Source organism: Actinopolymorpha alba DSM 45243, from assembly GCF_000373925.1.
GTDB lineage: Bacteria > Actinomycetota > Actinomycetes > Propionibacteriales > Actinopolymorphaceae > Actinopolymorpha > Actinopolymorpha alba.
Genome location: NZ_KB892779.1, coordinates 4,764 through 61,867 on the forward strand (window position 1 = coordinate 4,764; position 57,104 = coordinate 61,867).

A 57,104-nucleotide genomic window follows, 5' to 3' on the forward strand; every position below is an offset into this window, starting at 1 on the left:
CTTGACCCCCAGATTCCACGAATACCATCTGCCAGGTCAACGCCCTATGCACGAGTGAACAATGCGTGCGCAGACGGGCTCACGGAGCATCGCTGATCCCATCGTTGGTCCCTATCTGGTCCCCGGCTGGAATCAACCACTCCCCCGGCGGATGACCAGCTTGGAAGGCTGGCGGGCGACCATGTGATCCGTAGGAACGGGCGCCGTGATCAGGAGCTGCTCGTCCGTGCTCTGGAGGTCCTCGGCCTGGTGCTCATCGTCGTCGGGTGTTGCAGCTCGTTGGGGTCAGGTTGGGTCAAGCTGAGCGACGCATCACGAGTGGTTCTCGTGCGCAGGTCGCCGCTTGCGAAACGCACATCTGCGGCTCCCTGGGCTTGGTCCACAGCGGGACGGTGGCCGCGAGTGTCCTGGAGGGACCTTGCCCCTGCCCCCGGTATCCTCCTCACTGCCATGCGAAAGCCTGACGTCAACTTCGTTGCCCTGGAAGATCTCCTTGTGCGAGTGTTCGGCTCTCGCGAACAGCTCGCCTTCGAGCGCACCCCCAGTGGCTCCTCAACGCAGGTCTACCGCGTCATCCGCGGTGCCGAGACCTTCTACGTCCGGATCGCCGAGGGGCCTGAAGACAGCCTCGCGCCCGAGGCCGAGCTGCACCGAGTACTGCACGAGTCTGGCGTCCGCGTGCCGCAGGTTGTGCACTACGAGCCGTTCGACGTCAGGTTGGCCCGGTCCGTAATGGTGACCACGGAAGTGGCCGGCCAACCGCTGAGTGCAACTCCACAGGCGGACGCTCCCGCAGACATCGGCAGAGCGGCCGGACGCGACCTCGCCCGGATTCACAGCATTCCCGTACAGGGCTTCGGCTGGATACGTCGGAAGCATCAAAGTGACAGCTGGCCGTTGCGCGGTCAGCATCCAACGTACGCCGAGTACGTCGCTCCGTCCTCCGTCGGTGGACCGCTAGTGGAAATCGGATTCCACCTCGATCAGGCCGATCAAGCGGTAAGGCTTCTGGAAGAGGCCATCGAGCTAAGACCGTCCGATGCAGTCGGATCGGTCGCACATGGCGACTTCGACGCCAGCCAAATCTTCGAGTCCGACGGCATGTACACAGGATTGATCGACTTCGGCAACATCCGAGGCACCGACTACACATTTGACTTCGCAACGATGTGCTTGAACGCCGAACCTGCGCGACGTCTTCACCGACAACTGACGCAGGGGTACTCCGAGATCCGCCCTCTACCCGAGGATCACCAGCGACGCCTGTACTTGGCATGCGTGCTGAGCGCGACCCATCGCCTCTCACACTGGTTTGAAAGGGACGGGCACGCCGCAGCGAATGGACGGGCCTTCCGCTGGATCCGGGATCGTCTGAACGACCTGTTGACGTCAGGGCAAGCGCCGACGCCACGCTGATTGCGATCACGGATAGCTCGGGTGTCTCTCTCGTCGGGCGGGCAGGCGCAGCCCATACCCGGGTTCTGAGGGCCAGCGCAAGGCTCGACTCGTCGACCGTCAGGCTCGGCCTTGCGCTGCCCCTCAGAGCCCGGGTACGCCTTCGGTGACCGGCCGGCGGGAGAGACACCCAACCCGCGTCCTGCTGCCCTCTCTCGGAGGAAGGGCCGGGGGGCAGGGGGCGGCGCCCCCTGGAACGACCTCAACCAGTCAGGTAACCGTCAGTGGCCGCGCCGGCCCGTCCGAGGACGGCCGCCAGGCCGCCCGCAGGACGAGGACGAGGCGGTGCGCGCCGCTTGCGGCGCGCCTTGATCTCAAGAAGAGGCTGGTTCAGCAATGCGTAACAGCGGCGCTCTCGTGACGGGGCGAGCGGCGTAGTCACTCAGTGAGTCACACACGGCCCCCAGATGATCCCCAACTACAAGCACGGAGCAACCTGTGACCTGCAGAAACGCTGGTCGGGCTGGCGGGATTTGAACCCACGACCCCTTGACCCCCAGATTCCACGAATACCATCTGCCAGGTCAACGCCCTATGCACGAGTGAACAATGCGTGCGCAGACGGGCTCACGGAGCATCGCTGATCCCATCGTTGGTCCCTATCTGGTCCCCGGCTGGAATCAACCACTCCCCCGGCGGATGACGAGCTTGGAAGGCTGGCGGGCGTCCCTGGTCGTGGCTGTCGTCTCGCCTAGCGGCTACTCCTGAACGACCACTCGTGACCGCCGCGTGCCGTGTTTAATCGCACGCTAATCGCACGTCGGGCCGGCCGCGACTGATCAGCATTGCCTCTTCGTCCCGAACTATCGGCGTGCCGGTCGGTGGCGGTCGTTCAGGCGTAGGTCACGCCTTCTGGCGTCGGTGGCGACCGCCGACGGTAGTTGGCGTTGCTGTACTTCGCTGCTGTACTCGCCGCTCGAGGGAAGCCCCACCGACGTCCGTCAGGGCCGTCCGTTAGTTGGCAAATGACCGACAAACGACGCACCTAACCTATCTGGACAGAAAGCCTGGGGCCTAAATCCCCTAGGCGGCGTGAGCTGCCGGTGATGGCGTGAGGCAGAAGGACGGACCTAGCTGGTGTCGACCGACCGAGGAGGCGGAAGCCATGAAGCCCAAGGCCAAGCAGGACAAGTCCCCCGAGCTCACAACGTTGCTGGCAGAGCGTCCACCGTTCATTCCCGAGTCAGCCGAGGTGATGACCTTGCTGGTCGAGTCGCCTCCTGGTAGTCCGGGGCTACCGCCGCATCGGCACTCCGGACCGGCATTCGGCTATGTGCTCGAGGGCGAGATTGTCTTCGAGGTGGAGGGCGAACCAGCGCGGGTGGTCAAGGCGGGTGAGACCTTCTGGGAGCCCGGTGGCGACGTCATCCACTATCAGGATGGCAACAACCTCGCGGACGCTTGGAGCCGGTACCTGGTCGTGATGATGTGCGTCCCGGACCAGCCGATGGTGATCCCGGTCGACGCTGACGAGCTCGAAAGCCGCCGCGGTCGCCGCGTGCCACGGCCGCGCTGACCCACACCACGCACGAGATCGGAGGGTAGGACATGAAGATCGTGGTCATTGGCGGTACCGGGCTCATCGGCAGCCAAGTCGTCGAGAACTTGCGCGCACAAGGACACGAGGCGGTGCCAGCCTCACCGAAGACCGGGGTCAACACCATCACCGGAGAGGGCCTGGACACTGCGCTCGTCGGCGTGCAGGTCGTCGTTGACCTGGCCAACTCGCCGTCATTCGAGGACGCCGCGGCGCTGGAATTCTTCCAGACCTCCGGACGAAATCTGCTCGAGGCCGAGGCGAAGGCAGGCGTCGGGCACCACGTCGCGCTCACCATTGTCGGCGCCGACCGCGTGCCCGACAGCGGATACATGCGGGCCAAGCTCGCACAGGAAGAGCTGATCGAAAAGGCCTCCCGGCCGTACACGATCGTACGCTCCACCCAGTTCTTCGAGTTCATGCGAGCCACCGCCGACTCGGCGACCGATGGCGACACCGTGCGCGTTCCGGCGGCCAATCTCCAGCCGATCGCCGCCAAGGACGTCGCCGCCGCTGTGACCGAGGTTGCCGTATCGGATCCAGTGAGCGGTGTCATCGAGATCGCCGGGCCCGAGAAAATCAAGTTCCCCGAACTTATCCGCCGCGTCCTGGCCACCGACAACGACCCGCGCAAGGTCGTCGGCGACGAGCATGCCCGCTACTTCGGGACCGAACTGACCGACACCTCGATCACGGCCGGCCCGGACGCGCGCCTGGGTAAGACAACTTTGGCGGAATGGCTCGCCCAGCACCACAAGTAGCCGCGGCCCCTCACAGCTGGTACCCGACAGATGGTCGCCACAGTGCGCCTCAAAGTGCCGGCCACACATCAACTGGCGGACGGACGGCGCTCCTCTAACTGGCACGGATCAGCGGGCGACTGACTTGCTGAACGTGGAACTGTGAGCCAGGACTTCAGCGGCTGCCGGCGTTCGATAAGCCAATGCCGCCGGAATGGAGGAATCATGACGGACCCCGCAGACCGGATCGACTTCGCCAATCTCCCCGCGCCCGACGACGGCATTGTGGTGACGCTGTTCATCACCGTCCGCAAGGTCGCGCGGTCCCGGGACTTCTACTCGCGTGTCCTCGGCGGCACCGTCGTCCTGGACGAGAATCCGTGCATGGTCAAGCTGGCCAATTCGTGGATCATTATGAACCCCGGCGGGCCGCCCACCCCCGACAAGCCAGGTATCTCGGTGGTCAACTACCAGCCCGGCGACACGACCTCGATCTTCCTCAACCTGCGGGTAGCTGATATCCCGGCCCGCTACGAGGAGTGGAAGGCCAAGGGCGCAGAGTTTGTTACGCCACCGATCGACCGCGGAGCAGAGATCCGCTGCTACATGCGGGACCCGGACGGATACCTCATCGAGGTCGGCCAGTCCACCGGACTGCTGCACGGCGAACTCGCCGCAAAGCGCGCGGAGGACCTCCCGGGCTGAACTTGGCCGCCGCCGTGAACCGATAGTCGGCGTGTGGCTAGCAGCGGCACGACGCGGACCGGCAAAGGAACGGCAGGGTTTGCTCGGTGTGAACCGCCACACCTCGAACAAGCCGACCTGCCCGCGCGCCTGTGTGGTATTGAGGTCGGGGATGCGGCGGACCACCAGCCGCCCGGGCACCCGGTCGACCTTATTGCGGCCGCTGAACGCGGTGAACGGTATCTCGGCGACCTGCGCCCGGGAGATCCACCGGTCGGTGGTCTCGTCGTAGACGGCTTGGGGGTACTCGATTGTCTGCCACGCCGCCTCAGGAATGGAGGCGATGGCCTTCTTCACCGTCGTGTCCAGGCGGACGGTGACCGACACCTGCGCCCCGTGCCGGCGGCCGCGGCAATGGTGGGCCGGCCGTAGAACGCCGAGTCCGCCCGCACCAGAACCAGGGCCGCAGACGAGGCTTGCGCGCCGGGCGCCCGCAGGCCCGTCAGGGTCTTCAACGCGTCGGTGACCAGGCGTCTGGCGCCCGTGCGGTCCCGCAGGAGCCTTTACGCAGCCGCTGCGCCACGATCACCGGCGCCGCCGGGGTGGATACGGTGGCGAGGAGCGCGTTCAGGCCGCGCACCCCGGAGTAGCCGAACCCAGCGCCCTGCTTGGCGTACCCGTGCACCTCGACAATCGTGTCGTCGATCTCGACGACCGCGTAGTCGGCGATCCCGGCGACCAGCGGCGTGGCCGCGGCCAGGCCGGCCACCAGCCGTGAAGCGACCGCGTCGAGTTGGCGGACGTGGCCGAAGGTAAACGAGCACAGGAACCGCCCCAGTGTCGACGGGCGTAGGTGCCGGTGAAGGCCCGGCCCATCCCGCCGTGGCGGAGCAGGGCCATGTCGTCGATGCTGTCCGCGCCGGCCACCATGCACGCGACCAACGACGCCACCTTCGACCCGGCGTTGGCGCGCCACGGAGAACGGACGGATGGCATCAGCTCGCTGCTCGACAGTCGTTGCCACGATGGACTCCCAGATCGCGGGTGCAGGAGTCCCATCAGGCTGGCATGCGTTGGGAGGTCACGGATCACCCCTCAAGGGTGATGCCGTGGCCGACTCGGCGCAGGATGAACTCACCACCCTCAAGCTCGAGCTCTCCGGTCGAGGGTGGGCGAATCCACGCCGGGAGGAGAGACCCGCGCACCCCCGCTCAGAGCGCTGTGCGCCATGCCGGCTCATCCGCACCCATGGGACTGAGTACCGTACGGAAGCATTGACGCAGGGACGAGAACGCCAGCTGATCTGTCATTCCCTGATACGTGCCGAGCGGGGTCTGCGCAGTGAAGAGTTCAGGGTCGACGAGCGTGTGCTGCGGTGTCGAACCTACGGTGGCCCGCACGTATTCTCTGTCGAAGACGCCGAGAGACACTAGCCAGAGGCAGACCCTCGTCAGCGACACCCTCACTCGGTAGGAGCCGCCTTCTATCGCCCGTCGCCGCAACGCAGTCAATACGCCAAGAGTTCCCAGCCACCCCACCATGTTGTCGACGATGGGAAGGATCGGAGGCTCCTTCGGGTTCTCGAGACTGCCCTCGAGCGCGAAGATACCCGAGACGCAGGCGCCGATTTCGTCGAAGCCGGGTCGATGCGCCCACGGACCCGAGGGGCCGTGCATCGACACTTGGGCGTGAATCAGCCCAGGTCGTTTCGCGGACAGTTCCTCCGCCGTCAGACCGTGTTGCGCGAGGTATCCGGGGTGTCGGTTCGAGAAAAACACATCTGCGTCGGCGAGGAGCTGATCAAACCGAGTCCGGTCCGGACCGGACTCGCCCAGATAGATCGAGCGCATCCCCACCTGCGTGTCCCAGTAGAACTCCTCGACCTCGACGTCATCGGGACGCCAGCTGTTCAGCACGAACGAGGCAAGGTCACGCCCAATTCCTGCACCCGCGATGACGTGCCCCATACCCAGAGCTCGAATGTCGTCGAGCGGCTGCTGGACTCCCTCGGTGAACGGTACCGGTGCACTGTCCCCGATCTTCTCGACCTCGATCAGCGGAAGGTCGGCGAGCACGTCGGTGTACTGGGGCTCGTTCAGGAACTCTCGCAGGGAGCGGACCTTCGCCGCGACGACGCCTGCCTCCGCCGCGGCGTCCTCAAGATCGTCTGCATTCCAGCCGGCGACGGCTGCGTTGAGCGCGGCATTGTCATCCGGACAGCGAAACAGTTTCAAGCCCTTTACACGCAGCCCGGGATAAATGTTCAAAGTAACGACGTGCCGGCCATCCTTCGTCCTGCGGAAGAACGGGAGCACGAAAAAGGCGTTCCGCTTGTTCCACTTCATCGACGGCGGCCTGCCGTTGATCAGTTCCCACTGGCCGTCCGCGAAACCGGAGAATCGACGAAACGCCTTCCGGACATCGACCTTGATGTCCTGCGCGCGCCCGCCACGGTCCTGCCAGATCGCCGACGCGGCGATCCCTTTCGCCGCAAGCGCAAGCGAGGCAGCGGACCCGAACCGCAAGCGGCTGGATATCAGTGGATCAGCCCCGGAGGTAAACGTCACCGCACCGCCGCTGTCCTTGGGCGTCATGCCCACCTCGTGAAGAATTTCCTCGAGGTATCGCTCGAAGCTGAAATCATCTGCCACGATCGGGTTCTCGACTGCCTTGCGAAGCTGTGCTGTCAGATTCATGGCCAGCCCTTCGGTGAGTGGGATGGACGGCGTTGCCGTCAGAGAGTCCATGCCTCAGGCGGCTGCAAGATTGTTGATCGGCTCCTCGGACTACGCGGCCGGTTCGCGTGGTTCGCCCGCCGCCGCGATCCGCCTGTCAACCTTCGGTCGGCGCGGAGTCGCTTCGCGGGATGTGCTCTGTTTCCTGTGATCTGCCTTGGGCGGCAAGGGTAAGAGGTCAAAACCTCTCGACACAAATTGTAGGCCGACGCAGGACGGTCTCGCCCTCAAGCTCGAGCTCTCCGGTCGAGGGCGGGCGAATCCAGGCCGGGAGGAGAGATCGGCGCGGAGAAGCTGCCATCGCGGTGATCATTCGCTGGATCTTCGCCCTTGGAAGAGATCTACAAACAGTCGGATCAGATCGGTTCGTTCCGCTGGAGCCCAAGGAATCGGAACGAGCTCGGTGAGCCTTCGGACTTCGTGCGGTTAGTCATATGCTCCGCATAGCCACTGGCGAGGATGCTCCAACCGTTGCCGGCGATCGGATCAATGTCATCTATTTCGAATGCGAGCATCTTGTGTCGATCTGGCGCACGAAGTTTTACGCCGTGATCAGTGCGAAAGAGGATGCAATGTAGCCTGATATAGTTCATCTGCGTTCGTGTCAAGGAAAGGCCGGGCACCTCAGCAACCCGTCTTCCGTCACCGGTCAACCTCTCTGCCCAGCCCGTTCGCTAATCAACCTGTGCCCTCGTTTGCCGAGGTCAGCTGGGCCCACCTGTGGAGGGCGGAGCGGTCATGGAAGCAAGCGCCGTGGTTGAGATCGTTTGACGGTTGGTCTTGGTGAGGATTTCGTCTGCGGTCTCGGTCCATGTGAAGGGGCGGCAGCGGTCGTACAGACCTGGGCAGGGGAGATCGAGCGACCCTCAGCGGACTGAACACCCCGGCACCCCGGTTCCGTGGACCCATTGGACACATTGGCCAGAAATCGAGTCTGGCTGGTTGGGGTGGGCACGGCACGTGTCCCCGCGCCGGTTCCGGGAGCCCCCGGTAACAATCCGCCTCATGATAACGCGGCAGCAGATGTCTGCCGTGCAATGAGCTGCATCGACAACTTCCATCGCTATGGGCTTGGAGGGCGTGATCTGGAAACTGTCGTTCAGTATCTGGGCGGGCGAGTTCGACCCATGCCCGATGCCTCAACAAGCGATGGGCCCACCGAGTCGGACGGGCCCGGGCCATCACTGCAAAGGCCGGCTGCCGTGGTTTCTGATCTGCTAGCGTCCAAGATCCCCGCTGCCCCTGGTGCGGGGAAGAAGGCCCGCTCATCCCACCCCGGCGGGCCCTCGCTACGTCTGCGGACAAAACCAGCGGCGTACGCCTGAGGTGCGGCATGATCTACGGCACATCCGGGGTGAGCCACCCTCGCCGCCCGCCGCCCGCCGGCCGCGCCCACGATAGTGGTGGGCGGAGGTGCCGGAAAGGCACTTCGGGCGCTCGTTCAGCCAAACAGAATGCCGGCAGCGGCAAGAATGATCAGCAGCAAAGCCAGGCCCATCGCCACGGCTAGAACGGTCCTAATCATCATGGAGACGTACGCTTTCTCCCCCGCCACCAGGTGGACGGTTTCCTCCACACGAGGCGCGTGTCGCGCTAGTTCGTGTGCTGTGACACCCCAGCGAGGGCGCGGAACGGCTAAAGGGGCAACTGGACGCGACGAAGGGATGCGAATGCTGAAGCCATTGCCTGGATGTCAACGTGGTCGACCTCGTGGCCGCCGGCTTGGACCCGGCTCCAAAGGCGACACCACTCCGAAGGCGCACTCGTATGAGCGGGATCAAGGAGCCAGACGGCTGAACGGGACCCCCCGCTTGCCGGTACGCGGTCAGGAACTCCAGCGCAGGATCCAGCAGGAGCGTGTCGCCAGTTGGCGACTTCGCGAACTCCCAGACCGAAATCGCTAGCTCTGTGACCAGCGGCCCCCACTCAACTTCGTCCCAATCAACCAAGCCGACGATCTCCCTCTGCCGGCACAGGATGTTGCCTGGAAAGAAGTCTCTGTGCATCCACCCGACCTGCTCCCGGGCGGCATCGCTGTCATGCCACGACCGCAGCCACTCATCCAGCTCACCGTCTGGGAGAAGCCGTGCCGCGTCAGAGTCATCGCGATCTGGGGCCTGGCCATCACCAAGACCCGAGCAATCCAGAGCAGCCTTGTGCAGCCGCCCCAACAGGTGCGCCGCCTGCCGTAGCTGTATGGGGTCCTGGCGGTTCAATGTCACGCCATCCACGAAGGGCCAGACAGTGACCGGCTGCCCTTCCCAGAGGAAGGCTGCCTCACCGTCTGCCCCGATGAGCGGCTGAATCGCCTCCGGAACCGCGCGAGAGAACTCCCCGGCGACCCTGCACGACCGCTCCAGGTCCTTCAGCTGGTAGTACTGCGACACCCGCACCACAACTGGTGGAACCGAGTCCAGCCGCCAGACCTTCGAGGCAGACCCTCCGCCCAGCGCCTCGCCGCTCCCAGCCACGACACCATACCCATCACAAACCGCCGAGAGCAGTCCCTCAGGAATTGGTTGCATCCGAACACCTCGCTCGTTCCCAAGTGTCAGGTGTAGCCAGACCTCGGAACTCAACCAAACGCGGCAGCCGTCAGGAAGATGGCGAGTCGACAGATCTTCGAGGCGTTGCCTGGTCACATTCGCGCAGGCTCGGTGCCGAGGCAACCTCCCTCGGATGTGGCTGCTGCCATGCGCCGGGCCCGAGTGCTGCCGCGTTGACACCGAGAATCCTTCGGTCTGGCCGACAACCACTCTCCCCGTCATCCTCGCAACCAGCCAGATTGAAGGCTGGAGCGGAGGCCGGAGACTGGCGTGCGAGGAAGGCGGGGCGGTCACCTGACAGCGATGGCCAGCCAGCGGCTACGACATGCTCCATCTGTCCGCCCGGCGAGCCCGAGGACGGCGCCCCGGCGCCGCCCGCAAGGGCGGTAGCCGGCGGTGCGCCGCGTCAGCGGCGCCTTGATCTATGTGGAGCCGCCTTCGGCAAGGCACCCGCCTGGCACCAGGCCCGCACGCCGGCATTGAGACACGTAACCCACCGCGACGTGCCGCACGTCGCATGGGCGCATCCCAAGGATGAGCTGACTTGCACCAGCTGATGCGGGAGAGGCGCCACAGATTTTGACGCGTATATGACGCGGCCAGCCGTTCACAGCCGGTTGTGGCCGGACACAGCCGGACACAGCCGGACACCTACAGAAACAACCCTGACCTATTTGCGCTGGTCAGAGGCTGTTTTGGCTGGTGTGGCAGGTGCAGGGTTCGAACCTGCGTAGGCTGAGCCGACGGTTTTACAGAAAGCCGGCATGCGCCGCCTGACCTACCCGTTCGCTGGAGGACGACGTATTTCGCCACATATACGCCGCGCCTACCCTGGAACTGGCCATAGGATGCCGGGCACCGCTGGACCGGTACCTGTCAGATGTAGCGCGTGCACTGAACCGCTGCCGCCCGCCGTGTCGTCTATCGGAACAAGCCGAGTTCGGGCCGGTCGGTAAGGGCGCGGGCGGTGTCGATTGCGGTCCGGGCAACGCCGATGGCATCTTCTGCTTCGTCGAGAGTGATCGGGTCGTAGGTGGCGGGGTCGGGGTACTCGGCCTGGTTGCGCCGCCGGCGGAGCCGGTCGAGGGACTTCAGACCGGGTACGCCGGGGAACTGCACCTGGATCGCCTCGACCGCGGCGATGTGCCCGCCGCGGGTGGTAGGTCGTGGCCCCTGGTGAGCCAGCAGCGCGCGGCCTTGCGGGCGGCGTCGTAGGCGAGAACATAAGCGCCCTCGGAATCATGCGGCAACGCACGTGCCGCTGTCGCGACGTGCTTGTCGGCACTACCTAGGAGCGCAAGCGCGGCATCAGCACCCCCAGCAACACGCTGAAGCTCGCGGCGGTCGAGCATCGCCTCAATCTGAGCAGCACCGTGGACCCAACGTCCCATCAGGCCTCCTCAGCCGACAACGGCACGGTTACCAGCGGGGACGCCTTGAGCTGTCGAGCGAACGCGTCGTCAGCACCCTCCCAGTCCTCGGTACGCCGAATCGTCGTGTTGACCGGCAAACCCAGCCGGTACTCCGCGCGCTGGGCCGCCTCAAACACCTCGTCACGATCCGCCCGGCCAAGGACCAGCACATCGATATCATTCGGTGCCGGCCCGACCTCGCCCTCATACCGCGCGGCCCACGACCCGTAGATCGCCACCCAGTCCACACCCGCCGAGCCGCGGAACTCCTCCCCGACTACCACCAACGGACCGAACGCACGCAGCATCAGCTCAGCCAACGGCCGGTGGAACGGGCTAGCCGTGTTCACCCGCACCCGCTTGGAACGGCCGACCTCCTCGGTCTCCACCAGACCCGCCTCCGCCAACCGGCGTATCTCCCTGGTCAGCGTCGGATACGCGCCACCGGTACGGGCAGCGAGCTGGTCGATCGTCCACCACCGCTCCTCGTCCGCCGCCAACAACGCCAACAGCTGCCCGACCAGCCGAGAACGCAAGATCGGCAACGCTGCGGGAGCCTCCGGACGCACACCAACATCATACTCGATAGATGAGCGACATCAACCATCCATCGAGTGACGGCTCGGCCCGCGGTCGCCGGCGGGGTCAAGTCGCCGCAAAGCCATCGCCGCGTACGGGTCTCGACTCCACCTCCGCCACGGTCAGACACCGGACCCGAACTCGTGACTTGCGGGTGATGGCCTGACCGTCGCCCCACCGGGCCGACATGGACGCGACCGCGTACTGGTCAGGTACTGGACTGGATCGCGCGCAACACCATGTGTCTCAGATCTCGACGAGGGTGTCGCCGTCCCGGACCGCTGCCAGTGCTTGATCAGGCCAGGTCGTGTGCGGTTGGTGCCGGTGACGCCGTGGTCGAGGTAGATCCGCTTCTCGGTGACGCCGAGCTCGCGGAGCCGGTCGCGTTGGGCGGTGAGGTCTTGTTTGCCGGTGAAAAGCGGGCGGAGATGAGGATTCCAAACATGATCGGCAGCGTACGGTTAGCCCCCGACAAGTGAGATTTTCACCGGACCACCTATCTGAGACGGGGCTGGTCGCGGCCGCAGACACCCCGCGTGTCGATGTCCGGAGTGAACTGCACGGATGCCCGAACTGCCGTGCACGGCTGGTGATCGGTCGCCGATGCGTGAACTCGGTCAGCGCCCCGAGGCGCCCGCTCAGCGGCGTGGACGTCGTCGGCCCAGGGCCCGGTGATGGTCGCGGTCGCCACGACGAAGAGCAAGCCGGTCACCCCCAGCAACGTCCAGAAGTTGCTCGCCGTGTGTTCCCACCGCGGGTCGGTCGCGCCGAATGGCGCGCGCAGCCGGTTGAGGTCCAGATAGGACGCCTCGGCGACGAACCCGAGCCGAGCGGGCACGGGCAACCAGCGCAGCAGTGGCGGCAAGTCGAACAATCCGCCGGTGAGCGCGACTTGCATCATGGACAGGATGGTGGTCAGCGTGACGGCGCGCTCGAGCGCGGCGAGTCGCGGGAGGAGTCCGTCCATGCGCTCGGCCAGGAGCGGGGCGCGCTGCTCCCGGTGGCTGCGGGCGCCTGCTCGGCCTCGACGACGGCGCCCGCCGCGCCCCGCGTGTAGGACTTGACGGCAGCGATGCAGCCCGAGACCTCGGTCGCTGCGAGGCCCGATCCGGCGAGCAGGGGCGAGTGCGGCGTCGTAGCGGCCGATGTGGCCCGAACTCGGTGCGCGACGTCGCGACCTGCAGCAGCCAGGGATGGGCCCGGTAGGCGACGAGGTCGGTCGTCGCCAGGTCGTGCGAGCCGGCCCGGCACCTGGCGTCCTGCACGGGGAAGGGCTGGGTCGATGCGACGCGGTCGACCATGAGCTCCAGCAGTTCCGCCTTGCCCGGCACGCAGGAGCGCCCCAACCCTGCTCTTCGCGCCGGCGCGGAAGCGAGGTTCATCAAGACGAGCCGTGCGCTCGTAGACTTCGCAGGCGGGGCACGCCGATGGCTGGACTCGCCGCCCGCGAACTCGCCCCGCTCCCGGTCCTGGCACGTCATGCCTTCCCCGCGCGTGCGCACGGAACTCGCTGCGCTCCCCCGACCTGCGCGGGCTGTGCGTCGTGGATTGAACGGGTTCAGTCCAACCGGATCACCGAACTGCAACCTGACGGTTGCACTCAGGCGAGTGATGTGCAACCATCTAGTTGCACACCGACCTACATCGAGGGACCATCATGAATGACACCACGTACACCGAGGCGGAGCTGGCCGAGCTCGACAGCATCGCTCGCCAGATCGACATCGACGCGCCGGCCGATCGAGTGTGGGAACTCATCTCGCGGCCCGGCTGGTACGTCAACGACGGCACCGTCGAGGCGGAGCCCGACCTGCGGTATGAGGGCGACGTCGCGGTCGTGACGCAACCGGGAGTCGGGGAGTTCCGGTTCCGGACGGTGCAGCTGGACAAGCCGCGCTATGCCGCGTTCCGTTGGCTGGGCACACCGTTTCGTCCCGTCTCCGAGGGGACGCTCGTCGAGTTCTGGATCGACGAGCGTGCCGGCGGCGGGGTGACCTTGCGCGTCCTCGAGAGCGGGTTCTCCACCCTCTCCGACGACCCGGCGACCTGGCTGAAGGAGCGCGAAGGCAACGACCGCGGCTGGAGGGAGGAGCTGGCCGCCGCGAAGGCGTTCGTCGAGTCCGGGGCGGCGGACGCAGACCCGGGGTCATGAGCGTGCCGGACCTCCCGACCATGTGCGCCGCGCTGAGTGACCCGACCCGCTGGGAGCTCCTCACGCGGCTCGGGCAGGGCGCGATGTCGGCCTCCGCCCTGGCCCGGGTCCTCCCGGTGAGCAGGCAGGCGATCGGCAAGCACCTCGAGGTGCTGCGTGAGGTCGGGCTCGTCGAGTCGGAGCAGCGCGGGCGCGAGGTCGTCTACCTCGTCGTCGGCGCTCGGCTGAGTTCACTCGCCCGGGAGCTGGACCGCATCGGCCGGTCCTGGGAGAGCGGCCTGCTGCGGATCAAGCAACTGGCCGAGCAGCCCGACCAGGACCCGCCGCCTCTGCCCTGATCGCCGCATCTACCTACGTCAACCGCATCTCCGCGTCGAAGCCGCATGCGCTTCGCCGCGCGACTGCGCATGCCGGAAATCCCTTCCATGACAACGCGATCGGCAGGTATCAGACATGTCCATCCAGGCGGTCGAGAGGAACATCGACACCCACCCGGCGGAGGAGCAACGGACTATCACGCCCAGCGAGCGCGCTCCGGCGACGCGGGCCAGACGGGGGTTCGTGCTCGCCGTGGTCTGCGCCGCCGTGGCGATCGTGGGCATCGACGGGGCCATTGTGAACGTGGCGCTGGCCTCGATCCAGCACGACCTCGGTGTCGATCACGGCACGCTGCAGTGGGTGGTGGTGGCCTACGGCCTGCTACTGGGCGGGTTCCTCCTGCTCGGCGGGCGGACGGCCGACCAGCTCGGTCGGCGACGCGTCTTCCTGACCGGCATCGCCATCTTCACGGGTGCCTCGCTCCTGGCCGGGATCGCACAGCACGCCGGTCTGTTGATCGTGGCGCGTGGGGCCCAGGGAGTCGGTGCGGCGCTCATAGTGCCGGCAGCGCTGTCGCTGCTGGCCGTCACGTTCGCGGAAGGACCCGAACGCGACCGCGCCGTGGGCCTCTTCGGAGCTGTCGACGGCGTGGCCGCGTCGGCCGGGGTCGTCGTGGGCGGGCTGCTGGCCGCCGGTCTGGGCTGGCGCTGGGCGTTCTTCATCCACGTGCCGGTCGGGATAGCGCTGCTCGTGGCCACCCTCGTGTTCCTGTCCGCGGATCGGCCCGATGAGCGTGCTCCGCGCCTCGACGTCGCCGGAGCCATCACGGTGACGAGTGGCCTTCTGGTGTTCGTCTACGCGTTGCACCACGCTGCGAGCCACGGCTGGTTCACCTGGTCCGCCCTGGCTCTGTTCACCGCGGCCGCTGCGCTGCTGGCCGTGTTCCTGCGGATCGAAGCACGTGCGGCTGCCCCGCTCGTGCCCGCCGCAATGCTGCGGAACCGCACGCGGGTGGCCGCGAACCTGACCGCCTTCCTCGCGTTCTCCGCGCTGCTGTCGTTCATCTTCATCGGCTCGCTGTTGATGCAGCAAGTGCTGGGCTACTCGCCGGCGATCGCGGGCGTGGCGTGGCTGGCTACGACGGCCACCATCTTCGTGGCGGCCATGACGGGCACGCGGTTCGTCGCCCGGGTCGGGGGGCGCAGGCTGCTGATCACCGGTCTGTCGCTGGTCGCCGTCGGGGCGTTCTGGCTGTCGAGGGTCCCCGCTGCCGCCAGCTACGTCACGGACCTGCTGCCTGCCTTCCTGCTCGCCGGGGTCGGCTTCGGGTTCTGTGGACCCGCTCTGCAGCTCGGCGCCCTTTCCGGGGTGTCGCGATCGGATGCGGGGCTGGCGTCCGGCCTCGTGGAGACGTCGCGCGAAATCGGCGGCGCGGCCGGGGTCGCGGCGGTGTCTACGGTGCTCCTCACGGGCTCCGACCTCGACAGCTTCCACGCCGCCTTCACGGTCGCCGGCGTCCTCGCCGTCCTCGGCGTGGTCGTCGCGGCCACGGGATTCGCACGGTCCGCCGTGCGGGAAGGAGAGATGGCATGAACGGGGAGTCCTGCTGCGGTGGTTCGGAGCACGTCAGCTCGCCCGGCACCGGCGGGGAGGCGGCGGGCGCACCGCCCGTGCCCGCGGTCGTCGACCGGGCCGTGTTCCAGGCGGAACTCGACAGGCTGCGGCTTCGCGAGAAGGCGCACACCCGGGAGGGCGATGCGATCGCCGCGGCCCGGCGGCACCTGCCGATGGTCGAGGTGGACGCCGGTCAGGAACTGGTCGGGTCCGATGGCTCCGTCACCCTGCTCGACGCCTTCGAGGGGCGCAGCCAGCTCGTCGCCTACTACTTCATGTGGGCCGACGGGCGTCCTGCCGAGGAGCAGTGCGAGGGCTGCACATTCTACACCGGGCAGCTCCGGGAACTCGTCCACCTGCACTCCCGCGACACCACCTTCGCCGTGCTCTGCCAGGGGTCATACGCGCAGAGCGTCCGGTATCGCGATTTCATGGGCTGGGACCTGCCGTGGTACTCGGCCGAACCGTCCCTCGATTCGCTCCTCGTCGGGCGTGAGATCGGCCTGATGCACCTCGTGTGTTACCTGCGGGACGGCGACCGTGTCTTCGAGACCTACTGGACGACTTGGCGTGGCGTCGAGGCGATGGACAACAGCTACCGGATGCTGGATCTCACCGTCTACGGGAGGCAGGAACCCTTTGAGGACTCCCCGCCCGGCTGGCCGCAGCAATGGGGGAACGAACGCGGGCATCCACATCCCTACAGCTTGAACGGACGTCCCATCGCGCAGTGGGCACGTTTGGAAGCGGGTCATTCCGATGATCTCACCGCCGGGCGGCCCTGATCGGCGGGGTCGATGGAGGCCCGGGTGGCGAGTCCGAGCTCGCCACCCGCGTCTCCATGCGCTCCGAGCGGCGACGTTCCAGTAAGCCCTAATCCCTACGCCGCGGTCCGCCGGGACGACGTCGAGCTGTATTTCCTCGCCGTCCCCGAGTTCGACCCCGCCGAGTCGATGCACACGGTGGTCGTGCTCGTGCCCGACACCGGGGCCTTGGAGGAGGTTGCGCGCGCGGATGGGATGGTCGCCGTCGAGCAGCAGCAGGCGGCCGTAGCGGACGGCGGTGAGCTCGGTGTCGGCCAGCCGGGTTCCGAGCCCGATGGTGTGCCGGCCGAGGTAGATCACCCCGCCGGCGGTGACGGTGCGGCGGGTGACCGCGACCCGGGCTGGGCCGCTCGGGGTGAGCGGCGGGTCGGCCGGGCTGCGTCAACCAGCCTTCGGCGACCAACTCGGCGTACGCGTCCGCCACCGTGTTGCGGGCGACCCCAAGATCCACGGCGAGCGATCGGTACGGCGGCAGCCGGGTACCCGGCGCGAGCCGCCCGCTCCGCACCGCCTCGCGCAGGGCCGCCGCCACGGCCGCGCGGCGAGGCCCCGTAGGCGACAGCTCAAGATGCAGGTCAGAGCCCGCCTCACGAGCAGAATTGACCCGGGAATCCGGCACCTGACTGCACCCTTCGATCGGTCTCGGGCACCGAGGCTAGCCCGCCGGCTGTAGAACGACCTCCGCACGCCGACCTTCGCGCAACCCCGTGAGCGCCGATCAGGAACCCGAGGCCGGCGAGGAAGCCGATGGTTTCGCCGGTCAGGTCCTCGGCCCGACCACGAGTTCTTCGGCTACCGCCAATCCATCTAGGAGGCGATGAGTCCGTTGCGCCGGCCTGAACCGTCACCAACTCGTGACTGTTCTCTGGAAGCATGACTGGGTATCGGGCTGTTACCTCGCGGCGCCCGCCACGGGCGGGCGAGGTGATGGGTGGGGGTAAGGAATGGGTGAGGGCGCAGCTTCACCGCCAGGGTCCAGTCTGTCGCCGCAGATGCAGCAGACGCTCGTCGACACCGCGCGCCAAGTCGTCGGTGTGATGATTGGGTGCCTGACCGGTTTAAGAGTCGACACCGCTCAGCACAATGCTTGGGAGGCGACCTGCAACGACCTGCAACGTCGTACCGGTGGAATGACCGATGACTGACATCGACGCTCCTGGTGGTGCCGGGCCGCGCGCGGCGAAGCTGCGTGTGGCGGTCCAGGAAAGAGAGCGTGCGGACGCTGCGGTACGCATGGCCATCGCAAGGCTCCTCGCCCAGCCCGGAAGCGTGACCCTGCAAACCGAGGTAGCCGTTGCTCTCATAAGGGAACAGGCAAGCGGGATTCGGTACGCCGCGGCGCTGAAGGCCGTCGGGTGGTTGGTTCCAGAGGGCCTCCTCGACGACGTTCCGCACGACCAGCACCCCTGAACCTCAGACGAACGCCGGTCGGTAGATTCAGGCTAAGACCTGGCGGCCGAGGGTGGCACTTCGGCGCCGTCTTCCAGGACGGCCAGGACATCTGCCGTAGTGGCGTCGATGATCGCCGTGCCGTCGACGAGCCGTCCTGTTCCCTGGATCGCGACCGTACGCCGCAGGACGCCCCCCTCTGCCGTGCATGAGAGCGTGGACCTGGCTCCAAGTGAGCACCCAGACCAGGCGATCCTTGAAGGTAGCGGCAAAGCGCAGACCAGGCCCGGGGTCAAAGTAGAACTCACTGTTCGTGGCCACCATCAGCGCGGCCTCAGGTACGTCGTTGCCGCCCCAGCGCTGTCCCCAGACTGTCTCGAACGCCACAATCGCCTCCGCCGGCGAGACAACTGGCACAGCATCGTCGTCGGCCGGGGCGACCAAAAGCCCGATCCATTCGTATCGCCGCCCGCCTTCTGGCAGCACAACATGCTCCGCCGGTCCCCCCGATTGCCGACGAACGATCGGTTCCCAGCCCGAACTGGTCACCCTCCCAGTGTGAACCCTGGGCTCGCCCGGAAACAGGCCGGGCAACCTGTGCAATCGGCCGCCAGCCCGGTGCCCGCCTCCTAGCCGCGCGACCGACCTCCGATCCGACATCCGCGTCGATCCGCCCAAGCCACCTCGGGCCGCTGGACACATTGGACACAAATGACGCAAACCGCCGGCGACCCCGAACCCGATATACCCCAACCCCCTATACGAGATGGCGGCCGGGAGGGCTCGTGGACACAAATGAAGGCTTTGGACACAAATCTCTGATGATCTGCGGAACCGCACCCACCAGAGCCCCGTCCGAGTCTGTGACGGTCCTGCCGCCCCGGTAACGGCCCACCGTTCCCCGCTCAGTAGGACTAGATGACTACGACTCGGAACAGGGCCAGCCCGACCATTGCGCCGGCATAACTGCGTCTAGGGACCGCCTCTCGGCCGCGTTGTCTGCGCCCGTACCCGCCGCGGGCTGTTCCCCATTTCGGACCGCCCGCCGGGCTTCACCACCCACACAACAACCCCTGAAGAGGGTGGCCCCAGCCGACGGCGGCCTGTCGGAAGCCGGCTGGGGCCCATGGACCTTCACCTGGCTGGGAGCGGTGAAAGTGACGACCCACCCACCCATCGGCGTCGCGGGTCGAATCCTCGCCGACGAGGTGAGTTTGCGCGCCCGCGGCATCCGGTGGTCATGCTGCGTTCGACACGATCGTGCCGCTGCCCTGGCTGCGCATCTGGGCGAGCTCGTGCTTCATACACGCCCACACCCCGCGCAGGTTGACAGCATTGACCCGGTCGAAGACCTCCGCGGGCTCGTCGGCGGCGTCGCTGGGCGGAACCTGGATACCGGCATTGTTGAATGCCATGTCGAGCCGGCCGAACGTGTCGACCGTGGCCTGGACCGTCGCGGCGACGCTGGACTCATCGGCGACGTCACAACGCACTCCGAGCACATGGTGGCCAGCGGCCATGAGGTGCTCGGCGGCGGCCTGCAACGCGGTCTGGTCGATGTCGGCGAGGACGACGGCGGCACCGGCCTCCGCGTGCGCGCGGGCGGTGGCCAGGCCCATGCCTGAGCTGGCGCCAGTGACAAAGGCGACCTGGCCGGTGAAGTTGTAGCTGGGGTTCACGATCGGGGTTCTCCTTGGTGGCTGGTCGGTGACGTGGGAGGTCCGGTCAGGAGTGGCGGGTGCTGGGTTGGGCGAGGACGAGGGAGTCCGACCATGGAGCCGATGGCGCCGGCGACCATGAGCAAGGCCACCGGAACGGCGGTGTGCTCGCCACCGAGTCCGGCGATTGGGGCGATGGTGCCGGCGGCGACCCATTGGACGAAGTCGAGGACGGCGGCGTCCACCACGGCGACCACACCGCCCCGGTTCCTGACCCTGTGGGCAGTGGTCACAGTCTGCGCGACCACCGGTGACACGATCGGCTACGCCATCGGCAAGCGGTGGGGTCCGCGACTGCGGGAGTCCAGACTCATCCGGCGCTACGGCGTCGACGCTTGGGACAAAGCCACCGCGACACTGCAACGGCGAGGTGCATGGGCGGTGTTCTTCGGCCGGTTCCTCGCTGTGATCCGCCCACTCCCGCCGGTCGCCGCAGGCACCTCACGCCTACCGTTCAACAAGTTCCTGCCCGCTGCAGTAGCCGGAGCGCTGTGCTGGTCGGGACTGCACATCACCCTCGGCGCCGCACTAGGCGAGGCGCGGTTGCAGACCAGCCCGCCGAAGGTCCGTTCGACGACCCAACGGCGTGGGAGGATCTTTGGGCCACACTGGGGTCGACACCGGTCCGGACTGCGCACCGTGGCGGCGAGCCTGGTGCAACTTTCGGTGTGCGAGCAGCGACGACTGGGAGGGCGATGGCAGTGGGCGAGCTGGATGCGGCGCTGGAGGGCGTGCTCGACGATCGCCAGTTCGGTGTGGTGGGTTCGGACGGTCCAGGTGTGATGGTGGGCCTGGTCGCGGACGGCGAGCTTCGCTCCGTTGCCGTACGTGGCCTGGCCAACATCGAGCATCGCGTCCCGATCACACGTGAGACAGTCTTTCATGTCGCGTCGGTATCGAAACAGTTCACCGCGTTCGCGGTCGCGGCACTGGCGGACGAGGGCCGGTTACTGTAAGCCTGGACGACCCGGTCGCCAAGCACCTCAACTGGTTTTCGTTCGCTGACATCACAATTCGCCATCTCATCCACCACACCAGCGGTCTGCGAGATCAGTGGGCACTGACATTCCTGAGCGGGCGACGGTTGGAAGATGTGATCACGACCGACGATATACTCACCTTAATCAGACGGCAGAAAGAGCTGAACTTTCCTCCCGGCTCGCAGTACAGCTACAGCAGTTCCGGATACACGTTGCTCGGCGCCGTTATCGAGGTGGTCACGGGAGAGAGCTTGCGCGAGTTTCTGCGCCGGCCGGATCTTCGGTCCGCTCGGCATGAACGCCACGCGTTTTCTCGACGATCACCATGAGATCATCCCCCGGCGCGCCGACTCCTACTATCGGCGGCCGGACGGCGACTACGGCCGAATTGCTCTGTCGTATTCCAATGCCGGCGCGACCAGTCTCAACACCACCGTCGATGATCTCGCTTTGTGGGCCCTCCACGCCCTGACCCCGAAGGTTCGCGGACTTCTCGAGAGTGGCTTCACCTTGACTGACGGCACGCGGCTGACCTATGCCGTAGGTGTCACCGCCGAGGAATATCGGGGCAACCCGTCGCTGTCTCACTCCGGCGGCGACGCAGGCTATCGCGCGCATATCCTCGTCCTACCCGACCGGAAGATCGCGTCCATCGTACTGTCGAACGCGGCGGAGATGCCTTCGCAGACACTGGCGCGCAGGATCATCGACCTGGCGCTGCCGGAAGAGCATGACAGCTCCGAGACCACGCAGTCGCCAGAAGGCGAACAGCCGGAGGCCGCTGACATCGAAGCTCTGACGGGTCGATACCTCGACGACGATGCCGACNTGGTGTACGACGTGACGGTGGTGGATGGCGAGCTCAGCCTACGGTCCGGTGCNGCGAGCTTGCGGCTGCGGCACGACGNAGAAGGGNGGTTCGTGAGGGAGGGTTTCCGAGTCCAGCTNGCNCGTGCATCGGACGGCATCGTTGTTCATCCTGAACAGAGTGGGGAGCGATTCTGTCAACGCCTCGACGCCCCGATGGAAGAGACTGCGGACCCGAGCTGCGCCGGAACGTTCCTCAGTGACGAACTCGAGGCAATCGTTCACATAGACATCCCCGCAACTGGACCGCTTCGCCTGCGTCGCACCGGATGGCCCACGGTCGACATGCGCCCACTCGGCCCTGAACTCTTCCTCGCCTCCGTGCCGCACTCCACGGGATCCGGCGAGACAGACATTGTTGTGCGCTATTCAGCCGACCGTTCGCAACTTCGCATCGGTGACCCGCAAGCCCGCCGAGTCCGCTTCATCCGACTCAACTAAAATCTGTCGCTCAAATCTGACAGGGGCGAAGTGTCAAAGACTACAACGCTGAGCGATGCTCTCCGCGAGCTTGTTCGTCGCCCCGTTGTGGGTCTGGCAGCCCGCGCCAGCACTGCTCGCCCCAGTCGCGCTCGGCGCCGGGATCGGTGTCGCCGTCACCTCCTCGGTGGTCCCCTGCATCCTCGACCAGCTCGTCATGGACCGGATTGCACGCGCCACCTATGCACTCATGGTCGCCCTGCTCCCCGCCACCGCCACCGTCATCGGCATCACGGTGCTACGCCAACTCCCTACCCCAGCCGAAGTAGCTGACGTAGCCCTCATCGTGATCGCGATCGTCGTACACCACGAACACCAGCAACGTGGACTCTCAGCTCGGGAATCGCACGGATCGGCGACGGTCGGCAACCCCGCATAACCGAGATGACCACCATCTCGGCCCACCGATGTGCATCTATGTGCGGGTTACGTTTGTCATGGGCGAGTGCGAGCGGTCCGTGCCTTCCGCCGTCGCGGCTTCTGACGAGCCGAGCTCGGCTGGTCCGGTACCGCCAGCAGTCGACTTCTGCTGGACGGGTCCAACCGCCGCCTTGTCGAGGAACCGCAGCAGTTCCACGGGGAATGGGAGAACCAGTGTCGAGTTCTTCTCCGCGGCAACTTCGACGATCGTTTGGAGTAGGCGTAGCTGCAGTGCGGCCGGCGTATCCGCCATCTGGTTGGCGGCGGACGCGAGCTTCTTCGATGCCTGGAACTCTCCGTCTGCTGTGATGATCCGAGACCGACGTTCACGTTCGGCTTCAGCCTGGCGTGACATCGACCGCTTCATCGTCTCTGGCAGGGCGACATCCTTGATCTCGACCCTGTCGATCGAGACGCCCCAGCCGACCGCCGGGCTGTCGATCATGAGCGCGAGCCCTTCGTTGAGCCGCTCTCGGTTGCAGAGCAGGTCGTCCATTTCGCTCTTGCCGATGATGGAGCGCAGCGACGTCTGTGCGACCTGCGACACCGCGAACTCGTAGTCCTGCACATTGACAGTGGCACACACCGGATCGACGACCCGGAAATACACCACGGCGTCTACGCGCACGGTCACATTGTCGCGGGTTATCCCCTCCTGAGCGGGTACCGGCATCGTGACGACCTGTACGTTGACCTTCCGCAGGTGGTCCACAACCGGCACGATCATGGTGAAACCGGGCAGCCGGGGCGTTTGTTGGACCCGGCCAAGGCGGAAGACAACTCCCCGCTCGATCTGCCGTACCACCCGTGCACTCGCCGCGAAGGCGACTCCGGCAAACCCTATGACGCTGAGCACAATGCCGAGAACCATGCTGACCTCCAATGTCAGCAGCAGCCTCCACCACTGATCGTATGCCTCTCGTGGGCCTCGGCCTCGCGACGAACCCACGTTCGGCCCCGAAGCGATGGAACAGCACCGAATCCGCCGGTTGCCAGTGATCGAGAACCAGCGCCTCATCAGTACGATCGGCGAAGCAACCGCGGCGAGACGTGCCCGAGCCGTACGGCAGATTGCAGACGATCTACTGACTGTTCCGCCATCGACAGCGGGATAACACCCGGGCTCGCATCGTGACAGATCTGCAGGCACGAGCTGACGCCGATGGCCTGATCACCTGGGATGTCTCGGGCGATTCAACCGTGACCCGCGCGAACCAGCACGCCGCTGGTGCACGCAAGAGGACAGAAAGAACCGCCCGGCGGGTGCCCTGCGAGCCAGACGACCATGAGCTCGGGCGGTCGCGCGGCAGGCTGACCACCAAGCCGCATCTGACCGTCGAGCAGGACCAGAAACCGCTGTCGCTGGTGGTCCTCGCCAGGCAAAAAGGCGATTCGCCGCGGTTTCGGCCGGTCCTGGAGGGTATCCGGGCACCCCCGACGGTGGCCGTCCGCGGAGCCGCCCGATCGGGTGCGGGCCGATAACCCCACGGCCCCTTGACGTCGTCAACCGAGCGTTGCGGAAGGCACTGCGGCTGGATGGGACGGTCAAGCCACGCTTAGCAGATAGGCAGTTTGTTGAGGACCGCCACGCTGAGCCCATCGGAGCGGGTCGGGTTGGTCTCCCGACGTGTGGGTAGGAGGCAATGATGCGCGAGAGCGTCACGGCCTCTTCGAAGGAGGAACAGTGAATAAGCCGCAGCGCGACATGATTGATGTCCTCGTCGCGGATCACCGCGAGCTCAGGCAACTGTTCACCCAGGTGGAGCGGGACAAGGGGCAACCCGCGAAACGGCGCCGTCAGCTCGCCGACGTGGTCATCGCCGAACTGGTACGACACGAGGCCGCCGAGGGGCGGTATCTATACCCGACCGCGCGCCGGGTAATCCCTAACGGTGACACCCTCGCCGACCAAGAGCTCTCCGAGCACGCCGAAGCCGAGAAGACGATGAAACAGCTCCAAAGGGCTAAACCGTCAACGCCAGAGTTCGAACGGCTCCTCGACTCCTTGATGCAACGGACCCGCGAGCATCTGCGACAAGAGGAGAGCGAGGTATTTCCGAAACTGCGTGAAGCCTGCTCCAAAGAGGAGTTGCGTGAACTGGGCCGCAAGGTCGAAGTGGCCAAGGCTGCCGCGCCCACGAGGCCTCATCCACACGCTCCGGACAAACCTCCGCTGAACAAGCTGCTCGGTCCGGGCACCGGCATTGTCGACAAGGTACGGGACCTCCTCACCCGGCGGCCGACCTCACGGAACGACCTGAAGGGCAAGTGACCCGCAGAACGCCACTATGGTTGTCCGAGTAGGCGCAGCGGTCATCGAGCGCGCCGGCCAACGACGACTGCGCAGGCTCTTCGACGCTCGGCTCCAACACTTGTGAACGAGCGAACGGATAGCATGTCGCCCCGGGTTCAGCCCCGTGGAGAGGATGACGGGACGGTGTAAACTCCGTCGACCGCGAAGGCACTGCCCACCGCGGGGCTCGCACGTTCGGAGGAGAGGAACAAGATGGCCTCGGCGATCTCCTCGGCTCGCTGTACGGCCAGGAGGATGCGCATCGGCCGTTTGCCGCGTCAGCTCGGGACCGAGCCGCGCAAATTCCTCAAGCACACCGGTCTTGATACCGTCTGGGCAGGCAAACTCCGCGCTCGGTTATCCCCTGGGTCATCTTGCACGCGCGTGTAGGCCACATCGTACGATTGACAGGAATTACTTCAGACCGTAACGCGGAAGCCGATGTGCCCGGCTGTGGAGTCTGCGGTCGCCACCCCTTTCCCAACGGGATCGGGGCGGGATCATGGGGTGCTCTGTGGTGCACACCTTCAGCGTAGGCCGCGCTCGCTGACCGGGCGCTGACCTGCGAAAGCGCGCCCGAATAGGTTACGGCTCGTTGCGGTGCTTACCGCCGTGACGCCTTTCGGCGCCCAGGTAGTTTGCTCGCAAGCCACATCGCGGAGGTCCCTTCACAGACCTCGAGGCCCTAAGAGCCGCACACCGGGTCGGTGCGATGGACGTCCTCGACCCCGACGGCGAGGTTGTCGGGCAGGCGCCGACACCGATCGCGGTCGTCTCCGACAACGGGCCGTGCTTCCGCGGGTCGGTGTTCGCCGACGCGTTCACGGCGAGGACCCGCTGCTGCGGCAGGTGCGGACCCGGGTGAAGACCCCCAGACCAACGGCGTGGTCGAACGGTTCTTCGGGCAAGTACAGCCAGGATCGGCAACAGGGACCCTGCCGGCGCGCTGACAGCCGAAGCGGTGTCCTCAAGGCTCGGAGGAGCTTCGTTGGCTCCGTCTCTCTGACAGGAAGATCGGGGACTGACCAGGTGCTGCGACTCGACTCCGGCCGAGCGTATTCCGTGCAACCACCCATCTCAAGCCGCAAGTCACTGCACACAGCTGGACTCCTAGACGATCACGGCCGGGGCCGAGATGGACGGTCACAACCGGCTCTGACCTGCGAAAGCGCTGGTGAGCGGGGGCGAGGGATTCGAACCCTTGACCGAGAGGGGTCCCTCGGTAGCGGTTTTCAAGATCGGTAAGGACTGTGGGTCTGACCTGCGGTTTCATCCGGGAGCCGGGCGCCGGCCGAGCGCATTCCCCGCGAGTGCTGGCCTGCCCCAGCTGATGAGAAGCAGGCCTGACTCTCGCCGTGGTCTCTACCCCATTTCCTTCACGCAAGGCTCTGTAGATTCCCTGTCTCATGGATGCCGGCCCGGGGCCATGAACTGCGGTCCGGCGGGCGAGGAGTGGCGTCCATCAGAGTGGTGTACGGCAGGCGCTCGTTGATGGGCGTGTCGTAGACGCGTAAGGGCGGTCATCGCGTGATCCTTCGAACTGAGTTCCCGCTCAAGTCCAAGGAGACCTACGCGATGACCGCGAACCCTAGTATCGACCCTGCCCGGTTCCTCCACGAACAGCGGTTGGACGCGGTTCGGGTAGTGCTGGGGGGTGCGTCGGTGACCGAGGTGGCGGCCCAGGTCAGGGTCTCTCCCGACAGTCGGTGCACGCATGGGTGGGCCGGTATTTGATCGAGGGGTTCCTTACAAGGCTCGGAGGATCTTCACTCCACTGATGGCGGGGGACCGGTCGGCACGCGCATCGCGCGCCCGAGCTGGCTTGACCCGGGCTGTGCCACGTCAGGCATCCGGTGTCCTGTTGACCTGGCATCGCAGGCCCAAGGGGAGTCCTCCTGTCACAGGGCCCTCGGCTTCGCGAAGGGTGTTGCGAACCCCAACTGTCAGAACTAAAGTTTGATCAATCGTTTGATAACCCCAATGTCGTGGGGGATATCCTTGAGCGAGCCATCCGACCCGCCCATCGACGCGGTTCCTGTCCTTGACTTCAGCCACATCCTCGAGACCATCCGGCGCACCGAGGTGAATGTCGAGAACTTCCGACCGGGGGTGATGGCGCGCATCGGGCTCGGCTACGGCTCGGCGCCCAAGACTAACCTCCGTATCGTCTATGTGAGCGCGACGGGCTACGGCACCGAAGGGCCGTGGCGTGACCGGCCAGGCGAAGACCTGCCGGCGCAGGCCGTCTCGCGTTTGCCTTGGCTCAACGGCTCGCGTGGCGACGGGCCCGTGCCGGTTGGACTGTCGATCACGGCCACCCCATGAGCTGCCACATCGCCCAGGGCGTGACCGCGCTGCTCGTCAGTCGATTCCGCACAGGCGAGGCCAACCTTGCGGAGGCAGGCCCGTTGGAGGCGATGCTCGACCTGCAGTTCGGACTGCTGAGCAGGCGGCTGAATGACCCTCGATCAGGGTCGAACGGCACGGGCTCACTCAGCGCACGCCATCCCGGCCGCGCCGTATGGCACCCACCCCACATCCGACGGCTACCTCCCCATCGCGATGAACCCGTCGACCGGATTGCCGACCTGCTGGGGATCTGGGAACTGTCCCGGTTCACAGATCCTGACTCGTTGTGGACGCAGCGGGATGACATCGACCGCATCCTTGCAGGCCATCTCGCCTCGCAGTCACGCGCTCATTTGCCCCGGACCCTCGACGCGGCAGACATTTGGTCCGCATCGGTCCTGGATCTCGAAGAGCTGCAGAGCCACAAGGGGTTCGCTGCCATTGACACGTTACAGACGATCCGTCGCGTCAAGGAACCCCGTGCACGTGAGGTGCGCACCTTGCAGGAGCCGGTGCAGCTGGATGACGCGCTGCTGTGGGCGACGGGTGCCGCACCCCGGCTCGGCGAGCTCACACGCTGCTACGCGCCGATTTCGACCGAGCCCCGACGCTGGAGGACACGGGCGCCACGCTTCGTTCCGATCACATCCAGGAGGCGTCCTCAATGAGACTAGGTGAGAAGAAGGCAGTCGTGTCCTTGCTCGTCATCTGTGTGCTGGCCGCCGTGTACGTGCCTGCCAGCGCATTCGCAGATCGCGCCACGAGCGGGCTCCCGGATAACCTGATCGCGCACTGGACCATGGATGAACTGGACGGCGGCAAGGTCCACGACGTCCAGGCCGATGCCTGGGACGCCGTGCATGGGGGCGCCCTTGCCGACGGGAGGTTCGGCAGCGCCATCCAATTCACGCCGTCGTCACAGACCACGATAGACGTCGGCAGGTCGCTCACCCCGGACAAGGTCGCCGACGAATTGACGGTCGGGATGTGGGTGTATCCCACTGACCTGCAGAACAACGGACACCTACTTTCAACGTCTCCCAATGATCTGTGGCCCGGTTCTCTGCTGTTCTACGTCACCGGGGACGGAAAGCTGGGCGCCAACATCTTCGAGCAGTACTACACGTTCCCCGAACCAACCTTGGATTCCGACTCCTACCATGACGGCTATTCGGGGATCATTTCCAATGGAAGCGTCGTCAGCGGCAACACGTGGCAGCATGTCACGCTCACCTATAAATACAGCAGTGCCGCCAATACCGGTAGGCTCGCGCTCTACGTCGACGGTAACAAGGTCGCGGGCGGAACCTACACGGTTTCACCGCAACGGCTGGCCTTCCTGGATTCCCTGGTATTTGGGCTCCGGCGGGACAACAGCGCCCGGTTCGCCGGACGGATGGATGACATCCAGATCTATGACCGGACCCTGTCCGCCGACGAGATCGGCACGGTCTACGGATACCAGCCCGATCCCGGCGCGCCCCAACCTCCGCAGGCCCGCAGCCCGCGCATCATCGGCACGGCGGCCGGAGGCGAGACCCTCACGGGTGAATACAGCTATTACTCGAACGTGAATTCGGCCGAGACCGGCACCGAACTCCAGTGGTACCGGGCAGACACCGGCGACGGCAGCGGACGGTCGGAGCGTCCCGGAGCCACGGGCAGCACCTACGTCGTCACACCGGAGGATGTCGGCAAGTACCTGCTCTTCGGCGTCACGCCGAAGGATGCCGATGGCCGCGTCGGCGAACAGGCCATGGCGGCTGTCTACGTACGGGCGCCGGGTGCGGTGTCGGACACGCCGCTGGACGGTGTTGCTGCGCGATGGGCGATGGAGCAGCGGATCTCCGGCAAGGTCATGGATCTGGTCAGCGGTGAATACGACACCGCGTCGGCGTCGCTCGCCCCGGGAAACGACGGGTACGGAAATGCCCTGAGCCTGGATGGCTCCGGCTATCTGCAGGCCGAGCGAAAGGCTGTCAACGGCCCGGCCGACAACCAGAAGATCACCGTCGGCATGTGGATCAGACCTGACGCCGCGGCCGGAAAGGTCATGGAGACGTCGCCGGGATATCCCGAGGACGGGGCATTCGAGCTCGACCTGAATGCCGACGGCAGCCTGAGTGCCAGGCTTCTCTACTGGTCCGGCTATGCCGGCACCGGCCAGCGCAACGTCGTCTACGACAGCGGTTTCTGCATCGTGTCAACCGCCGCGGGAGCGATCCGCCCCGGCGAGTGGTCGCACGTCGCGATCACCTACGAGCCGTCCAACCTGGGCGGCGGCTCCGGGAAGTTCACCATCTACGTGGACGGCGGGATCGCCGCCGATGCCACCCAGAGCAACTGGACCGGGCCGATCAACATGGGCGGAGTGAAGTTCGGCGGTGGCTTCACCGGCCTGATGGACGAGATCCAGCTCTACGATCGCGTCCTGGCCCAGAACGAGATCGGCAACCTGATGCTCGTCGGCGTGGCTCCGGAGATCAAGGCCGAGCCGCCGCAGGCACGGGCCGTCAAGATCACCGGAAACCCCAAGGCCGGCAACACCGTCACGGGTGCGTACTCCTACTACAGCAACCTGCTGATCGACGAAAGCGGCTCGGAGTACCAGTGGTACTCCGCGCCCTCGGCCGACCCGGCCGGCAAGGACGCCATCAGCGGGGCGACGGACTCGACATACCTCGTCCGCGACGAGGACGCAGGGAAATACCTCTTCTTCGGCGTCACGCCGAAGGACAAGGACGGCCGCACCGGCGATGCCGCGCTTAGCGACAGCGTGCTGGCCAAGGACGCCGCGCTCAAGGAACTCCCGGCAGATCCGGCCGCCAGATGGACCATGGAGGAACTGGTCAATGGCAACGCCACGAAGGATGTGGTGAGCAACAGCCTCGACAGGGCGTACGGGGCCCTCGCCGAGAGCCGTACCGGGCTGGGCAAGGCCCTCCGCCTGAACGGCAGCACCAGCAACTACCTCGATGTCACCAGGAGCGCCACCAGCACTCCCACCCCGGAGCAGGCGACGGTCGCCATGTGGCTCAGGCCGGACGAGCTGCTCAACAGCAGCCTGGTCGACAGCACCGTCAACATGCGCAGTGACGGCAGCGGGTGGCCGGTCGACAACACCATGAAGCTCCAGGCGAACATGGACGGAAGCCTGACCGCGAGCCTGCTCAACTGGAGCGGCGGCCCGCGGAGCCCGGAGGACGACATCACCTTCGACGGCGCCTTCGCCAAGCTGACCACCGCTCCGGGCGTGCTGAAGAAGGGCGAATGGAACCATCTGGCCTTCACCTACATCGCGGGCAGCAGCAACAACCCGAAGGCCGGCGAGTTCTCCATCTACCTGAACGGATCACTGGTCAAGAGCGCCCGCTTCAACCAGAGCCACCAGGCGACGAACCTCACGCTGCTGCGGTTCGGCAGCGGGTTCGCCGGACGCATGGACGAAGTGATCGTCTACGAACGCGCCCTGGGCGCCGACGACATCCGCGAGATCTACGACTACGTGCCCAGCGATGTGGTCGCCCTGCCGCGAGCCTCGGACGTGGCTCTTACGGTGTCGGCAGACAAGACCACGCTGACGGGCACCTACGCATACTCCGACGAACGCGACGCCGCCGAAGGCGCCTCGCAGTACAAGTGGTACCGAGGCACCCATGCCGACGGTTCAGACATGGTCCAGATCCCTGGCCAGGACCAGCTCTCCTACACGATCACCTCCGCGGACCTGGACAACTATGTCTTCTTCGAGGTGACACCCGTCACGGACGACGGGCGGGCCGGCTTCGGGACGGCGAGCGACGGCCACTACTACGGCGAAGACAGCACCGAGGAACTGATTCGCTCCAACCTCTTCCTCGAGGAGGCGGGCAAGGGGACCCAACTGCCAGTGTTGTACAACGCCGACGGCGCCGAATGGGCCCTCGACGGCAACTTCGACAAATACCAGGGGTTCACAGGCGTACAGCTTCCCGCAAAGCCCGAGCAGAACAAGACGGGCAAGCCCTGGCCGCTCGACCCCGCCGATTTGTCGGGCACCTTCTATTACGCCTACGACGACAACTACTTCTACATGGGCGCCATCGTCAAGGACGATATCCACAAGGCGACGACGGGTGGCAGCAGTTGGCAGGGTGACAGCCTCCAGTTCTCCTTCCTCGACCCGGTGCGAGGATTCCGTACGGAATTTGCGGCGTCCTACGCCGACGGCGTATCCGACATCTACCGGCACGCAGATGGGCAGGCCGTCCTGTTACCGGATTCGATCCAGCGCAAGTTCTCCAGGAACGAGGACACCAAGACAACCTATTACGAATTCAAGATGCCCTGGGGCGCAGTGATGTTCGGTAAGCCGGCGAGTACGAACATCATTCCGTTCACCGTCCTGATGAACGACAACGACGTCAATACCGAGGTCTCCAATCGCGGTTGGGTGGAATGGACCGACGGTATCGGCAGCTCCAAGGACATGACGAAGGCGGCGAAGCTCGAGCTGCTCGAGCAGGGTGAGCAGTGGAGTGCCTGGCTGACCGGGCCGACGGTCGTGGCCGCAGGGAGCAAAGCCCGGTACACCCTCTACGTGCCGAACTACTCCACAACTCCACTCGAAGCCGAGATCGCCATTCCTCAGGCCGGGTACTCCGGCACGGTGACGGTGCCACCCGGGCAGGTACTCAAGAAGACGTTCGCCATCACCATCGACAAAGACATGACCATTGACGCCACGGTGACCGCCCGGGGCAAGACGCGAAGTTCGAGTGTCAGGGTCACAGCCACGATGGACCACCAGGCGGTCCTGGACTGGCTCGATCACCTCCGGGACGTCACCCTGCCGGCGCTTGAGAGCAAGCTCTCCGAGGCCGAAGCACTCGGACATCATGTTGACTATCAACGTGTGAACGCGCGCGTCATCAAAGAGTTCACCACCTACGGCAAGGACGACCTCGGGGCCGGCAAGGACTACCTGCCGCGCGCCCAGTACATGGCGAGGACGATGGAGAACCTTGCTGACGAGGCGATGACCCAACTCCAGGACTTCATCGACGGCAAAGCCCAGTCCTTCGAGGTGCCGCGTTATGTCACGGGCCAGACGCAGCCCAATGGGTACTCGATGATGGGTGAGACGACCGATGGCGTTCGCCCGATCATCTTCCAGGGCTCGGGCATGTTCGACCGCGTCGTCCAGGACGTTCCGAAGTTCCATGACCTCGGGCAGAACATCGTGGACTACAACTTCGGTCCCACGGACGTGATCACGCGGCCGACTCCTGAGGATCTGGCGGCTGGCAAGAAGGTCGGCGTGAACCTCACCAGGCTCCGCAACTACATCCAGCCCTTCCTCGACAACGCGGCGGCCAACGGCACCGCGGTCAACCTGGCCACCGTCATGCACTACTGGCCGGTCTGGACCTATGAGGACTACCCCGACCTCAAGATCGACAACCTGTACGCCAACACGATCGACGTGGAACACCCCATGTTCTGGGAGGTCGAGGAGACCTTCCTCAGGGCGGTGATCCCGCTGATCAAGGACCATCCCGCGCTGCAGTCTGTCACCCTCACCTCCGAACCCATCTACGTCAACAACTCCAGCAGCGCCTACCACCTTGCCGGCTGGCGCACGTTCCTCAAGGAGAAGTACGGCGACGTTGCTGCGATGAACAGCCAACTCGCCACTAACTTCGCGAGCTTTGACGATGTGCCGGCATTCAACCTCAAGGAATCATTCGAAGCGACGCCGCTCCTGTACGAGTACTTGACCTACAAGAACAGCGTGTTCACCGGCGTCCACCAGAAGATGGCCGACATCATCCATGAACTCGCGCCCGACCTGCCGGTCCACATCAAGACGATGGGCTGGAACTTGGTGAACCGGCAGCCGCTGCTGACCTGGGGCATCGATCCCGAGCAGTTCGTGGACCTCACCAATCTGAACGGCACCGACAACGGCAACTCCTTCGAATTGGGGGTCGGGGGCTACCTCGAGAGCTTCTACCTGTACGACATGCTCGCCTCCTACCAAAAGCAGCCAGGCTACAACTCCGAAGACCACGTCATTAACGACGGCAACGAGGACTATGTGCCTGAAGCCGCGATGTCGGTGGAGAACACCCTTTGGGGCGGGGCACTGCACGGGCGAACCATGTCCACCCTGTGGGTTTGGGACCGCTCCTACGACAGGGTGAATCAGAACTACCTTCAGGGCAGCCTGCTCAACCGCCCCGACATGGTCGCACGCATCGGCAAGGTGGCCCTCGACATGAACCGCCTGTCCTACGAGCTCGGCGCATTCCAGCACACGCAGGGCGATGTCGCGATCTTCACAGACTTCGCATCGACGCTCTACGACACGGGTGGAACCAACCACCACTATTCCGCGATGAGGCGGGCCTACGAAGCGCTGAGTCAGTCAGGGCACCGGGCCAGCCAGATCTCCGAGGACGTAATCAACGGGCACAACGACGACTTCAAGCTGAGCGACTACAAGGTGATCGTGCTGCCCGAGGTGACCCACCTCGAAGAAGAGACGCTCCGGAACATCCTCGCCTGGCAACGCAAGGGCGGCATGGTTGTGCTGATCGGATCAGAAGCCGACGTGCTCCGATTCGATGGCTACAACAAGGCCCTCGACGCCTCCCTAAGGGATGCCGTGCTGACCAACCCCAACACGCGCGAGTTGTCCAGGGGCCAGACTGACGCCCAGCTCAGGGCGGTGTTCAAGGAGATCCTCGACGGCCTGCACCCGGACCGTGTGATCGTGTACGACAAAAGCACCGGAGAACCGTTGAGCGACGGAGAGTGGCGAACGGCCGTCTACAACGGCAAGTTGCTCCTCAGCGTCATGAACTACAGCCAGACGCCGAAGGAACTCGTCATCAAGTCGGGTGCCGCCGAGATTCCCTCGACCGACCTGAAGGACCTGCTGAACGCAAGGCCGGTTCCCCAGACGGTCTCACTAGGCAGCCTGGAGCACCAGCTGTACGAACTGCCAAGTGCCTTGCCAGCCTCACCGCCGTCTCACCTCACCCTCGACAAGGACGTGGTGCCGGCGGGTACGCCGCAGAAGGTCACGGTCCGGTCGGAGAGCCACGGGCCGGTCACCTATCGGATAGCGTCCGGCCACCTGCCCCAGGGCGCTTCGCTCAATCCGTTCACCGGGGATATCGCGCTGCGGAGCGACGTCGCTCCAGGTGCCTACACCTTCAAGGTGGAAGCCAGTAATGGATTGACGGCGACGGCGACGTTCACGCTGTACGTAGGAGCGCTCAAGCAACAACTGTCCGGTCTTGCCGATATGACCAAAAGCGTCGGCGACGAACCGTTCGCAGTGAGCTTCACGTCCAACGCGATCGCTGAGCACCCCGAGTTCAGCTATGAAAGCAGCAACGCGGGGGTTGCAGAAATCTCAGCGGACGGAATCGTTACGCTCCGGTCGGCAGGCGAGACCACCATCACCGTCCGGGCGGGAGCGACCCAGAGCTATGGCCCTGCACAGGCCACGTTCGTCCTCACAGTGCACAGTTCGGCTCTGCTCAAAACGTTGACAGTGGGATCAGGCAGCCTCGTGCCCGAGTTCCGGAGCGACATAACGTCCTACAACCTCAGGGTTCCAACCAGAGTAGCCAACGTGGAGGTACGCGCGGAGACGGTGAATGACGATGATGTGATGGTCCTGAACGGGAGCCCGCTGGCCAACGGTCAGGGGAGAACAATACGGCTCAGGGTGGGCGACAACACCCTCACAATCAGAGTCAAGGCGCAGAATGGAACGATCAGACAGTACAGCGTCGTCGTCACACGCCAGACCGGCGTGAGCCCGAAACCGACGCCGAACGGCTAACCTGAGGGCTCGGATCGAGGCCGCGTCAACCGGCGGCTGGAGCTTGGGCCAGTCAAGACGGACGGGTCTGAGAGAGCCGTAGCGCTCCCGGAGGCCTGCTGTGCCGCACTCAAACGGCATCAGGAACTGCAGGCGAACGAAAGGGAGAGCGCGGGGCAGGCTTGGAGAGATCACGACTTGGTGTTCGCAACGAAGATTGGAACACCGATCGATCCGCGGAACATCAACCGACACTTCGAGGAGCTGTGTACGGCGGCCGGCGTTCGACGCATCCGCTTCCACGATCTACGGCACTCGTGCGCGACGCTCCTCTACGAGCAGGGCGTGCCCATCGACGACATCCAGGATGCGCTCGGGCACAGCTCGCCCACCATCACGAAGCTCATCTACATCGAGGTCACCGAGCGAGTCCAGCGCGGCGCGGTCGACAGGCTGGACTAACCTATTCAAGCAGCCCGAGCTGTGACCAGCAGCAGGTTGTCTCGCGAGCCGGCGAGTCGCGGAGTTGCTTGGCATCGCGGCTGCAGCAGTCGCGCCAGTTCCCGCCCTACATTCCACGGCTGAAGTCCCCCACCCGCTCCTCAACGCGTTGGCATGTCGGCGTGGACGGCTGGCTCCCGCACTGACCTGCGGTTTCCCGCCGAAGCGGACCACGGGCCGAGCGCATTCCGACAGCGGCATGAGCGAGCGACTCGGCGTCCAACCGAGATGGCGATTTCGAACTGGCCTATAGGCCGGCCGGGTTGCGCGGGAGCCAGTCGGCGAACCGATTCGCGAGAGTGTCCCGCTCTAGTGCTGAGGGCGGGATAAGGTCGCCGCCGCCGTCGTAGGGGTGATACAGCCAGTCGAGATCCCGGCTCGTGAGGATGACGTCTGAGGTTGCCCAATCTGCGACCAAGCGCAGCAGCGGATCGAGGTCGCGCGGAGCATTGTGAAGGCCGCTCGCAAACAGATGAAACCAGGACTCTCCGTAGTCGTCGGCCTCGTAGAGAACGGACCTCCACAGCGCGCCGTCGGGTGCCGCACGGACCAGATCGCGCGGCCGGCGCCTTGGGTGACGACTTGGCGACCACGAAACCGTGATCGCGATCAGTTCCGCTCCTGGTGCCGCGAGGACATCCAGCACAGCGTGGTGACGTCGTAGGACTTCCGCGTACTCCGCCTCGTCGTCTGGGTACCGCTTCGACTCAGGCGGGCTGTGGAACCGGACCCAGCGATCAGCGAGGGCGCCGCGCAACTCGTGGCCAACTGGTCGCGCTGTCGGGAATCGTGACTCCCATGTGGTGGTTAGCCACGCCCACCTGGGATCAGCTTCGATGCGCGGCGGGAGTCGGTCGAGCAGTGGACGCACGCGTCCGTTCCATGTCTGCCAGAACCACCGTCTCACCCGGGCAGCCTACGGCTCGCTCAGTCCTGCCGGTTGCAGACATATCAGTCGTACGAGCGAACCTCCCGGACCTCCGCAGAGGCGAGCACGATGACTACGTGGCTGGAGAGCTCACGTGGCGGCACGATCGCGCTTGTGAGCAATGGTTCACGGGCGATGGTGATGCTCCTCGAGCACGACGACGGCGACCCTGGCGAACATGCGATCGATCCTGGGGGAGTCGGCTCCAGCGGCGGGTTCGTCCTCGAGAACGGTCAGGTCGATGAGTACCCCGACCGTGACACTGTGCCGATGGGCGACGCGCTGAGGATCCTGGTCTACCTGGTGTCCGAGGGCGTGCCCCGAAAGATGCGTCGTGGCAGGTGGATCGGTGACTGCATCTAATCCGCCACACCACCACGCTGAAGGGTCCTGGACAGGCGCATGAGCGCGCGAGCCACGCAGCGGCTATTCTCAGGAACAAGATTCCCTTCACCGTCTGCGCCACGTCACGGCGTTCATTCTTGAACACATTCGTAAATTCCCGGGTTGCCCTCCGAGAGGAGCCGGCCCCGGTCGTATGACCAGCCAGCGGCCGCGACGGCCGCGCACGGCGAGTGCAGCCGAATTCCACCTGCGGATCTGGGCGGAACTTGTCCGCCGAGTTGAAGAAGGCCCTTGGCCCATCGAGCCAGCGTGCCCGTGCTGCAACGGCGAACTTGAGTTGGAGTCACGCGACCGGCTCGAAGCCATGATCCGGCGGGGAGGCAAGCAGGGACGGCGGATCGCGCGTGCCGTTCGCGACCTCGACGCGCGCTTCGAACGCGCGACCTGGCCCACCCCGGAGCCACAGAACGGCTTCGGTTGGTGGCACCACCGCTGGTCGCGTCCTTGAGGAAGGACGGGCGTCGGCCATCGTCCTGTGGCGCGCGAAATTCGGCATGGTTGCGCTTCACGCACGGCGGCAATTGAGGATGGCCGGTGGCTCGCTGTGAGGGTCGGCGAAGCTGATCGCCGTGTGCACGGCAGCGAAGTAGCCTTCTGCCCGTGTCCCTGAACGATCTGCATCGTGGATTTCGCGACGATCAGCAGAGGAGCCGTGCCGCCGCGGTTGTGATGGACCGGCTTGCCGATGACCGGGAGCCGGAGGAGTGCCGTTGCCTGATGCGATTCTGGTGGCAGCTCACCACCCGACTGTCGCAGATTGGCGAGCATGAACTGGTGGCCGGCGTCGGCGACACGAAACTGCTGACGGTCCGAGCGCTCATCGATGCTCTCCGCTGCTCGCCGGAGGCTGTCGACCGGTGGATCGAGACGACCACAGAGAGGTTTCCGGTAGTCCATGACCGTGGTTGGTCACTCGCCCAGACGCCTCCATCGCTGGCGGACCGAGCGCAGGAACATCAGGTTGTCCGGCGACCGCCGGGACCGCGGCCGCCTGACCCGGTCGCAGTACCACGATTGAATGATGAGGAACTGGCACGTGCCCAGGCAGCGTGTCGAGCCGGGGCCGAGGGCGCAGCCATGAGACTCGGCGAGGTGCTTGAGGGGCGTGGCGACTTGAAGAACGCCGAGGCCGCCTATCGGCTGGCCGGTAAGCAGGCAATCCGGCGGCTTCCTAAGCCCTCGGGCGGCTGCTACGAGCCTCGGGCGAACCGGCGTACCGTGTGGCGGCGGAATGGCAGTACGCGGCGGATGCCGGACTCGATGAAACTGGGTGAGGCTGGATCATGACGGCAGATCCTTGGTGTGCGTCCACACCGTCATGCGATGGATGCCGAACCGCCGAGAGATGGACACCACGCTCTCGCCGATCCCTCGTTTCGCCTGCTCCCATGCGGAACCGAGCCGCTCGAACTGCTGCCATGTGTTCGGTTTGAGTCCACCTGCGTCCACAATGTCGGGCATGGGTGTCGGCGTGGTGGGCGGCAAGTAGCCGCGTCTGGTTTGCTCGACCGGCTGGCTTCCTCGACGGTCGCTTTGAGTTACGAGCACCTCGAGACCCGTCCGATCGCGACCGGGTCGACCGCAGCGTGGTAGCAAACGGGCAACCGTCGGCCAGGAAGGCCACATGACGCGTATTCACGTCAGAGTCGACCTTTCACGCGGGCCACGGGACCGGACCCACGCGAGGAACTCCTCGGCGAAGTTCGAGGCGATTCGAGCACGCACGGACGCGAAAAGATCGAAGCCGTGCTGGGTGTCGGTGAGCTCGGCGTAAACAACTGGCGACGTCGACGCCGAGCGCAACGAGGCACTCACCGAGCGTGGTCCTGCCGGTGGGATCGCGGTGTCTTTCGCCCCGTGCATGATCAAGATGGGCGGGGCGTCCGGCCGGGCCAGGTTGACCGGTGCGCTGGCTGGGTCGGAGCCGCGCGGCCCGAGGTAGCTGTATATCGCGACCACGCCAGCCACAGAGGTGTCCGCTTGCTCGAATCCCGGTTGATACTGCGGGTCACCGGCAGTGAGTGCGGCGGAGACCGCCAGATGGCCACCGGCGGAGTTGCCCATCAGGAAGATCTGAGCATCATCAACGTGGTGTTCGCTGGCGTATGCCCGTACCCACGCAATGACCCGCTTCGTGTCAACCAGCGAGGCGGGGAACCCGCCTTGAGAGCGGAGTCGGTAGTTCGCGCTGACGCAGAACCAACCGTGGTCAGCCAACTGGTTCAGCAGGGCGACGCTCTCCCGGCTCTTGTTGCCCTGAACGAAGCCCCCCGCGTGCAGATGGATCATGACCGGACCGGCGGCTTCCCGGTCCCGGCGACGATAGGTGTCGAGGAAGTGGGCGCGCCCGCCCGGACCATAAGGAACGCTGCGCTCACGCTCGACGGTGCGCCAATGCCTCTGGAAGGGCAGCAGGATCCCGCGCAGCCAAGGCTCGCTCGGGGTAAGCGCCGCCAGCAACTCGGGTCGGATCGAGGAGCGCCAGGCGGCTCCCAGACCCGCGGCCAGCGCCGTCTCCATCGCTGGTCGAACGGTCCGTGCGCGAATCTGGAGCCAGACCATTCCCAGCGAGACGAGAATTGCGAGCACGAGCGCCGCCGTCGCGGCCCCGCCCTCGAACCCTTCGCCGCTCACACCAATGGCGACGATGGAACCGGCGAACACGGCCAGCAACACCAATGGAATCTCGTTGCAAGCCACGGTTACCACGTACACGGCGAATCCGAGCGGTCCGCGGCGAGCCGGGAACCATAGCGTTGTCGCTACGAACAGCGCCCAGATCCCCGCAGTGGTCAGCAGCCCCATCAGCCCGAGTTCCTTCGCTTGAACCGCATCGTCGTGTGAACGCGGTCGGGCCAACCAGGAAAGTCCGGTGCGCGGCGGGACGTGATTGCCGGGGCGGGGTCGTCGGACCACGCGTGGCGGAGAAGCTCAAGACTCAGGGCCGAAGCCCACGTCCACGTAAGCACTCCGCCGAGAAGCAACCACCTGAAGTCGCCAGTCAATGCGGCCGCTCCGCCAGCGGCGAGATCAGCAACGACACAGGTGAGGCTGTAGGCCGCCCAAGTGTGCTGGCCTCGGTGAAGGAACCGTCGCGCGAAGACGAACCCGGCCGTGTCCAGGGCGAGGCCGCCGACCAGGGCCGCCGCATTGTGCAGCTGCCCCTGCCACGACGGCGTCAACGCGCCGCTGCTCGCCGACGGGAAGCCGGCCACGGGGTCAGTGACAAACGCTGCGGCCGCCACGAGGGCGAGGCCGTACACGGCGAGCAGACGAGGACCCCAGGTCCGTGCATAGCCGACGCCCAGTGCGCGTCGTGCGCCGACGGCGCCGGCGGTGGCGAGCAACCCGGTGACGATGAAGCTCGTGGTCTGGATCCAGCCGAGGTCGCCCTGGCTGAGGGCGCTGAGCGGGTGCCGAGCCGGGTCGAAGCCCTCTCGGGTTGCTGCCTGGATGAGGACGGTAGCCACGAACAACGGGCCGGCGACCGCGCCGCAGCAGAGCAGGAGACGGACGCCTCTGGATCGGTCGAGGACCGTCGCTGCGAAACGTGTGATGGTGCGTGTCGGGGTGGACATGGTCGCTCTTCGAGTTGAGTTGTCGGACGGTTTGACCGGGGAGGCGGCCAGTCGTCGGCACCTGACGTGCCGAGGTTGCCGGCGGTCGGCGATGGCGTTCATCGGGTGATTCGGTGCATGTTCGAGGTGTAGCCGCCGCCGGGGAAGGTCCATTGTCCGAGGTTGGTGTCCTGGTCGACGAAGGTGCCCCTGAAGTAGGACGACGATCCGGGCTCGCCGCCCCAGATGGTCAGGGTGTCGCCGTCCAGTGCGTACACATAATCGAGGGTGTTGCCGCGCGTATCATAGGCGCGCGAGCGGATCTCGGGGGTCGGCGGCTGCCCGAAGGGCTGAAGGTGACCTATCACCTCGAGCGCCTTGACGTCGCTCCCGAACAGATGCATGTCGACGTGCTGAAGGAGGAAGAAGCCGCCTTCCATCCACTCGTAGGTAACCGTGCCAGTGCTGTCACCGCTCAGTCGCCAGCTGCCGACCAGTCGATTCAGGGCCTGCATCGCCGGGCTAGGTGGCGACTCTGGGGTCGTATCGTTCATCGCTGTTCCTCTCGAGTTAGGCTGCGCCATTACGGTAGGAACGAACAGTGGCTGAAATATCTCAGAAATCCGCAGGCTCGCCCGATCGGAACCGAGTGTTGCTGGAGAGCGGGCTGCTGCAGCCGGAGGTGTTCGACCGGTACTTCACGGTTCAGGGCTTCCAGCCGGCCGCCGACTTGAGAGCCTACGTGTCGCACTACTGGGTGCTCCGCTGGCGGCTTCCCTACAATCTCACGTACACGCCGACCGAGGTGCTCCCAGTTCCGATGGTGCACGCTTTCTTCACCGCTCGAGGCGCCCACGCGCATGGGATTACCGACGGAGCCCTCAGCTATGAAACCGCTGGCGCTGGTGCCATGGCCGGCATCGCGTTCAATCCCGGCGGCTTCGCGCCATTCTGGGGTGGACGTATCAGTCAACTGCGCGGCGCGCGAGTCGACCTGACGACTGTGTTCCCCGGCGCCGATCCGGGTTTCTGCAGAGACCTACTTCATCAACCCGAGGAGCATTTGGTCCATACGCTTGACCGGCTGCTTCACTCGAGGCCGGTCGGGCGTCCAGGTCCACAACTGGAACTGGTCGCGGATGCCGTCGCAGCGATAACCCGCCGGGACGGCCCCACCACGGTCAGCGGTTTGGCAGCCGAACTGTTCCGTAGCGAGCGGACCCTGCAGGCGGCGTTCGCCGAGTACGTCGGGGTCGGCCCCAAGTGGCTCTTGAGGCGGCAACGGCTCATGCGGGCACTCGGGAGGACCGCCAGGACGGCTCGGCCCGATTGGGCCGGTATCGCCGCCGACCTCGGCTACAGCAGCCAGACGCACCTCCTGAACGACTTCAAGAACGTCGTCGGAGTCACGCCTCGCGTCTACATTCGTCAGCTGCATCGGCTGCGCTCGCAGATCCGCCGCCCCGACGAAACTGGCGTCTGATCGTCGTTCCGGCCCTGGCTGGAGTTCGCGTACTGGGTTCCGGTGTTGAGGCGAAAGTCGACTTTCGTTAGGACGTTGGTGCAGGCGGTCGAGGGTGAGCAATGTCATCGGCCATCGGCCCGACGGCATGGGCGGCGTCGGGCTCCTCGACGGGTTGCCAGCAGGAATAGACATGCGTCAATATTGATGCATGTCGAAGTCTGGGCGACTGACGCTCACCCCGGTCGCGGCGGTCGCGTGTTGTTCGCCTCTCGCTAGGGAGCCCATGAGCCGGGCTGCCGCCGACCAGATCGCACCGTTGCTGAAGGCGCTCGCGGAGCCGGTCCGATTGCGGTTGATGTCGCTGGTTGCCTGCCACGAGGGCGGTGAGGCGTGCGTGTGCGACCTGAACGACGCGCGTTCGACCTGTCGCAGCCGACGATCAGCCATCACCTCAAGGTTCTCCACGAGGCGGGATTGGTCGAACGTGAGAAACGAGGTGTCTGGGTGTATTACCGCGCCAGGCAGGACGCCCTCGACGGGCTGGCCACACTGATCGGTAGCACCGCCTCGTGACCGTCCTGACCCGCCGAATTCTGGCCGAGTTCGTCGGTACTGCTTTCCTCGTCGCCGCTGTCGTCGGCTCGGGGATCGCTGCCGTCCGCCTGTCGCCCCACGATGTCGGGTTGCAACTGTTGGAGAACTCAGGCGTCACCGGTGGCGTGCTGGTTGCCCTGATCTTGGCGCTGCAACCGGTGTCGGCGGCCTTCAACCCGCTGGTGACGTTGGTTGAACGCGCGTTCGGACACATCACGACCCGGGATGCGGCCAGCCTGATCGTTGCTCAGTTCGTCGGCGGATCCGCCGGAGCGGTCGTGGCAAACCTGATGTTCGGCCTCCCCGCCGTTTCGGTCTCGACGCACCAGCGCAGCGGTCCCGCGCTAAACGCCGCGGCATGCGCGCCCCGGTACTGACCGTCGGCGACGGCGCGCTCGGCTTCTGGGCCGCGGTCCGCGAGGTGTTCCCGCAGGCTCGGGAGAAGCGTTGCTGGTTCCACAAGATCGCGAACGTGCTCAACTGCCTCCCCAAGTCCGCCCAGCCCGGCGCGAAAGCCGCGCAGGCCGAGATCTGGAACGCCGAGGACAAAGACCATGCGAAGACGGCCGCGACAGCGTTCGCCGCCGACTACGGCGTCAAGTGGCCCAAAGCCGCCGCGAAGATCACAGACGACCTCGACGTGCTCCTGGCGTTCTTCGACTACCCCGCCGAACACTGGGTCCACCGGCGGACCACCAACCCGATCGAGTCGACCTTCGCGACCGTCCGACTACGGCAACGCGTCACCAAAGGCCCCGGCTCCCGGGCCGCCGGCATCGCCATGGCCTTCAAGCTCATCGAGTCCGCCCAGCACCGCTGGCGCGCCGTAAACACACCCCATCTCGTCGCCCTCGTCCGCGCCGGCGCCACCTTCACCAAAGGCAAACTCGTCGAACGCACCGACGAATCAGGAGATGATCACCAAGCCGCCGCGTGACACACCATCCACAGGTCTTGACAATTCCTCACGGCCAAACCAGGCCGCGTATACGCCGTACGACGCCGAAACTCCGCCGAGCACTGACCGACGGCGAGCGCCTGACCAGGACAAACGCCGAGACGATAAGCAGAGCCGACGGTCCGCACACCGTCGCCTCGAGCGCGCCGCTATAACAACGACCCGGACCTGTTTGCGCTGGTCAGGGGCCGTTTGGGCTGGTGTGGCAGGTGCAGGGTTCGAACCTGCGTAGGCTGAGCCGACGGTTTTACAGAGCGCTCAGCCCGCCCGCTTGGAAGGCGTCCTGACCTGCACATTCACTCGTTGTGAGTCACAGTATCGGCTGCCTTGGGCCGCACCTGGGCCGTTCGCCCCCTCCTCGAGGGGTACTGGCCCAGGATCGTCACTTCGTCCGTTCACGATGCGACCCCCTCCGTAGTCCCACTTGGCGGGCCCGGGGAGATCATCCGCAGCCCTCAACGCCCGGCTGCATCGATGGACGCCGACCGGCATGGTTGAGCGGCGCGCAGTTGTGTCACGCGCTCAGTCGCCGAAGTCGAGGGCTTGCTGGTGGGCTTCCTCGACCAGAGGCGCCAATATCTCACGCAGGGCATCTCGTTGATCTTCGCGAAGCTCCAGAAGCAACGGTATAGCGAATCGACCAAGCTCGCTTAAATCATAGGACGCGTTTGTGTGCCCGCCTGCGGTACAGGTCTCGAAATCACATATCAAGCCGCGCCCAAGTCGGGCGCTTACCGTCGCCCGAGTCGCAAGAACGTCTGAACGTTGGACTAGTTCGTTCGAGTCAATGCTATCGAGGACGCTTTCATCCGTCGTCGACTCGTATGTGATCGTTAGGTCAGGTCTTCTTACCTGCATGTTCGTTACGGTCAATCCATCCCGTTGGGCTCTCATTTGAAGCTGGCGAACGGTTGGCGGAATGAATTCGTCTGCAGCTGGTAGTCGATCACGCGAATTCGAAAAGTAAGCGCTCCAGCCCCAGCCCCGAAGGGTAAGACAGCTCCGATCGATCCTCCACCTCGGCACCCCCGACGGCTCGCCGAGCTGATCCTGCTCCATAAGTACTCTGACGGCACGACCTGACAGGCGATCAAGGTTACTTCTGACGAGGCGTTGGAGGTTCTCAGACGGATCATCGAGAACTAGGCCCGAAAGCTGATCGATCGAAATGTTGCGACCAATCCGACGCCAAAAGTTGACGTCGTCACTCTCCACCACGTCTAGTAGCAACATGAGGTCCTCGGCCGTTAGTGGACCGCCCAATCCCTGCTCACCTGGGAAGGTCGCAGCGCTACCACCGTGACCCTCCCATACGGCCTGCAAAACCCGAGTCATACGTCCCGACTGTGTAGACTCCAAGGCCTCGCTGAAGGCCGCCACGGCGTTGGAGGTCGCAGGCACATCGAGGTTCTGTGCTCGCTCGAAGCCACGGACCGCTACGTCGGACATTGCCTGTGCTGACGACTCGGTAAGCAATCCTCGACCACCGCGAAGAACAGCGTGCGCAAGGATTTCAACGACTGGCTCGCGGCTACGACTGAGTTCGTCCATGCCATCCAGATCGGTCACTAGCGTGTCGCCTTCTCGGACGGCAGACGCCAGACGGTCGCGCACCTCGCTGTCCTCCGGATCTGTGGAGGGTTCGAGTGTCATGATGATTGGCCGATTTGGCGTCAACCATCTGAGATCCTCCAGCATCCAGCGCGGATCGGCGTTCGATCTAATGAAGACGAGACGCTCTCGATGCTCGGCGGGCCACGATAGAACCATGTCTGGGGCAAAGCTGTGGTTGAAATATTCAGTGTGCCGAACATTCGTCTTTGGATCCGCCAGTAGCAAGTGTTTCGAGACCTGAGACTTAATATGCCGAACAGTCTGGTCTGGATCGGAGTAGTTTAGAGCATCTCGCAAAAGGCGAACGGCTTGGTCAGACATCGTCGGACCCCTTACTCACGTGCATGAATTTCATCAATTCACCCATGTGCTCCTTGGCGATAACCAGGCGCTCTTGTTGTTCGCACAGGGTAATGAGCCACAGCCTCCGTGACGTTTCTACGAGAATTTCAGGGTCAATTTTTCCGGCGGCTTCCTCACGGGCCTCGCAACCGAACACGACGCCTCTATGCTCAAGCAAGGCATTTCTAATGCTGTCGGTCGACGTATGGCTATCCCACGATCTCGCTTGGAAGGGGGCCCTGCTAGCTGTTGGAGTTCACCTGGCATCGACACCAACTCGATATGGTGGGTTGAGTTGGATGGCGCCGGTGAGCCGGAGCTGGCCGACGAGCGTTTCGCGTCTGCCTCGCCAGATCGACACTGGTTGACCCCCCTTGACTCTGGCTCGACGGACCAAGCGCTTATGCTGACGCGCTGGATTGGTCGCTGTCCATTACATGCTAGTAAGGCTCTGCAAGACTTGCGACGGTATCGCGGATCTTGACGGATTCGGCTGGGGTTAGGCGGCGGCCTCCCGTCGGGTGATGGCGTCGTGGATGGCGGTCTTGCGGGCACCCTTGAGTACGGTCAGTCGACGGCGGCGGCGATCTGCTCCGATGGCTTCTCCTTGGCGCGCTTGCGCGACGGTCTCGCCGGGTGCGCGGCGCGCATGCGGACCACCATGGCCGGCGTCCGGTCGCCGCGTCGCGTCATCGGCGCCATGGCCCTTCATGAGTTCATGGCGCAGCTTGGATTGCGCCGGGGAAGTCGGAGCCATGACGGCGCGCGAAGCCCTAGGCGGCATCCTTCCCCAGACTCTGCGCCTCACCTAACGCCACCTCGATACGTTGGTTCCACAGGGCCTCCTGGCCATCAAGGCAGCCTGCGTAGACCCGGAGGAGGACCTCCACGCTGTGGCCGGCCCGGCGGGCCACTTCGGTGGCGGGTACGCCAGCGTTCAGAGCGAGGGATACCCCAGCATGACGGAGGTCGTATGGCCGCTTTACAAGCTTAGAGCGCACTTGCGCAGCGGTCAGGGCGCGCTCTCGGGCTTTCTGCCAGATGGGGCCGTAGACGCTTTCGGCCAGGTAACGCCCCGCCGTGCCACGGAAGAGGCGCCCGTGCCGAACTCCTCCAGGTGCCCTCGGAGCAGCTTGACCAGTTCGGCTGGGATCGGGACCTCCCTGACGGCGTGTTTGGCTCGGTGCTTTAGCTCGCGCTTGTCGTGGGATGTGCCGTCGTCGCTCCAGGAGGATCCCACCCGCGGGGCAGATTCGCTCAGGACGAGAAGACCCCATCCGGACTTCGGCAGCTGGGCGGAGGCTTCGGCGAGAGCGACAGCCTCACCCGGTCGAAGGTAGGCGTAGTACAGACATCCGAAGAACGCCACCAGCCTCGGGTTCTCCCGCTTGACCGCCTCCAGCAGTGAGCGCACCTGGTCCGGACTCGCGAGGACTCGGCGATCGACGTGTTCGGCGATCGACGTGTTCGGCGATCGACGTGTTCGGCGATCTTCGGTGCGGACCAGCTCACCTTGTCGATCGGGTTCGCGGGCAGGATGTCTAGCTCCACTGCGTACTTCAGAACGCCGTAGAAGACCGCTCGCTTGCGAGCAACCACGGTCGCCGCGGCGGGCTTGCCATCCATCCTGAGCGCGATGGTGTCCAGCGCCCTGCGGATCAGCTCCGACCGTCTCTGTGGGTCATCCAGCGCTGCGACCTTCAACGAATGCTGTCGAAGCCAGTCGACGGCGGCGGCGATCTCCTCCGACGGCTTCTCCTTGGCGCGCCGGTCGGAGTGGAAGAGCCATCCATACAAGGCATCACGCATCGTGCCCGCGCTTGGCATTCCGTGCGTGGTCTCGACGTGAGCGGGAGTGACGGTTGCGAGCGCGTCGGCAGTCGCGGTACGTGTCTTTGCGGCGGCGTTCGGCCACTTCAGGTCGACGAACTGGCATGCGAGCTCGACCCAGCGGATCGAGTTCTGCTCACGTAGCACCGACTCTGGCAGACCAGTCTCCTGGTCAAAGCGCTCACCGCGTCGGACTGCTTGCATCAGTTCAGAACGCTTGCTGTCAGCCAGGGGCTCGGCTCAGGTAGTACCGGGAGTGCGGCACTCCCCCGACAACCCACCGGACACCGTAAGGCTTCTTCCGATCCTTCCTGGTGCGGATCGCCCAGATCTGGATCTCGTGCGAAAGCGCCACTTAGCTCGCCCTCCGATTCTCGACCTGGGCGGACAGCCAACTGCCCAGGGCACTCCGCCGGATGCGGATCTGACCGTTGGGGAGCTTGATGCACTCCGGTGCGGACCCGAGTTCCCTCCAGAGGTCGAAGGTGCTGCGAGAGACTCCCAGCTCCTCGAGGACTACGGCGAGCGTCAGGAGCGGGTCGCGCTTCGCGGAGCTGTTCGGCATGTGGCTGGTCCCTCCATCAGTTCGACCCTGTTCGCGGCGTGGCTGTCCTCGGCGCATCGGTGTCCTCCGACGTTGTGCGGCTTTCGTCGTCGTCATGCGGTGGCGCAGGTGGGGTGGGTGTGGGTGCCGTCGTCGTAGCTGAGGGGGGTTCGGCATTGGATGCAGACGGGTTCGCTGGGGGTAGCCGTCCCGACTCCCCAGCACCGGCGGCGGCGCGACGACGTACCCACCGGACGCGCGGGTGTCGATCTTCCAGCCGAGCCGGCCGGCGGTGTGGAGATTAATTGCTTCGCGCCAGACTTCTCTATCGCGAAAAGGATAGATGACGGCTCAGCCCCGCGAATCTTGCATTTCTTCAAGGCATCTGAAATTCGCTCGGTCACTACGGAATTCCCCGCAACGGCATCGTGTACCGCGTACTCGAACAGCGACTTGCGCAGGTCGGTCGGCGACATGAGGTCGGGACTGACCGAGTGGAACAGCCACATCTGGTCCTTCGCCCTGGACGCCGCGACGTTGAACCGACGCTGGAACTCCAGCCTCGTGATCGCCGGCCGCTTCTCCGCGATCACCAGGGATAAGAAGATCACGTCCCGCTCGTCGCCCTGGAAGTCCGGCGGGGTACCGACCCGCACCGAGGCTCGCCACCGGCCGCTCGTATCGGTCGCGGTGGAGCGTGGCGGAACCCGCCAGCTAACGTCGCGGCTTACGCTGACCAGCACCCCCGGATCCAGGGCCACCCCCTGATCCGGGGGTGCTGTGTTTCGAGAGGACAACCCATGGTCGAGTACAGCGCGCTTGCCCTCAGGGCGGCCGAGCTGCGCGGATTCGCCGCAGAGGCCCACGCGGACCCGCAGAGATATCGGCGCGAGATGGGGCTAGGCCCGCACCACCCGCTGCCCAACCCGAACCCCACCCCCCCGACCAGTTCCGCCGCCTGGGGAAGGCACCGGAACCATTTGGATGGTCGAGTGTTCCGAGGAGGGAGGGCCACCGAGTTGGGACGCGCACTGGGAGGGGGACCCGGACGCAATGCTGAATTGTCCCGTCCACCACCAGGCCGGCGTGTTCGAGTGGGCTCGCCGACAGTCAGCCGCCCGGCACTGGGTCCGCTTCATCGGAGAGAGCGACGCTCCTTTCGAGGTGACGCCCCCGACGAACCGGAAGCCGGACCCCGGCACCGGGATCATCTACATCGACCTCGACCAGAGCACTCCGATCTGGGTGGGCACGTGGGCCGACCTGGGTGACGGCCTCGACATCTTCGCTGACGACGACTTGCGGGTGGTCGTCGAGTGGGCGCAGCGACAGCCGGCGGTCGCGAAGCTGTTCAGCCCCCTTGAGCAGTACGGGTTCGTCGACCTAGACGACTTCCTGGCCGAGCCCGAGAAATACCTCCATTGGGAATATCGACCACGCTGGGAAGGACATCCACAGATGGATTCAGGCGAGGGGGTCGGCTGGGTCGGGCAGGCCACCGACGAACACATGAGGGCCGCTATGGAGGCTCTGGACCGTGGCGACACGACCGCCGCGACCCTTCACATGATGGCCAGCTTCCAAGCGACGCTTAGCGCGCTGCACTGGGAAGTCAGGGCGATCAACCTGCGAGAGGGTAGGAACGACTATCCGCCGGAAGCTGAGCCCTACTTCGACAAGGCTATGCGATTCGCTGAAGCCGGCGAGTACGAGAAGTCCATCGCCTACGGGATCCTGAACATCGGCGCGCTCATGGACGCCATGTTCCCGAGGATGGACGAGATCACTCACCTGCTGCGGAGACCGCGTGACGCCTAGCGCTCGACACCCCGACTGGTACCTGCAAGCTCTGTGAGAGGCAAGCGACCGGAGAAATTGCCATCGGCGGCTGACCCGCCACTACGAACTGAGGAACGTGCACGTGTCGGCACAGCGCCCTATTGATCAATGCGTACCGACAACCCGGTCGGATGCGCACGCTAGCCATGACCGGCGGAGGCTGGTTGTGTGCACGTTCGGCTGCCGTTCGAGCCGATGCTTGCGCGGAGCACCGAGGAGTTCCCCGAGCCGGGATCCCGGCTCGGCTGGTACCTGTTCGAGCGCCGATGTGGGAGGTCAGCGGCGCTACCGACGCGACGTCGGAGGCTACGAGATCCCCGTCGGCGCGCGACGTCACGACTTGGACGACGCCGTCGCTGCGATCATGACTCATGTCGCCGAGACCGGTCGGGGAGGCATCTACGCCGGCGACGGCACCTGGCGGGCACCTCTGGACGACAAGCTCCTTGCGCCGATGCTCACCGGGCCGGACCGGGTACGCCACGGCGAACGGGTCGACGGGCAGGACAATCCTCGCCGTCACAGTGGCTGACACCTTGGCTGACGTTCAGGACCGCATCTACCGGTCACGCCACTACGCCAGCCCGCGCATGGTCACCCGGGAACGGATCGCCGACGTCCTCTACGCCGGGATCGGCGCGGGCCTCCTCGAGCGTGTCCCCGCAGCCAGGGTCGACGACCTTGTCGAGACCATCCTCAAAGGCGTTGAAACCAGGCACCTGGATCGCCGGATCCTCGCCGGCAACGGTGCGGGCCTGCGCGCCATGATCGGGCTGCCCGCCGGGGAATGGACCGATACAGCCGACGAAGCCGTGAAGCGCGGCCGCGCGATGTGCGCCAACACCCCAACGTCAAACGCGCTACAGCGGCAGGAGTACGACGACAACCGCTTGGCGCTGTAGCCCGGTTCTGCTCCCGCGCCTGCTGCCGCTGCAGCCGAATGGCACGCACGGCGACTGCCGCGGTCAGGAGCGAGCCGATGAGCACACCCTGACGGCTCCGACGAACATGCATGTGAGGTCTCCCCTCGATAGCGCCCACACCCCGCGCCTAGGCCCAGCTCGCGACTCGGCACCGACGGCGCTGCTAACCAGGTCGCGTGTGAAACGCCCGGGAGAGGCACTTGGTTGACACACCGAGTGGAGGCCCGTGTAACCGAGGATGCTCAGTGAGCGTTTACCCCACGATGACCACCACACGGGGCGACGTGGAGCTCCACCCAGAGCACACCACGACACGCGAACGAGACCGCCCCACTCAGACGACACCGCGCAAACGCACTCGGATCACTCCGCACAAGGTCGGAGGTCGCCATAATGGCCACGCTCGCCGCCACGGCCTACGCCGTGGTTGGCCTCACCAAGTTGGCGACCCTTCCAGGCCACAGCGTTCGGCCTCGTCATCTTCGACCAGGCCGTACGCAGCTACCTGAGGAGTTTGCCCTGTGACAGATGTGTCCCGGGATGCCGTGGTCCACTCGAAGAACGGGCGACGGACGAGAGCGAGCCTGCGGCGGCAAGTGGACTGGCTCGCAGGCAAGTTTCGCAGTCCACGCTCTTCCTCGAATGGTTCACCGCCGGCGACAGACCCATCGGACAGGTACGACCCCGAGACACTTGCGCTGGTCAACGACGAGCTTTCGGCGCGCCTTGCCCGCCAATCTGACGCAAGTTCTAAGGTCGACAACAAGGCGGCACTCCTCGCGGGCGTTGCGGCCACGGCGGCGCAATACCTCGCCTCGCGACCCGACCCTTCGCCTGTCCTCGCCCGAATTGCGTTCGGCGCCTATGCCGTTGCCTTTGCTGCCGCTGTAGCTACGTACGCGCTCGCGCGTTTCTCGGATCCTGTCAACCCCAGCGGCCTCTTGGCGCCCGGTCTCATAGATGCCACGAAGCGCAAGGTGACGGCCAAACTGATCGCCAGTCGTGTGAAAACCTATGAGAAGAATGCGCGGAAGAACCGCCGCAAGGTCGCCTTTTGGTGGGTCAGCCTGGCGAGCCTGACGGTGGGTCTCGCCACCTCGGTCGCCGCTATCCTGCACACTGGGTCGCCATGAGCCAGGAGACGACACCCGAATCCACAACACCGAATGAGCCCGCACCACCAACTGGTGACGCGTTCATCAACACCTTCCTCGACCCCGCGCTTATCAGCACAGAGACGAGAAGCGGGCGCCCTACGGTTGAGACCAAGCCAGCACCACGCGATGGCGGCCAGGAGTAGCCCGCGACGTTAGGCCATGGTCCCGCCTACACACGGGGCCATGGCGAACAACCCCACCATCCTGACCTGATTTAGTCGCGCCTGTCATGACTTTCCGGCGGCGCGGCGGGGGCGTCCGGTACTGCGAGGTCCGGGCCAGTGTGGGGCAAGGGTGTCGAGAACGGCGTTGGGGTCGTGCTGAAGCCAGCGCAGGCAGGCGCGTAGGTAGGTGTTCATGTGCTCGCCCCGGCTGGAGAGTACGGCTTGGGCGGCCGCGTACTCGTCTGGGTCGGGCCGGAAGGAACGGGCGGCCTGCCCGTGACCGTCACCGGTTCGTTGTTGGCTGCGCGGTTGTCTGGGCATAGATGCAGTCTGCCAAAGTGGCTATCCATTTAGGTGTGACGGCCGCCTGTGGATGACCGGCGATGCAGGTGGAGCTGGTAACGGCATAGTGGTGGGCCTGGCACGGCGAGGCCACGCCGGATGCGCCCGTCACGTACCCCACAACGAGGGATCCGGGGAAGCGCCGGCGAAGGTCACCGAGCCCATGCCATGAGTCGGATCCGCCCGTGCTCGTCGACGAGCAGGACGTTCAGCGGGTTCGAAGCGCCTTGGCCTCGGCGAGGTCAAGGATGTCGTTCGGGTTCGCGGTCTCCAGTGCCTGGCGGATTTGCTCGCGGGTCGCACCGCCGAGCCACTTTTGGAACGCGGCTTTCCGTTCTTTCTCGGCGTGCCGGGCCTGGTCGGGGTTGTAGTTTAAGACGGCATCCGGGTCCTCGCGAGCCTTGTGAATGGCAACCTCGGCAGCGGTGACAAGCTCGGCGGCCAGGCCGCGGATACCGGCGTACTGCTCCTGAATCTTGTCCAGGCCGCGGGCCTTGATGTCGTCCCACATCGCGTCGGCAAAGTCGTACAAGACCTGGCGGGCATAGAGCTGCTGAACTCGCTGTGCCGCGCTGGTGCGTGCGAGCAAAGCGGAGTCGAACGACCCGACCGCATCGGCGAGGTCGATGGCGGCGTCCTGTGCGTCGTGGCTGTGATTGTCAGCGTCACTCATGGTGCAGCTCCCCTGGTATCGGTCCCGAACCGCAGCGTGGAGGCGGAGATTTAGTCAGCATGCTCCCTGGCCAGGAGCAGCTCGCGCCTCGTTTGGTCGTCCTTAGCGAGGTACTCCGGGGTGTGCTCGTCGATCGAGGCAACCTCGATTCGCCAGGCGGTGGCTAGGAGGTCTTCGAGCCAGCGGCGGCCCACCGCACCGTCGGTGGCCTTCTTGTACGGCCCCACGAAGTCGAAGAGGCGCCACAGCTTCTCCTTGGCCTCGCCTTCAACGGCGAGACACATCAATGGAAGCGCCCCCAGATAGCTGGCGTGCGTCGCCCATTTGGGGCTGCCGGGCGACGTATTCCGAACCTGCTTCAACTGCTCGGCGAAGACGTCCCTCCAGTGGTCGATCCCGATGTCGCCTACCGCCTTGCCGATCTGACGCCAGAGAGAGTTCCATGCTTCCTCGTCGGACGGGTCGGGCAGCATTCGGAGCAGGGCCAGCAGATGCTTGATCTCGTCGTGCACGGTCGGGTCCCTTCCTCTGTGTGAGGGTTCAGGCGGCGACGGGCTTGGCGTACTCACCAGGTACTGGACGGAGCGGGAGACTGCAAGTAGTTACCGCCGTCGTAGCTTCAGTCGTCGCTGACCGAGCCAGTCTGCGTCACGCGGGCCGTGCTGCCCGCGCCCGTCACGTCGCCATCAACCGGGGATACGCGCAACTGCAAATGACGCAGGCCGAGAGCCTGGGCCGGGAGACGGCGTGTGAGGACGGCACGCCCGTCGTCCATGACGATGGACGGTGCGTGTGGTGCGGACTGTCTTGGAACCAACACGAGAACCCTGCCGAGGTCGAGCCCACCCGTCAGGCCGAGCACCGGCTCACCACCGGCGTCCAGGTCGAGGCCGAGTTCATCGTGTGGGCCGAGGCGAAGCGCCACCTACCCGGGCCGGAGTTCGACGCCTAGTTGGGCTGCCCAGGTGGGCCCCGTCAATGCCGTCCCGGCGGGCGCCTACTGGCTTGACGCGAGGTTGACTATCGGGCCGCCCGTGGCACCTCCTTTTCCCCTTGCAGCGACCGCGCACGGAGGCCATTGGCCGACGTCGAGGACACCGCTGACGTAGCACCTTGCGACGAGCTCAGCGCGATTGCGAGCTCCTACACGCCTCATCGCCTCCGCCAGGTAGGCGGCCACGGTATGAGAGCTGAGTGAAAGCTCACGTCCGATCTGATCGTTCGTCCGCCCAGCGGCCGCAAGTTCAACAACTTTAACTTCGCTCACGGTCAGACATGAGCCAAGCATGTTACGGCGATCCCCCGACACCGGTCCCCTCCCCCGCGAATGCCTTCTCCTACCCGTGGGACGGACCGTACTCGCGGACCAGGAGAATTACTAGCAATTCTGTGGTACCGGACGCAGGTGAATGTCGACCACTCTGTTACCTCCCTGAACAGCTGCTGTGGCACGCACGAGCTGATGGGGCGACTGATCAGATATGTCCGTTTCTCACTTTTGGAGCCGACCTAGGCACAAATCAATCGATCTCGATCGGGAAAGGGAACATATGACCTACAGAGGCGTCCTTATGCGAGGGCTAGCGATGACCGCGCTTGCTCCGTTGATCGCACTCGGCCTCTCCACCAGTGCGACGGCCGCTGAACCTGAAGAACCAACCCCTGCTTCGACTAAGCAGGCCAAGTACGAGCTGGTCCCAGCTTTCACAGACGACATCCCGATCTCTGGAACGATCAAGCCAACCGCCGCCAATCCATGCATTCCATATGCATCAAATCCCGAGCTTCAATTGAGCAGCATCGTTCACGGATACGGGAGACAGGTCTGCAGTGGAAGCGGGTGGCCACCCCAGCGGATCACAGTGCGCGTTCAGCGTTATCTGGGGCTGGATCTTTGGCAGAACGTTAACACCCCCTCCGACAGCGGATACACGGGACAGAGCACCATCGAAGAAACGACGGATTATCTCTGCCGTAGCACCGGTGATGAGCGGTACCGCATCGTTACCGACGGATACTGGGCCTCTGGCTATTACCATGCGGCCGCGCAATCGCCGTTGGCCATGCGTTGGACCTGCTAGGAATCTGAAGCCTCCATCCAGTCGGGAGGCCGAGGCGCAACCAACGCGCCAACGTCTCCCGATCGGGGCTGTTCAGACGTCCCTCCCGTCCGCAACTCGAGGCCGAGAGCGATGCCAAGGCCAGCGGATCGAACGAATGGGGGGATCCAGATCTACCGTTTCCAGGCGAGTACCGTCCGCGGCTAGGGCGGTCGCTTCTGGCCTACGGCGGGTGGCCAGGACCGCTACCACGTGACCGTGGAACGGCACCTTGACCAGGCGGGTACCGACCTGGAGTGCCTCGACTTCAGCCGCCGCCTGAAGCTCGGCGTAGTGAACTGGCACATGCCAGTGGAGCCAGCGGGGACGGCTCGTCGGGTGGATATAGGTGTGGCCGCGCAGGTAGTGCCCGTCCTGCTGGGCTGCGGCGCGCCGATCGGTGAGCGGATAATCGTGGACCTGCCCGCTGCCGCCACCACTGCGATAGAACCATTCATCGCCCAGCCGCTGGAATCGAGAGAGCTTGATGGCGGGCTGGCCGCTGGAGGTACCCCACCAAGCTGGTGTCAGGAACAACGTGACCCCGACATCGCCATCGATATCTACACCAAGAGGGATGAACAGGTGTTGATCGTCGAGCGCCCTCGGCACGTCATCTGGCAGACCATCGCGAAGCAGCCGACGAGATTCGACGATCAACTGCTCCCACCAGCGGTCCCCTTCCATGAGGCCAACGTAGTCGCCGACCAGGAATGGACGTGTGGAGAAACTTCCGTCGTCTGAAGAACGTAGGCGCGAGCATGACCGGCTGACGGGCCTGGACTTCTCGCCTCCTGAAGGGGTCGACCCACTCGCGCAGCGTCTGTCGGGAGCGGCGAGGCCACCCTCTTCGCACTCAAGATCATTCGCTCATGGTCTCCCCCCCACCTCACCCCGCGCGCACCAGCGCCCAAGGGGATCGGCTCACCCCTTAGCGTCGGGTTCCGTTCGTCTGCACCGCGCGGGCCGTGCTGGACCGGATGGTCGCCGAGGGGCTCGCCGAGCAGACTCGTCCGCCCTCGGATGGGACGGCGACCTAGACCTGGACGTCGTCCTGAACCTTCGGGATGGCGTGCCGGCCGTCGGCGGTTTCGTACCCTCATAATCCCACTTATGTGGGTAGCTTTGGCGTATGCCCGCCACGACCCCCGAGACGACCTCTGTTGACGTCGTCGACATGCACCAGGCGGCGCCGCCGGCGCCGATCACAGCCGAGGCGGACGCGGTCCTCACGGAGCTGACCGGGGCGTGGCTGGCCACCAAACGCTCCGATCACACCCGCGCGGCGTACTGGCGAGACCTGCGCTCCTGGCTCACCTGGTGCACGATGCACCACGTCGACCGTGACGTCGTCCCGCACCCCGGCCCACAGCTGGACCCGCTCACCGCACGGGTGCGAGACGCCGAGCTGTGGGGAGCCTGGCTCGTCGACGAGCACCAGGGCGGGCTCAGTGATGCCAGCGCCGCGCGCCGGATGGCGGCGGTTTCGTCTTGGTATGCGTACCTGGTAAAGCACGAGGCGGTCTCGGCCAACCCGTTCGCGGGTGCGGACCGGCCAAGCGTCGACCGGAACCATTCCGCCACCACCTGGCTGAGCGAGACCGACGCCCGCCGCCTGGTCGAGGCCGCCGACACCGCGCCAGGCTCGGCGCGACTGCGTAACGCCGCCATGACCCGGCTCATGGTCGAACTCGGCATCCGCGTCTCCGAAGTCGTCGCGCTGCCGGTCACCGCACTTGGCCACCAAGGCGGACACCGCGTCATCCGGGTACGAGGCAAAGGGCGCAAGACGATCGACCGGCTGCTCCCGGCGGCGGTGGCGGCTGGACTGGACGCCTACCTCGCCGAACGCGCCGAAACCGAGGGCGAGGACGCCGTCCTCGAGGGACCGCTGTTCGTCACCTCGACGCGCCGGCCGGTCGACCGGGTAGACGTCGCACGCCTCGTCCGCCGCCTCGCCCACGCCGCGGGCATCCCCAACGCCGACCGGGTCTCCCCGCACTCGCTCCGCCACACCTTCGCCACCATCGCCAAACAGCGCGGCGCCACCTCAGACGAGCTGCAAGAAGCCATGGCCCACGCCGACCGGCGCACCACCGACCGCTACATCCGCGCCGCCATGCGGCTCGAACGCGACCCATCCCAACTCGTCGCCGCCGCCCTCGGATGAGATAGGAACGTGGACCCCAACCTGTGCCAAGACGCTTGCTTCCTCGTACGTCGTGTCTTGAAGACCGCGAACCGGGGTCACGTCCTCG

At 65.3% G+C, this 57,104-nt stretch carries 54 protein-coding genes and 4 pseudogenes; 34 read left to right on the forward strand and 24 right to left on the reverse strand.

What is annotated here, in order from left to right; translation table 11 throughout:
• Positions 1-450: 450 nt before the first annotated feature.
• From B141_RS0126700 to B141_RS0126715, 4 genes are all read left to right on the forward strand, one after another.
• Entirely contained in the window at positions 451-1,416 is a 966-nt protein-coding gene (locus B141_RS0126700; RefSeq protein WP_020578255.1) for an aminoglycoside phosphotransferase family protein, read from the forward strand.
• A gap of 1,144 nt (positions 1,417-2,560) precedes the next feature.
• Positions 2,561-2,971 (forward strand): cupin domain-containing protein, encoded by a 411-nt coding sequence (locus B141_RS0126705; RefSeq protein WP_020578256.1) that lies wholly within the window; start codon positions 2,561-2,563, stop codon positions 2,969-2,971.
• A gap of 32 nt (positions 2,972-3,003) precedes the next feature.
• The gene (locus B141_RS0126710) at positions 3,004-3,753 is read left to right on the forward strand and encodes an SDR family oxidoreductase (RefSeq protein WP_020578257.1); all 750 of its coding nucleotides are present in this window, start codon (positions 3,004-3,006) and stop codon (positions 3,751-3,753) included.
• Positions 3,754-3,957: 204 nt separating this feature from the next.
• The gene (locus B141_RS0126715; protein WP_020578258.1) at positions 3,958-4,437 is read left to right on the forward strand and encodes a VOC family protein; all 480 of its coding nucleotides are present in this window, start codon (positions 3,958-3,960) and stop codon (positions 4,435-4,437) included.
• Between the two features lie 90 nt (positions 4,438-4,527).
• Here the strand turns inward: B141_RS0126715 and B141_RS51720 are convergent.
• The 6 genes and pseudogenes from B141_RS51720 to B141_RS0126760 form a co-directional block, all read right to left on the reverse strand.
• Positions 4,528-5,475: pseudogene (locus tag B141_RS51720) on the reverse strand (IS1380 family transposase); the annotation flags it as partial.
• A 152-nt stretch (positions 5,476-5,627) separates the two neighbouring features.
• Positions 5,628-7,163, reverse strand: a complete 1,536-nt coding sequence (locus tag B141_RS0126725; RefSeq protein ID WP_020578260.1) for a CoA transferase — start codon at positions 7,161-7,163, stop codon at positions 5,628-5,630.
• A 1,505-nt stretch (positions 7,164-8,668) separates the two neighbouring features.
• On the reverse strand, positions 8,669-9,919 hold the full coding sequence (locus B141_RS52955) for a phosphotransferase enzyme family protein (RefSeq protein ID WP_084678541.1): 1,251 nt from the start codon (positions 9,917-9,919) through the stop codon (positions 8,669-8,671).
• A gap of 699 nt (positions 9,920-10,618) precedes the next feature.
• Positions 10,619-10,816: a HEPN domain-containing protein gene (locus B141_RS0126745; RefSeq protein WP_020578264.1), complete on the reverse strand. Its 198-nt coding sequence runs from the start codon at positions 10,814-10,816 to the stop codon at positions 10,619-10,621.
• A gap of 271 nt (positions 10,817-11,087) precedes the next feature.
• Complete coding sequence (locus B141_RS48760; RefSeq protein ID WP_020578265.1) at positions 11,088-11,678, reverse strand: winged helix-turn-helix domain-containing protein; 591 nt, start codon at positions 11,676-11,678, stop codon at positions 11,088-11,090.
• A gap of 506 nt (positions 11,679-12,184) precedes the next feature.
• Positions 12,185-12,655 (reverse strand): hypothetical protein, encoded by a 471-nt coding sequence (locus tag B141_RS0126760; RefSeq protein ID WP_020578267.1) that lies wholly within the window; start codon positions 12,653-12,655, stop codon positions 12,185-12,187.
• Between the two features lie 690 nt (positions 12,656-13,345).
• On the opposite strand from B141_RS0126760, the gene B141_RS0126765 reads away from it, so the two are divergent.
• The 4 genes from B141_RS0126765 to B141_RS0126780 all read left to right on the forward strand — a co-directional run bounded on the left by B141_RS0126765 (position 13,346) and on the right by B141_RS0126780 (position 16,557).
• A complete protein-coding gene (locus B141_RS0126765) occupies positions 13,346-13,840 on the forward strand; it encodes an SRPBCC family protein (protein WP_020578268.1) in 495 nt (164 codons plus the stop codon).
• Entirely contained in the window at positions 13,837-14,178 is a 342-nt protein-coding gene (locus B141_RS0126770; RefSeq protein WP_020578269.1) for an ArsR/SmtB family transcription factor, read from the forward strand. Before B141_RS0126765 ends, B141_RS0126770 begins: the two co-directional genes overlap by 4 nt.
• A 115-nt stretch (positions 14,179-14,293) precedes the next feature.
• Positions 14,294-15,751 (forward strand): MFS transporter, encoded by a 1,458-nt coding sequence (locus B141_RS0126775; protein WP_020578270.1) that lies wholly within the window; start codon positions 14,294-14,296, stop codon positions 15,749-15,751.
• The gene (locus tag B141_RS0126780; RefSeq protein ID WP_020578271.1) at positions 15,748-16,557 is read left to right on the forward strand and encodes a DUF899 family protein; all 810 of its coding nucleotides are present in this window, start codon (positions 15,748-15,750) and stop codon (positions 16,555-16,557) included. The genes B141_RS0126775 and B141_RS0126780 overlap by 4 nt, the downstream gene beginning before the upstream one ends.
• A gap of 88 nt (positions 16,558-16,645) precedes the next feature.
• Here the strand turns inward: B141_RS0126780 and B141_RS50885 are convergent, their stop codons facing one another.
• On the reverse strand, positions 16,646-17,215 hold the full coding sequence (locus B141_RS50885) for a GntR family transcriptional regulator (protein WP_202805933.1): 570 nt from the start codon (positions 17,213-17,215) through the stop codon (positions 16,646-16,648).
• A 518-nt stretch (positions 17,216-17,733) separates the two neighbouring features.
• On the opposite strand from B141_RS50885, the gene B141_RS0126795 reads away from it, so the two are divergent.
• Entirely contained in the window at positions 17,734-18,006 is a 273-nt protein-coding gene (locus B141_RS0126795) for a hypothetical protein (RefSeq protein WP_020578273.1), read from the forward strand.
• Between the two features lie 1,217 nt (positions 18,007-19,223).
• On the opposite strand, the gene B141_RS0126800 is transcribed toward B141_RS0126795, so the two are convergent.
• Positions 19,224-19,664 (reverse strand): SDR family NAD(P)-dependent oxidoreductase, encoded by a 441-nt coding sequence (locus tag B141_RS0126800; RefSeq protein ID WP_020578274.1) that lies wholly within the window; start codon positions 19,662-19,664, stop codon positions 19,224-19,226.
• Positions 19,661-19,951: a hypothetical protein gene (locus tag B141_RS52340; protein ID WP_272944110.1), complete on the reverse strand. Its 291-nt coding sequence runs from the start codon at positions 19,949-19,951 to the stop codon at positions 19,661-19,663. Before B141_RS52340 ends, B141_RS0126800 begins: the two co-directional genes overlap by 4 nt.
• On the opposite strand from B141_RS52340, the gene B141_RS52585 reads away from it, so the two are divergent.
• From B141_RS52585 to B141_RS0126820, 5 genes and pseudogenes are all read left to right on the forward strand, one after another.
• Complete coding sequence (locus B141_RS52585) at positions 19,839-20,486, forward strand: DedA family protein (protein WP_337587614.1); 648 nt, start codon at positions 19,839-19,841, stop codon at positions 20,484-20,486. The genes B141_RS52340 and B141_RS52585 overlap by 113 nt on opposite strands.
• The gene (locus B141_RS52345; protein ID WP_026257603.1) at positions 20,399-20,659 is read left to right on the forward strand and encodes a serine hydrolase; all 261 of its coding nucleotides are present in this window, start codon (positions 20,399-20,401) and stop codon (positions 20,657-20,659) included. The genes B141_RS52585 and B141_RS52345 overlap by 88 nt, the downstream gene beginning before the upstream one ends.
• A gap of 56 nt (positions 20,660-20,715) precedes the next feature.
• Positions 20,716-21,012, forward strand: coding sequence for a serine hydrolase (locus B141_RS52960; RefSeq protein ID WP_420313608.1), 297 nt, complete (start codon positions 20,716-20,718; stop codon positions 21,010-21,012).
• A pseudogene (locus B141_RS46165) lies at positions 20,957-21,991 on the forward strand (serine hydrolase); the annotation flags it as partial. The gene B141_RS52960 and the pseudogene B141_RS46165, both read left to right, overlap by 56 nt.
• 55 nt (positions 21,992-22,046) lie before the next feature.
• On the forward strand, positions 22,047-22,409 hold the full coding sequence (locus tag B141_RS0126820) for a DMT family transporter (RefSeq protein ID WP_020578276.1): 363 nt from the start codon (positions 22,047-22,049) through the stop codon (positions 22,407-22,409).
• A gap of 36 nt (positions 22,410-22,445) precedes the next feature.
• Here the strand turns inward: B141_RS0126820 and B141_RS0126825 are convergent, their stop codons facing one another.
• Entirely contained in the window at positions 22,446-23,321 is an 876-nt protein-coding gene (locus B141_RS0126825; protein ID WP_020578277.1) for a slipin family protein, read from the reverse strand.
• Positions 23,322-24,134: 813 nt separating this feature from the next.
• Here B141_RS0126825 and B141_RS0126835 point away from each other — a divergent pair.
• The 6 genes and pseudogenes from B141_RS0126835 (at position 24,135) to B141_RS47855 (ending at position 35,373) form a co-directional block, all read left to right on the forward strand.
• Complete coding sequence (locus tag B141_RS0126835; protein ID WP_202805934.1) at positions 24,135-24,722, forward strand: hemerythrin domain-containing protein; 588 nt, start codon at positions 24,135-24,137, stop codon at positions 24,720-24,722.
• A gap of 733 nt (positions 24,723-25,455) precedes the next feature.
• Positions 25,456-25,608 carry a hypothetical protein gene (locus B141_RS49695; protein WP_020578281.1) on the forward strand — a complete coding sequence of 51 codons (153 nt, stop codon included), beginning with the start codon at positions 25,456-25,458 and terminating at the stop codon, positions 25,606-25,608.
• Between the two features lie 710 nt (positions 25,609-26,318).
• Entirely contained in the window at positions 26,319-26,477 is a 159-nt protein-coding gene (locus B141_RS0126850; RefSeq protein WP_157181311.1) for a hypothetical protein, read from the forward strand.
• Positions 26,478-26,855: 378 nt separating this feature from the next.
• A pseudogene (locus tag B141_RS42935) lies at positions 26,856-27,760 on the forward strand (CoA transferase).
• On the forward strand, positions 27,757-34,932 hold the full coding sequence (locus B141_RS0126860; protein WP_020578284.1) for a LamG-like jellyroll fold domain-containing protein: 7,176 nt from the start codon (positions 27,757-27,759) through the stop codon (positions 34,930-34,932). Before B141_RS42935 ends, B141_RS0126860 begins: the two are co-directional and overlap by 4 nt.
• A 36-nt stretch (positions 34,933-34,968) precedes the next feature.
• Complete coding sequence (locus B141_RS47855; RefSeq protein WP_026257606.1) at positions 34,969-35,373, forward strand: tyrosine-type recombinase/integrase; 405 nt, start codon at positions 34,969-34,971, stop codon at positions 35,371-35,373.
• Between the two features lie 286 nt (positions 35,374-35,659).
• On the opposite strand, the gene B141_RS0126870 is transcribed toward B141_RS47855, so the two are convergent.
• Positions 35,660-36,319, reverse strand: a complete 660-nt coding sequence (locus tag B141_RS0126870; protein WP_237742819.1) for a DUF3885 domain-containing protein — start codon at positions 36,317-36,319, stop codon at positions 35,660-35,662.
• A gap of 90 nt (positions 36,320-36,409) precedes the next feature.
• Here B141_RS0126870 and B141_RS42940 point away from each other — a divergent pair, with 90 nt between their 5' ends.
• Together B141_RS42940 and B141_RS49700 are read left to right on the forward strand one after the other, a co-directional pair.
• Entirely contained in the window at positions 36,410-36,703 is a 294-nt protein-coding gene (locus tag B141_RS42940; protein ID WP_020578287.1) for a hypothetical protein, read from the forward strand.
• Between the two features lie 346 nt (positions 36,704-37,049).
• Positions 37,050-37,193, forward strand: coding sequence for a hypothetical protein (locus tag B141_RS49700; protein WP_157181312.1), 144 nt, complete (start codon positions 37,050-37,052; stop codon positions 37,191-37,193).
• An 833-nt stretch (positions 37,194-38,026) separates the two neighbouring features.
• On the opposite strand, the gene B141_RS0126890 is transcribed toward B141_RS49700, so the two are convergent.
• The 4 genes from B141_RS0126890 to B141_RS0126905 all read right to left on the reverse strand — a co-directional run bounded on the left by B141_RS0126890 (position 38,027) and on the right by B141_RS0126905 (position 40,856).
• Positions 38,027-38,206: a helix-turn-helix domain-containing protein gene (locus tag B141_RS0126890; protein ID WP_020578290.1), complete on the reverse strand. Its 180-nt coding sequence runs from the start codon at positions 38,204-38,206 to the stop codon at positions 38,027-38,029.
• Between the two features lie 174 nt (positions 38,207-38,380).
• On the reverse strand, positions 38,381-39,550 hold the full coding sequence (locus tag B141_RS42945) for an alpha/beta hydrolase (protein WP_020578291.1): 1,170 nt from the start codon (positions 39,548-39,550) through the stop codon (positions 38,381-38,383).
• Positions 39,550-40,323: a DUF998 domain-containing protein gene (locus B141_RS42950; RefSeq protein WP_020578292.1), complete on the reverse strand. Its 774-nt coding sequence runs from the start codon at positions 40,321-40,323 to the stop codon at positions 39,550-39,552. Before B141_RS42950 ends, B141_RS42945 begins: the two co-directional genes overlap by 1 nt.
• 98 nt (positions 40,324-40,421) lie before the next feature.
• Positions 40,422-40,856 (reverse strand): hypothetical protein, encoded by a 435-nt coding sequence (locus tag B141_RS0126905; protein WP_026257607.1) that lies wholly within the window; start codon positions 40,854-40,856, stop codon positions 40,422-40,424.
• 95 nt (positions 40,857-40,951) lie between these two features.
• Here B141_RS0126905 and B141_RS42955 point away from each other — a divergent pair, with 95 nt between their 5' ends.
• The 4 genes and pseudogenes from B141_RS42955 to B141_RS42970 all read left to right on the forward strand — a co-directional run.
• Positions 40,952-41,785: a helix-turn-helix domain-containing protein gene (locus B141_RS42955; RefSeq protein ID WP_020578294.1), complete on the forward strand. Its 834-nt coding sequence runs from the start codon at positions 40,952-40,954 to the stop codon at positions 41,783-41,785.
• Positions 41,786-42,157: 372 nt separating this feature from the next.
• Positions 42,158-42,340, forward strand: coding sequence for an ArsR/SmtB family transcription factor (locus B141_RS52590; RefSeq protein ID WP_237742820.1), 183 nt, complete (start codon positions 42,158-42,160; stop codon positions 42,338-42,340).
• Complete coding sequence (locus B141_RS42965; protein ID WP_020578295.1) at positions 42,337-42,738, forward strand: aquaporin; 402 nt, start codon at positions 42,337-42,339, stop codon at positions 42,736-42,738. Before B141_RS52590 ends, B141_RS42965 begins: the two co-directional genes overlap by 4 nt.
• Positions 42,708-43,298, forward strand: a pseudogene (locus B141_RS42970) (transposase); the annotation flags it as partial. The gene B141_RS42965 and the pseudogene B141_RS42970, both read left to right, overlap by 31 nt.
• Positions 43,299-43,841: 543 nt before the next feature.
• Here B141_RS42970 and B141_RS49705 read toward each other — a convergent pair.
• From B141_RS49705 to B141_RS0126955, 5 genes are all read right to left on the reverse strand, one after another.
• Positions 43,842-45,254: a hypothetical protein gene (locus B141_RS49705; protein WP_157181313.1), complete on the reverse strand. Its 1,413-nt coding sequence runs from the start codon at positions 45,252-45,254 to the stop codon at positions 43,842-43,844.
• A 588-nt stretch (positions 45,255-45,842) separates the two neighbouring features.
• On the reverse strand, positions 45,843-45,968 hold the full coding sequence (locus B141_RS52355) for a hypothetical protein (protein ID WP_272944111.1): 126 nt from the start codon (positions 45,966-45,968) through the stop codon (positions 45,843-45,845).
• A gap of 564 nt (positions 45,969-46,532) precedes the next feature.
• A complete protein-coding gene (locus B141_RS50890; RefSeq protein ID WP_202805935.1) occupies positions 46,533-47,309 on the reverse strand; it encodes a hypothetical protein in 777 nt (258 codons plus the stop codon).
• A gap of 151 nt (positions 47,310-47,460) precedes the next feature.
• Positions 47,461-47,670: a helix-turn-helix transcriptional regulator gene (locus tag B141_RS0126950; protein ID WP_020578301.1), complete on the reverse strand. Its 210-nt coding sequence runs from the start codon at positions 47,668-47,670 to the stop codon at positions 47,461-47,463.
• Between the two features lie 92 nt (positions 47,671-47,762).
• Positions 47,763-48,410: an AAA domain-containing protein gene (locus B141_RS0126955; protein WP_202805936.1), complete on the reverse strand. Its 648-nt coding sequence runs from the start codon at positions 48,408-48,410 to the stop codon at positions 47,763-47,765.
• Between the two features lie 403 nt (positions 48,411-48,813).
• On the opposite strand from B141_RS0126955, the gene B141_RS0126960 reads away from it, so the two are divergent.
• From B141_RS0126960 to B141_RS42985, 4 genes are all read left to right on the forward strand, one after another.
• Positions 48,814-49,467 (forward strand): hypothetical protein, encoded by a 654-nt coding sequence (locus B141_RS0126960; RefSeq protein ID WP_157181314.1) that lies wholly within the window; start codon positions 48,814-48,816, stop codon positions 49,465-49,467.
• Positions 49,468-49,852: 385 nt separating this feature from the next.
• Entirely contained in the window at positions 49,853-50,020 is a 168-nt protein-coding gene (locus tag B141_RS49710; protein WP_157181315.1) for a hypothetical protein, read from the forward strand.
• Entirely contained in the window at positions 50,013-50,390 is a 378-nt protein-coding gene (locus tag B141_RS0126970; protein ID WP_020578305.1) for a hypothetical protein, read from the forward strand. The genes B141_RS49710 and B141_RS0126970 overlap by 8 nt, the downstream gene beginning before the upstream one ends.
• A 542-nt stretch (positions 50,391-50,932) precedes the next feature.
• A complete protein-coding gene (locus tag B141_RS42985; RefSeq protein ID WP_157181316.1) occupies positions 50,933-51,544 on the forward strand; it encodes a hypothetical protein in 612 nt (203 codons plus the stop codon).
• A gap of 251 nt (positions 51,545-51,795) precedes the next feature.
• Here the strand turns inward: B141_RS42985 and B141_RS48765 are convergent, their stop codons facing one another.
• The 3 genes from B141_RS48765 to B141_RS0126985 all read right to left on the reverse strand — a co-directional run bounded on the left by B141_RS48765 (position 51,796) and on the right by B141_RS0126985 (position 53,259).
• Entirely contained in the window at positions 51,796-52,053 is a 258-nt protein-coding gene (locus tag B141_RS48765) for a hypothetical protein (protein WP_085944485.1), read from the reverse strand.
• Between the two features lie 229 nt (positions 52,054-52,282).
• A complete protein-coding gene (locus B141_RS0126980; protein ID WP_020578307.1) occupies positions 52,283-52,747 on the reverse strand; it encodes a hypothetical protein in 465 nt (154 codons plus the stop codon).
• A 50-nt stretch (positions 52,748-52,797) separates the two neighbouring features.
• Positions 52,798-53,259, reverse strand: coding sequence for a hypothetical protein (locus tag B141_RS0126985; protein WP_020578308.1), 462 nt, complete (start codon positions 53,257-53,259; stop codon positions 52,798-52,800).
• A 200-nt stretch (positions 53,260-53,459) separates the two neighbouring features.
• Here B141_RS0126985 and B141_RS0126990 point away from each other — a divergent pair, with 200 nt between their 5' ends.
• Positions 53,460-53,699 (forward strand): hypothetical protein, encoded by a 240-nt coding sequence (locus tag B141_RS0126990; protein ID WP_020578309.1) that lies wholly within the window; start codon positions 53,460-53,462, stop codon positions 53,697-53,699.
• A 45-nt stretch (positions 53,700-53,744) separates the two neighbouring features.
• Here B141_RS0126990 and B141_RS52965 read toward each other — a convergent pair whose 3' ends face one another.
• Entirely contained in the window at positions 53,745-54,035 is a 291-nt protein-coding gene (locus tag B141_RS52965) for a response regulator transcription factor (protein ID WP_084678547.1), read from the reverse strand.
• Between the two features lie 298 nt (positions 54,036-54,333).
• On the opposite strand from B141_RS52965, the gene B141_RS49715 reads away from it, so the two are divergent.
• The 3 genes from B141_RS49715 (at position 54,334) to B141_RS0127000 (ending at position 57,016) form a co-directional block, all read left to right on the forward strand.
• A complete protein-coding gene (locus tag B141_RS49715; RefSeq protein WP_157181318.1) occupies positions 54,334-54,828 on the forward strand; it encodes a hypothetical protein in 495 nt (164 codons plus the stop codon).
• A 231-nt stretch (positions 54,829-55,059) separates the two neighbouring features.
• A complete protein-coding gene (locus B141_RS0126995; RefSeq protein ID WP_020578310.1) occupies positions 55,060-55,590 on the forward strand; it encodes a hypothetical protein in 531 nt (176 codons plus the stop codon).
• A 388-nt stretch (positions 55,591-55,978) separates the two neighbouring features.
• Positions 55,979-57,016: a tyrosine-type recombinase/integrase gene (locus B141_RS0127000; protein ID WP_020578311.1), complete on the forward strand. Its 1,038-nt coding sequence runs from the start codon at positions 55,979-55,981 to the stop codon at positions 57,014-57,016.
• The last annotated feature ends 88 nt before the right edge of the window (positions 57,017-57,104 follow it).

Bases quoted from the DNA above. Each gene is read 5' to 3' on its own strand.
- B141_RS0126700 (WP_020578255.1), top strand. From the start codon at position 451: ATGCGAAAGCCTGACGTCAACTTCGTTGCCCTGGAAGATCTCCTTGTG.
- B141_RS0126705 (WP_020578256.1), top strand. From the start codon at position 2,561: ATGAAGCCCAAGGCCAAGCAGGACAAGTCCCCCGAGCTCACAACGTTG.
- B141_RS0126710 (WP_020578257.1), top strand. From the start codon at position 3,004: ATGAAGATCGTGGTCATTGGCGGTACCGGGCTCATCGGCAGCCAAGTC.
- B141_RS0126715 (WP_020578258.1), top strand. From the start codon at position 3,958: ATGACGGACCCCGCAGACCGGATCGACTTCGCCAATCTCCCCGCGCCC.
- B141_RS0126725 (WP_020578260.1), bottom strand. From the start codon at position 7,163: ATGGACTCTCTGACGGCAACGCCGTCCATCCCACTCACCGAAGGGCTG.
- B141_RS52955 (WP_084678541.1), bottom strand. From the start codon at position 9,919: ATGACGGGGAGAGTGGTTGTCGGCCAGACCGAAGGATTCTCGGTGTCA.
- B141_RS0126760 (WP_020578267.1), bottom strand. From the start codon at position 12,655: ATGGACGGACTCCTCCCGCGACTCGCCGCGCTCGAGCGCGCCGTCACG.
- B141_RS0126765 (WP_020578268.1), top strand. From the start codon at position 13,346: ATGAATGACACCACGTACACCGAGGCGGAGCTGGCCGAGCTCGACAGC.
- B141_RS0126770 (WP_020578269.1), top strand. From the start codon at position 13,837: ATGAGCGTGCCGGACCTCCCGACCATGTGCGCCGCGCTGAGTGACCCG.
- B141_RS0126775 (WP_020578270.1), top strand. From the start codon at position 14,294: ATGTCCATCCAGGCGGTCGAGAGGAACATCGACACCCACCCGGCGGAG.
- B141_RS0126780 (WP_020578271.1), top strand. From the start codon at position 15,748: ATGAACGGGGAGTCCTGCTGCGGTGGTTCGGAGCACGTCAGCTCGCCC.
- B141_RS0126795 (WP_020578273.1), top strand. From the start codon at position 17,734: ATGACTGACATCGACGCTCCTGGTGGTGCCGGGCCGCGCGCGGCGAAG.
- B141_RS52585 (WP_337587614.1), top strand. From the start codon at position 19,839: ATGGTGCCGGCGGCGACCCATTGGACGAAGTCGAGGACGGCGGCGTCC.
- B141_RS52345 (WP_026257603.1), top strand. From the start codon at position 20,399: ATGGCAGTGGGCGAGCTGGATGCGGCGCTGGAGGGCGTGCTCGACGAT.
- B141_RS0126820 (WP_020578276.1), top strand. From the start codon at position 22,047: ATGCTCTCCGCGAGCTTGTTCGTCGCCCCGTTGTGGGTCTGGCAGCCC.
- B141_RS0126825 (WP_020578277.1), bottom strand. From the start codon at position 23,321: ATGGTTCTCGGCATTGTGCTCAGCGTCATAGGGTTTGCCGGAGTCGCC.
- B141_RS49695 (WP_020578281.1), top strand. From the start codon at position 25,456: ATGGACGTCCTCGACCCCGACGGCGAGGTTGTCGGGCAGGCGCCGACA.
- B141_RS0126850 (WP_157181311.1), top strand. From the start codon at position 26,319: ATGACCGCGAACCCTAGTATCGACCCTGCCCGGTTCCTCCACGAACAG.
- B141_RS0126860 (WP_020578284.1), top strand. From the start codon at position 27,757: ATGAGACTAGGTGAGAAGAAGGCAGTCGTGTCCTTGCTCGTCATCTGT.
- B141_RS42940 (WP_020578287.1), top strand. From the start codon at position 36,410: ATGACTACGTGGCTGGAGAGCTCACGTGGCGGCACGATCGCGCTTGTG.
- B141_RS49700 (WP_157181312.1), top strand. From the start codon at position 37,050: ATGATCCGGCGGGGAGGCAAGCAGGGACGGCGGATCGCGCGTGCCGTT.
- B141_RS0126890 (WP_020578290.1), bottom strand. From the start codon at position 38,206: ATGCCCGACATTGTGGACGCAGGTGGACTCAAACCGAACACATGGCAG.
- B141_RS42945 (WP_020578291.1), bottom strand. From the start codon at position 39,550: ATGGGGCTGCTGACCACTGCGGGGATCTGGGCGCTGTTCGTAGCGACA.
- B141_RS42950 (WP_020578292.1), bottom strand. From the start codon at position 40,323: ATGTCCACCCCGACACGCACCATCACACGTTTCGCAGCGACGGTCCTC.
- B141_RS0126905 (WP_026257607.1), bottom strand. From the start codon at position 40,856: ATGAACGATACGACCCCAGAGTCGCCACCTAGCCCGGCGATGCAGGCC.
- B141_RS49705 (WP_157181313.1), bottom strand. From the start codon at position 45,254: ATGTCTGACCAAGCCGTTCGCCTTTTGCGAGATGCTCTAAACTACTCC.
- B141_RS52355 (WP_272944111.1), bottom strand. From the start codon at position 45,968: ATGACGCGACGCGGCGACCGGACGCCGGCCATGGTGGTCCGCATGCGC.
- B141_RS50890 (WP_202805935.1), bottom strand. From the start codon at position 47,309: ATGCAAGCAGTCCGACGCGGTGAGCGCTTTGACCAGGAGACTGGTCTG.
- B141_RS0126950 (WP_020578301.1), bottom strand. From the start codon at position 47,670: ATGCCGAACAGCTCCGCGAAGCGCGACCCGCTCCTGACGCTCGCCGTA.
- B141_RS49710 (WP_157181315.1), top strand. From the start codon at position 49,853: ATGACTCATGTCGCCGAGACCGGTCGGGGAGGCATCTACGCCGGCGAC.
- B141_RS48765 (WP_085944485.1), bottom strand. From the start codon at position 52,053: ATGCCCAGACAACCGCGCAGCCAACAACGAACCGGTGACGGTCACGGG.
- B141_RS0126980 (WP_020578307.1), bottom strand. From the start codon at position 52,747: ATGAGTGACGCTGACAATCACAGCCACGACGCACAGGACGCCGCCATC.
- B141_RS0126990 (WP_020578309.1), top strand. From the start codon at position 53,460: ATGACGCAGGCCGAGAGCCTGGGCCGGGAGACGGCGTGTGAGGACGGC.
- B141_RS52965 (WP_084678547.1), bottom strand. From the start codon at position 54,035: ATGCTTGGCTCATGTCTGACCGTGAGCGAAGTTAAAGTTGTTGAACTT.
- B141_RS49715 (WP_157181318.1), top strand. From the start codon at position 54,334: ATGACCGCGCTTGCTCCGTTGATCGCACTCGGCCTCTCCACCAGTGCG.
- B141_RS0127000 (WP_020578311.1), top strand. From the start codon at position 55,979: ATGCCCGCCACGACCCCCGAGACGACCTCTGTTGACGTCGTCGACATG.